The following is a 57,671-nucleotide window of genomic DNA, read 5'->3' on the forward strand; positions in this document are numbered from 1 at the left end:
GCTCAATGAGCGGCATTTTTGTAGCTGTAGCTAGCGTAATTTAGAATTACTTGTTTGCGACTTTTAGACCTGCGTTTACATCAACGATGTCTTGCTCGCTTAGTGTACCAATGGCTTGACGAAGCTGAAGCACACTTAGGATGTAGTTGTAACGAGCGTCTGAAAGGTTTTTGTTCGCATCGTACAGACGACGGGTTGAGTCTAGTACGTCAACGATGGTACGAGTACCTACATCGAAACCTGCTTCTGTTGCTTCAAGAGCCGACTGAGCAGAAACAACAGATTGTTCGTAAGCGCGTAGAGCACCAATTGAAGCACTGATGTTATTGTTGAATGCACGTACGTCTTTAACAACGCTACGGTAAGTTGCTTCTAGATCTTCACTTGCTGCAACGTAGTTGTATTCAGCCTGTTTGGTTAAAGAAGTTGTGTTACCACCAGTGTATAGAGGCACTACTAAGTTCAAACCGATATTCAGGTTGTCTTGGTCATAATCTTGAGAGCTGTTGGATTGATCAGCCAGAGCATAGCTACCGTCTAGCGTTAGACTCGGTAGGTGACCAGAGCTTGCTAGAGAGATGTTGTCTTTTGCTACATCTTGAGAGATTCGTGCAGCTAATAGACTAAGGTTCTTTTGCTCAGCTTGTTCTACAAGCGCTACAGCTGATTCTGAAGACTTGCTCGCTGAGAAGCGGTCGGTATCTAGGATGCTTAGTTGAGAGTGCTCTTGACCTGTAATTTCACGTAGACCTTCGTAGCTGTTCGTCAGAGTGTTCTCTGCCAGTACTTCATCTGCTAAAACGCCATCGTATTGAGCTTGCGCATCATGTACATCGGTAATTGCAGAAAGACCTACTTCAAAACGTTGCTTAGTTTGCTCTAGCTGACGAGCAACGGCTGCTTTTTCAGCACGGACAAACTCTAGGTTGTCTTGAGCACGAAGTACGTCGAAATAAGCTGTCGCTGTACGCAGGATCAACGCTTGTTGCTCTGCCGCGTATGCTGAATCAGCCTGGCGAGCTGTTTTCTCGGCGGTGTCTAGAGTTATCCATGAAGAGCGTTTGTAAAGCTCTTGAGAAAAACCAATCGCAGCTCCCCAAGTATTGTTATCGATACTTGAACTACCAACACCAGACGTGTTTCGGTCACCACGATTAATATCGTAGTTTGCTGTTAGATTAATTTGAGGTAGCAAGTCACTACGGCTTGACGTTACTGCTTCAAAAGCGGCATCGCGCTGCGCTGCTGAACGAAGAAGTTGTGGATCGTTCTGTTTTGCTTGGTCATAAACTTCAGCTAGCGTATCAGCGAAAGCTGATGAACTCAGGCTGCCAATTGCTGCACTGATAAATAGTGGAAGCAGTTTTTTCATTTTCCTATTCCTGCCTTTAATAGAATTTTCTTTAAAAGAGTTTAACCCAGTTTGGTGGTAATTTACTCGAAACTTTGCACTTTTTTACATTTAACTGTCCACTTGTGCAATATTTATTTTTTTAAAACTTAACTTTAATTGTAAGTTTTATATAAAAAGTTGAACCTTATCCTTGGTAGTTAACTCGGACAATGAGTAAACTATAAAGATCACTTAGTGAGGTACCAAATGCAACAGTCTGACAATCAACGACATGAGTTTACTCCGCAAGATGTGGAAATAGTCTCAAAAGAGACGCTGTTTCGTGGTTTTTTTAAAATGGTTAAGTACACATTTAAGCATAAGCTGTTTGACGGAGGCTGGAGCCAACCAATTGAGCGTGAAATGTTTGAACGTGGTCATGCTGCCGCTTTGTTACCTTATGATCCCGTGCGTGACGAAGTCGTGATCGTCGAACAGATCCGTGTTGGTGCTCTCGAACATGAGCATCCGTGGCAATACGAAATTGTTGCCGGGATTATCGATACCGATGAATCACCACAAGATGTGGCTCGTCGTGAAGCGATGGAAGAAGCTGGAGTCGAAGTCGGATCTGTGCTGCCTATCACTTCGTATTACCCTTCATCAGGCGGCTGTTCAGAGCGGCTTGATGTTTTTGTTGGTTGTGTCGATGCGACGACAGCCAAAGGTGTACACGGGTTGGATTACGAAGGTGAAGATATTCGTGTACAAGTGATGAGTCGTGAAGCGGCTTATCAACGGGTTAAAGACGGTGTGTTTGAAAATGGGGCCACGATCATTGCGCTTCAGTGGCTACAATTGAACTACCAAGAATTACAGTCAGAGTGGGTAGCTTAACGTCATGCCAAATATAGCGGTCAAGAAACCGTATCATGTTGATCTTGCTGAATTGATGCGAGTCTATGAGACGAATTATGCCAAACTAAACGCTTTACTGCCGATTGGGCATGAGGTTGGTGATGTCCGCTGTTACCAAGCCGTAAATATGGTGTATCAGTTGACAGTGAATGAGGTCACAAAATACACCACATTAATAGATATATGTCAAAGTGACGCGATGCCAGTGTTTCCTTTGCCAAAAATGTCTGTCAGGCTATATCACGACGCTCGAGTTGCAGAAGTGTGCGCCAGTGGGGATTTTTCGCGAGTTAAGGCGAAATATGACTATCCCAACACTAAGCTTCTGCAAAAGGACGAGAAATTTCAATTGAATAAATTTCTTGGGGAATGGTTAACGTTTTGTTTAAAAACTGGTATCGGCCGCAGCCCTATTGCTTTTTAATTGGAGCTTATTTAAGAACACTTTTAACGTCTAAACAGTAACGTATCTGGATTTGTTATTTTGGAATTATCACACACTTCAAAATTTGATGAGAGCAGTATTAAGCTTGTGCAGCTAACGGATACGCATTTATTTGCGCCGAGCAATGGCAGCTTACTAAGCATCAACACTCAAGATAGCTTTCGTGCTGTAGTCGATGGCATTGTTAGTCAGGGCTTTGACTATCAAGCGATCTTAGCGACTGGTGACATTTCTCAAGATCACAGCGCAGAGTCATACCAGAAATTTGAATCAGGGATTCAACCGTTAGAGAAGCCGTGTTACTGGCTACCTGGAAACCATGATTTTAAGCCTAATATGGGCAGTGTTTTACCATCACCACAAATTCAGTGTGTTGAGCATGTATTGTTAGGCGAGAGCTGGCAAATGATTATGTTGGACTCTCAAGTTGTTGGCGTTCCACATGGTCGCCTGAGCGATCAACAACTTGATTTATTAGAACAAAAGCTGGCGGAATTTCCTGAGCGCAATACTTTGGTTTTGTTGCACCACCACCCGTTATTAGTAGGCAGTGCATGGCTCGATCAACACAATTTGAAAGATGCTGATCAGTTCTGGGATGTGGTTCGACAGCATTCTAATGTGAGAGCGGTATTGTGTGGTCATGTTCACCAGGATATGAACCGAGAGCACCATGGTGTACAAGTTATGGCAACTCCGTCGACTTGTGTTCAGTTCAAACCGAACTCAGATGACTTCGCTGTAGATACCTTATCTCCTGGTTGGAGAGAGATTGAATTGCACCAAGACGGAACGGTGAGCACTCAAGTTCGTCGCCTACCTAACGGGCAGTTCTTACCTGATTTTGAAGCCGCCGGCTATTAATGAGGGTAGCTATTGATGTCTGAATCTATCGAGCAAACTGCAAAACCATCACTGCTTCTCTATATTCATGGTTTTAACAGTTCATCTAGCTCTCACAAAGCGACGGTGATGACGGAGTATTGCACAGAGCATCGTGCGGATATTAAGGTGCTAACTCCTCAACTGCCTAGTTTCCCGCAGCAAGCTGCATTTTACCTGCAGCAGCTGGTAGAACAATACAAAGATCAGTACCAGATCGCATTGGTTGGCAGCTCGTTAGGAGGCTACCTTTCAACTTGGCTTAACAGCCACTATGGCTTTAAAGTGGTTGTTGTAAACCCTGCGGTGAAACCATATGAGTTACTTGTCGACTACTTAGGTGAGCAAGTAAACCCATACACAAATGAACGATATGTCTTAGAAACTAAGCATATCGATGAGTTGAAGGCATTAGATGTTCCGGCTATCACAAAGCCAAGTGACTTTTGGTTACTTCAACAAACGGAAGATGAAGTTCTGGATTACCGACAAGCGGTAGAGAAGTATCAAGGTGCAACCCAAACATTAGAAGAGGGTGGGGATCATAGTTTTGTTGATTTTGAACGCTACCCACAGCAAATTATCACCTTTCTAAATCTATAACCTGATTTCTTCACTGAGTCGTAGCCTCTCTTTTTGCCTGTTATTTCATCTATCAATGGTGAAATATCATAGTTTGATGTCTTAGTTTTTGAACTAGCTTGACATCATTAGTCAGCTTCCAGACTATATTCCCCAATACTTCGCTCGTTCGCTCTGCTATGACGGTTCATAGTAATGATTCTGCTTTAGTGAAACTGGAGCCAGCGAACTGACGCAAACTTTTTGAGTAAACTCCGTATTATGACTGAACAATATAATGCAAAAGACCTTGAGGTACTTGAAGGTCTCGATCCTGTGCGACACCGCCCAGGTATGTATACCGAGACAGAAAGACCGAACCACCTTGCCCAAGAAGTCATTGATAACTCGGTCGATGAAGCACTAGCGGGACACGCTAAGAAAATCAAAGTTGTACTTCATGCAGACCAATCATTAGAAGTTACCGATGATGGTCGTGGTATGCCTGTCGATATCCACCCAGAAAAAGGCATCTCAGGTGTTGAGCTGATTTTAACCAAGCTTCACTCTGGTGGTAAGTTCTCGAACAACAACTACAAGTTTTCTGGTGGTTTGCACGGTGTAGGTATTTCGGTAGTAAATGCCCTATCTAAACGTGTTGAAGTTACGGTTCGCCGTGAAGGTCAAGTTCACGAGATCGCACTAGAAAACGGTCAAGCGGTTACTGAACTGATGGTTACTGGTACTTGTGGTCATCGCAACAGTGGTACGTCAGTACATTTCTGGCCTGATCCTAAATACTTTGATAGCTCTAAGTTTTCAACGCTTCGCTTGATCAACAATCTGCGCGCGAAAGCGGTACTTTGCCCTGGGTTAGAAATTACCTTCAGCGACAAAGTGAACAACGAAGAACACAAATGGTTCTATGAAGATGGCTTGAAAGACTATCTTGCTGAAGGGGTAAAAGGTTATACCTTATTGCCTGAAGAACCTTATGTGGGCGAATTTGTTGCTGAAACGGAAATGGCTAACTGGGCGATCATCTGGCAGCCAGAAGGCGGCGACATGATCACCGAGAGTTACGTGAACTTGGTACCAACTAAACAAGGTGGTACACACGTAAACGGTCTACGCCAAGGTCTATTGGATGCAATGCGTGAGTTCTGTGAATTCCGTAATCTATTACCACGTGGCGTAAAGCTAACGGGTGATGACATCTTTGATCGCTGTTCATACGTGCTATCGGTGAAGATGCAAGATCCTCAGTTTGCAGGTCAAACAAAAGAGCGTTTATCTTCTCGTCAAACGGCTGCATTTGTTTCTGGCGTGGTAAAAGATGCCTTCAGCCTATGGTTGAATGAAAAGCCACAGCTGGCAGAGCAGTTAGCGGAAGCTTGTATTGCCAATGCCCACCGTCGTATGCGTGCGAGTAAGAAAGTAGTACGTAAGAAAGTCGCTTCTGGCCCTGCACTGCCGGGTAAGCTGACCGACTGTTCAGTCCAAGACTTGAATCGCACTGAAATCTTCTTCGTGGAAGGGGACTCGGCGGGTGGTTCTGCTAAGCAAGCTCGCGATCGTGAGTTCCAAGCGGTAATGCCACTACGCGGTAAGATCCTGAATACGTGGGAAGTGTCGGCTGACCAAGTGTTGGCGTCTCAAGAAGTACACGATATCTCAGTAGCTTTGGGTATTGACCCAGACAACGATGACTTATCAGGCCTGCGTTACGGTAAGATCTGTATCCTTGCCGATGCGGACTCGGATGGACTTCATATCGCGACATTACTATGTGCACTATTCACTCGTCACTTCAGCGCCCTTGTTGAAGCGGGTCATATCTATGTAGCGATGCCGCCACTGTATCGTATCGACTGTGGTAAAGAGGTGTTCTACGCTCTGGATGACGATGAAAAAGATGGCGTACTTGAGCGCTTGTCTAAAAAGAAATCCAAAATCAACGTACAACGATTCAAAGGTCTGGGTGAGATGAACCCACTTCAGTTACGTGAAACCACCATGGATCCAAACACTCGTCGCCTTGTTCAATTAACTATTGACGATAACGAAGCGACACTGGAGATGATGGACATGCTGCTAGGTAAGAAACGCGCTGATGATCGCCGTACATGGTTACAGACAAACGGTGATATGGCCGAGGTATAATGGATGTCTAACGAAATTACATTTGATGGCGTTGAACAATTGCCAATGCGCAAGTTCACTGAGGACGCCTACTTAAACTATTCAATGTACGTAATCATGGATCGTGCATTGCCTTATATCGGTGACGGCCTTAAGCCTGTACAGCGCCGTATTATCTATGCGATGTCTGAGCTTGGTTTGTCTGCTGCTTCGAAATATAAGAAATCAGCACGTACCGTTGGTGACGTTCTAGGTAAGTATCACCCGCACGGTGACTCTGCTTGTTACGAAGCCATGGTTCTTATGGCGCAGCCGTTCTCTTACCGTTACCCATTGGTTGATGGTCAAGGTAACTGGGGTGCTCCTGATGATCCGAAATCATTTGCAGCGATGCGTTATACCGAAGCAAAACTGTCTAAGTTTGCTGAGGTACTACTTGGTGAATTAGGCCAAGGCACGGTTGAGTGGCAACCTAATTTTGATGGCACGATGAAAGAGCCACAAATGTTGCCTGCGCGTCTTCCTCATATCCTACTTAACGGTATCACTGGTATTGCGGTAGGTATGGCGACAGATATCCCACCACATAACGTGCGTGAGATTGCTGATGCGACGATTAAGCTAATCGATAGCCCGAAAGCTGAGCTATCGGAGATCATGGAAAGCGTACAAGGCCCTGACTATCCAACAGAAGCTGAGATTATTTCTCCGAAGTCGGATATCGAAAAGATTTACAAAACGGGTCGTGGCAGCATCAAGATGCGTGCAGTTTGGCATAAAGAAGGCTCTGATATTGTTATCACAGCTCTGCCTCACCAAGTGTCGGGCGCTAAGCTACTTGAACAAATCGCTAACCAGATGCGCGCTAAGAAGCTGCCAATGGTTGATGACCTGCGTGATGAATCGGATCACGAGAACCCAACTCGTATTGTAGTTGTGCCTCGTTCGAATCGTATCGATTGTGATCAACTGATGAGTCACTTGTTTGCTTCGACAGATCTTGAGAAGAACTTCCGTGTTAACTTGAACATGATAGGCCTAGACAGCCGCCCTCAAGTTAAAGGTTTAGTTCAAATCCTGAAAGAGTGGATTGAGTTCCGTCGCACAACGGTTCGTCGTCGTCTGCAGCACCGTTTAGATAAAGTGCTAGCACGCCTGCACATCTTGGAAGGTTTGCTGGTTGCTTACCTCAACCTTGATGAAGTGATTGAGATCATCCGAACTGAGGATGACCCTAAAGCGGTTCTAATGGAGCGCTTTGGTATTACGGAAATTCAAGCTGACGCTATTCTTGATACTAAACTTCGCCACCTTGCGAAGCTGGAAGAGATGAAGATCCGCGGCGAGCAAGATGAATTAGAGAAAGAGCGTGAGAAGCTAGAGAAGCTACTGGGCTCTGAGCGTCGTCTAAACACACTTATCAAGAAAGAAATTCAGGCAGATGCTGAGAAATACGGTGATGACCGTAGCTCTCCATTAGTTGAACGTGCTGAAGCTAAAGCGATGACTGAGCGTGATTTGGTACCTAGTGAACCAATCACAGTCGTGCTTTCTGAAAAAGGTTGGATTCGTCATGCGAAAGGGCATGAGGTTGATGCTGAAGGCTTGAACTACAAATCGGGTGATAAATTCCTAGCGAGCGCTAAGGGTAAGAGCAATCAACAAGCGGTGTTCCTTGGCAGTGATGGTCGAAGCTACTCCCTTGAGTCTCACTCATTACCATCTGCACGAAGCCAAGGTGAGCCAATTACTGGTCGCTTGAATATCAGCGCGGGCACTTCTATCCGCCAAGTGGTGATGGGAGAAGATGAACAGCTATGGTTAGTTGGCTCTGATGCTGGTTACGGCTTTGTTTGTAAGGGGAGCGATCTGCTGTCTAAGAACAAGAGCGGTAAAGCTTTGGTTAACCTACCGCAATCTTCAGAAGTGATGGCGCCCAGTCCAATTGCTGATTTGGAAAGTAACCAGATTCTAGCGATTACCAACCAAGGCCGTATGTTGTTGTTCCCAATCAAAGACTTACCTCAATTGAGCAAAGGTAAGGGTAATAAGATCATCAACATTCCTTCTGCGAAAGCCAAAGAGCGTGAAGAGTTTGTATCACACTTGATGGCTATTCCTGAGAATGCAACGCTGACTATCTACGCAGGCAAACGTAAGCTTGGCTTGAAACCGGCTGATCTTGAAAACTTCCGTGGTGAACGTGGTCGTCGTGGTGGTCTACTGCCAAGAGGCCTACAGCGTGTGACTCGCATTGATATCGAAGAGCCAAGTGAACCTTAAAGACACTTGATGCTATCTTCGGATAAAAGAAAACCCAGCCTGTGAGCTGGGTTTTTTGTATTTGTCTGTCAGTTGTTTTGAATCGCTTACTTTTAGCGTTTGCTCTAAAGGCGAGTATCTTCAGCAATCGTTACTTTAAGGGTCTTGCTTTTACCTTGGCGTAAGATGCCGACATCGATCACCGTGCCTGGGCGTAAATCAGTAACGATGTCCATCACGCTCTGACGTCCATTCACCTGGTTGTTGTTGATGCTGACAATAATATCTTGAGATTCAAAACCTGCGTCTGCAGCCGGACCATTCGGATCGATACCCAACACCACAATCCCACCGATATTCTTCGTACCCAACATGCGAGAGGTGACTGAGTTGATATCTTGCCCATCGATACCGATGTAACCGCGAATCACACGACCATCAGCAATGATCTTTTCCATGATTTTATTGGCAAGTGGGTAGGGGATAGCAAATGAGATCCCGTAGGTTTCCATATCGGTCGCTTGTTGGAAAGAGGCTGTGTTAATACCGACTAGCTCACCTTGTGAGTTCACCAGTGCACCACCAGAGTTGCCTTCATTGATAGCAGCATCTGTTTGGATAAAGGCTTGATGACCGTCAGCACTGATCGAAGAGCGTCCTGTCGCCGAGATGATGCCGAAGGTCGTGGTTTGACCTAAGTTGTACGGGTTACCGATAGCCAGTACCACATCGCCAACGTTAGCTTTGTAGTTCGGGTTGAGTGGAATAACTGGGAGGTTGTCGCCACTGACTCTGAGTATCGCGATGTCAGTACGTTTATCTGAGCCCACTAATTGTGCCGCGGCAACTCGGCCGTCTTGAAGCGCAACAATAATTTGGTCAGCTTGAGCCACAACGTGGAAGTTGGTAATGATGTAGCCTTTTTCGCTAACGATTACCCCTGAGCCTAAGCCTTGTGTAAGGAGTTTGTTACGATCACTTTCTGCGTATTTACGGCTATAAATATTAACCACCGCTGGCGCAGCGCGGCGTACAGCTTGATTAAATGAAATCTGAGGAGAGCTAATATTATCGACTTTGGGATTAGTCACATCTGCGACAATCGCTGGCCGTAAGCTAGGAAAGGCCAGAAGAATCAGCGCCGCTGAAACGAGTCCAAGGGAAATAGAACGAAATAGAAAGGACAGCATGTTTCCCTCTTCGACAGGTAAGGTATTGAGCCTCCACGTATGGGTGACTAGTTTGAATTACTTGTGAAGCATAGCATTTTGATTCATCTAAATAAAAGAGAGACTAAGTAAGTTTAAAGCAAACTTACAAAGTCTCCCTGTGTTTATGTGGGCAAAGTAGCTATCGAATTACCAGATAGATGGTTCTATCACCTCGCTGGATATTGAGTGCTAATACGCCAGGGTGTTTTTCAACAATCGCTCTAAACTCAGCGAGATTCTTAACTGTCTGACGATTCACTCCGATGATGATGTCATCTTTTAGAAGTTGATAAGCTTCCGCTGGTGAACCTTGAGCTACGCTTGATACTTTCACGCCTGTTGCTGGGTCATTGCTAGTGGTGTTGGTAAGTTCGGCGCCAGTTAGCCCTTCGTGAAGCTTCTCGGCTTTGGTTTTGCTATTGGTTGATTCACCCAGCGTTACATCGAAGATTTTATTCTTACCATCGCGAACGACACCTAACTCGATCTCTTTGCCTGCACCGAGCGTTGCGATTTTTGCTCTTAACTCGCTGAAGGTATCGATGCGTTTACCATTAATAGAGACGATAATGTCACCCGCTTTTAACCCAGCGTCATCAGCGGCACTGTCTGGCACAACTTGGCTAACGAAGGCGCCTTTACTGGATTCATAACCTAATGCCTCTGCAAGTTCTGAGGTGATTTCACCACCTTGAACGCCAAGCATGCCGCGTTTAACTTCACCGAAATCGATAATCTGTTCTGTCAGGTTTTTCATCATGTTGGATGGAATTGCAAAGCCGATACCGACATTACCTCCGTTGGGGCCAAGAATGGCTGTGTTGATACCAATCAGCTCACCATTTAGGTTCACTAGCGCTCCACCTGAGTTACCGCTGTTGATTGCGGCATCGGTTTGAATGAAGTTTTCGAAGTTTTCGAGATTGAGGCCGCTGCGTCCAAGAGCAGAAACGATGCCTGATGTCACTGTTTGGCCAAGTCCAAAGGGGTTACCAATCGCGACAGTGAAATCACCGACTCTCAACTTATCGGAGTCTGCGAGCTTTATCTGAGTGAGGTTCTTGGCTTTTTCTAATTTTAAGAGGGCAATATCGGACATCTGGTCACCGCCGATAAGCTCAGCATCGTACTCTCGACCGTCATGAAGTCTTACTTTGATATCGTCAGCACCATCAATTACATGGTAGTTGGTGACGATATGACCTTTCTTGGCGTCAATGATCACGCCTGAGCCTAAACCGCGAAATGGACGCTCACGTGTTTGCTCTGGGCCAAAAAAGAATTGGAATTGTTCAGGGATTTGCTGACGTTGTACTTGTTTGCCTTCAACGGCGATACTAACTACAGCGGGGGTCACTTGCTCAAGCATAGGCGCAAGGCTTGGTAATTGTTCATTACCCACACTTAATGGGAGTGCGGCAGTAGCTTGAATGGGGGTGATGATTGAACTTAAGCTTAAAGTCAGTACAGATAAAGCAAGCAAAGGTTTTTTCATCATAAACTCCTCTCTGGTTAAGGTCTTACCCCTCTCATTACGTCTAATACGTTTAAGAAGTTTCAAATGACCTGAGTGAAAGTTATGACTCAAAAACCTTTATAAAGTTCACCTAAGTGTTAAATGTTTATGATGCTTTTGCAGTGACGACATCAGGAGCTTCAATGATTTCTTTCTTCTGCTCGGTAAATAAACCAGTCGCGCCATTCGCGTAATCTTTAGGTTGCTCTTCCAGGGCTGTTTCTTTGGTTGCCGACTTTTCTTGTGGCTTTTCTGAATGAGCAGCCGCTGTCTTCACAAACGGATTGTCTTGCTCGGGTAGGTTAGGGAGCAGCTCCGAGCTGGTTTTTTCCATGTGTTGGTACAGTTTTGTGTAGTCCTTACCTAAGGTGTCCAACATCTCTGCTGATTTCGCAAAGTGATCAGCCAGCTCTTGTCGCTGCTGTTCAAGGGCAAACTTTGCGCTATCTAATTCTTTCTGTACGTTCTTTTGCTTCTTGTATTCAGGTGTCATGAGACGAGAGATAGCGACCCCTAGAATAACTCCGATTAGTAAACCGGCAATGGCATACATCCAAGGCATAACAGCTCCTTATTGTTGTTTTTAACATGTTTGTTACTGCTTAGTTACACGTTCTACGTCTCCATGGTACTATGAGAAAGCCGCAGTATAAAGAGAAATGCATGTGCGCTATTTAGCATTAATGCTGCATTATTCTCTGCATAATGTCACGTCCCTTACTGTTTGAGCTTAATTTTATTCGCTGTCTGATATCGCTTTCATTGTGGAAATGTCGTCATGAATCCCGTCAAAAAATACGAACAAGATATAAAAGAGCATGGATTTCAAAGAGATCCAGCACAAGAGCAAGCCGTTAAATCTTTAGATGAACTTTTTCACCAGTTCCAAGATTATGTGAATACCCCTATCCCTCAATTGACTCGATTTCAGAAATTGCTCGGTAAAAAGCCAGAGCTACCAACTCCACCTAAAGGGCTTTACTTTTGGGGCGGTGTAGGGCGTGGTAAAACTTATCTGATGGATACGTTCTACGATGCCTTGCCGACCACTAAAAAAATGCGAGTGCACTTTCATCGTTTTATGTATCGAGTGCATGACGAATTAAAGGCGCTGGGCAATGTGAGTGATCCTCTGCCTTTGGTTGCGGGTAAGTTGAAACAAGAGGCGGATATTATCTGTTTCGATGAGTTTTTCGTTTCTGATATCACCGACGCGATGATCTTAGGTACCTTATTCCAAGAGTTATTCGCACGAAACGTTATCTTAGTTGCGACCTCAAATATTCCTCCTGCAGACCTGTATCGTAATGGTCTGCAACGTGCGCGTTTCTTACCTGCGATTAAGCTGATTCAAGACAACTGCTATATTCTTAATGTGGACAGCGGTATTGATTATCGTCTGCGCACATTAGAGCAGGCTGAGATTTATCACTATCCACTCGATAGCCAAGCGAACATCAATCTTGAAAAGTACTACAGCCAATTGGTTGGGGAAGATAAAGAGAGACTTAAGCAGATTGAAGTGAATCATCGTCAGTTAAATGTTATCGAAGCAAGCGATGGCGTGTTGCATGGTACTTTTGCTCAGCTTTGTCAGTCAGCCCGAAGCCAGAATGATTACATTGAATTGTCTCGCGTTTACCACACTGTTCTCTTGGCAGATGTTCTGCAAATGGGCGCGACTTCTGATGATGCAGCAAGACGTTTTATCGCATTAGTGGACGAGTTCTATGAGCGCAATGTAAAGCTGATTATTTCCGCCGAAGTAGAGCTAGAAAATTTATATACCCACGGCCAGCTAGAGTTTGAATTTAAACGTTGCCAGTCGCGTTTAATCGAAATGCAGAGCCATGAATATTTAGCAAAAGAGCACTTGAGTTAGATAGGATTATCTCGATTGAGAAGTAGAAATAAAAAAATCGTGATTTTGTTCAAAAAGAGGTGATTTTTTCTTCGCTCTTCTCTATAATCCTGCGACCTACCGTTACTGCGGGCCTCTAACGATGAGTTAAATCACGTTATGCCAAGAGTTTTCCAACACTCGAAGGGGTGATGAATGGTGACTCTTAGACAGTGGGAATACGCGAGTATTCCTTAAGTGTAAATTTTTTAAATAGGTAATTATTAGCATGAAAACTTTCGTTGCTAAACCAGAAACTGTAAAACGCGACTGGTATGTTGTAGACGCTGAAGGTAAAACTCTTGGTCGTCTAGCAAGTGAAATCGCTTCTCGCCTTCGTGGTAAGCACAAAGCAGAATACACTCCTCACGTAGACACTGGTGATTACATCATCGTTGTTAACGCTGAGAAAGTTGCTGTAACTGGTAACAAAGCTAAGGGTAAGGTTTACTACCGTCACTCTGAGTTCCCAGGTGGTCTTAAGTCTATCACTTTCGAAAAGCTGATCGACAAGAAGCCAGAAATGGTTCTAGAACTAGCTGTTAAAGGTATGCTTCCACGTGGTCCTCTAGGCCGCGCTATGTACCGTAAGCTAAAAGTATACGCTGGTGCTGAGCACAACCATGTTGCTCAACAACCACAAGTACTAGACATCTAATTGGGGATTATGAAAATGGCAGAGAATCAATACTACGGCACTGGTCGTCGCAAAAGCTCAGCAGCTCGTGTTTTCATCAAACCAGGTTCTGGTGAGATCGTAATCAACAAGCGTAGCCTTGATGTTTACTTCGGTCGTCCAACTTCTCGTATGGTTGTTAAGCAACCTCTTGAGCTAGTTGAACTAACTGAGAAACTTGACCTTTACATCACTGTTTCTGGTGGTGGTATTTCTGGTCAAGCTGGCGCAATCCGCCACGGTATCACTCGCGCTCTTATGGAGTACGATGAAACTCTACGTCCTGCTCTACGTGCAGCTGGTTACGTTACTCGTGACGCTCGTTGCGTTGAACGTAAGAAAGTTGGTCTACGTAAAGCACGTCGTAAACCTCAATTCTCTAAGCGTTAATTTTTCTTTACGAAAGAGTACACGCTCCCAGCTTTATTGCTGGAATTGTGGTTCAAAGCTCGGCTATATGCCGGGCTTTTTGTTTTTCTACCCCCCGCTAAATGCTTTTCCCCTCTCGTTTTATTTACAAATTCTTGTATTTTGAAAGCTTTTGTAACTCAATGTGCGCTTTGCCTCATGATTGTTACAAAAAGGTAGCTTTATCTTGTCAAAAAGTAGGGTTTTATTTATCATTTGCCGTCAATAAATAGAACTAAATACATATTTTGTTAGCCATGCTCTTTAATCGGAATAATTTCAATCCACAAGGAGCAAATGGGAGAATGTTTGGATGAGCAACGCGCCTTTAAATAACGGTCGCAGGCGTTTCTTAACCGCAACAACAGCCGTTGTTGGTGGTTTGGGAGCTGCTGCTGTAGCCGTGCCTTTTATTAAATCATGGAATCCGAGTGCCAAGGCGAAAGCTGCGGGTGCACCGGTGGAAGTGGAAGTCAGCAAGTTAGAACCGGGACAAATGGTTCGTGTCGAATGGCAAGGCAAACCTGTATGGGTTGTACGCCGTGCTGAATCGGTACTAGAAAACCTAAAATCTATAGGTGCTCAACTCCGTGACCCTCAATCTGAAGCTGAACAACAGCCACAATACGCACAGAACGAATTCCGTTCAATTAAGCCGGAATTCTTCGTTGCTGTTGGTTTCTGTACGCACTTAGGTTGCTCTCCAACTTACCTACCTGATTCTTTCGCAGAACAAGTGCAAGGTGTTAAGTCTGGTTTCTTCTGTCCGTGTCATGGTTCGAAATTTGATATGGCTGGTCGAGTATTTCAAGGCGTACCTGCACCATTGAACCTTGTTGTGCCAAAGCATATGTATTTAAGCGACACCAAGATCCTGATCGGTATTGACGAGGGAGATGCATAATGCAAGGACTACTAGACTGGGTTGAAAAACGTATACCTGCGATGAATGCTTACAAAAAGCACTTATCTGAATACCCAATGCCTAAGAACTTTAACTTTTGGTACCTTTTCGGTTCTTTGGCAATGTTGGTATTGGTTAACCAAATCCTAACTGGTATTTGGTTAACAATGAACTACGTACCGTCTGGTGATGGTGCGTTTGCTTCAGTTGAATACATCATGCGTGACGTAGAATACGGTTGGTTACTACGTTACATGCACTCGACGGGTGCTTCGGCATTCTTCGTAGTTATATACCTGCACATGTTTCGTGGTCTAATCTACGGTTCTTACCAAAAACCTCGTGAGCTACTTTGGATCTTCGGTATGTTGATATTCTTGGTACTTATGGCTGAGGCTTTCATGGGTTACCTACTACCATGGGGTCAAATGTCTTACTGGGGTGCTCAGGTAATCATTTCTCTGTTTGGTGCGATCCCTGTTATCGGTGATGACCTAACGCTTTGGATCCGTGGTGATTACATCATCTCTGGTGCAACGCTGAACCGCTTCTTCGCACTGCACGTTATCGCGCTACCAATCGTGCTTCTACTGCTTATTGTACTTCACGTGTTGGCATTGCACGAAGTTGGTTCGAATAACCCAGACGGTATCGAAACTAAACTTCCTAAGGGTACAATGGGCGACGGCTACAAAACTCAGTTCCCATTCCACAAGGATTACACGAAGAAATACGACATCATCGACTCTATTCCTTTCCACCCATACGGGACTGTGAAAGATATGGTAGGTGTTGCTGGTTTCCTATTCTTGTTCTGTTACGTGCTGTTCTTCAACCCTGAAATGGGTGGATACTTCCTTGAGCCGCCTAACTTTGAAGCTGCGAACCCACTGAAGACACCTGAGCATATCGCACCTGTATGGTACTTCACGCCGTTCTATGCAGTCCTGCGTGCGGTTCCTGACAAGCTGCTAGGTGTTGTAGCGATGGGAGCATCAATTGTTGTGCTATTCTTACTACCGTGGTTTGACCGTTGTAAAGTACGTTCGTACCGTTACCGTAGTAAATTGCATTTGATTAATATCATCCAATTCACAATAAGCTTTATTGCGCTTGGTGTACTTGGTGCGCTTCCAGCAACGCCAACTTACACGCTACTAGCACAAATCTTTAGCTTAGGTTACTTCATGTTCTTCGTTCTACTGTGGTTCTACAGTAAAAATGAAGCGACGAAACCATTACCAGAAAGGGTGACGTTCAAATGAAAAAGTGGATTGTAATTTTATTCGCTATGTTGCCGTCTTTGGCGATGGCAGCGGGTGCAAACGTACCATTAGACAAAGCGAACAATGACTTAACGGATAAAGCTTCATTGCAAAATGGCGCTAAGATGTTCATGAACTACTGTTTCGGTTGTCACTCGACGCAATACCAACGTTATGAACGTGTTGCGAATGACTTAGAAATTCCTGTAGATTTAATGAAGGAAAATCTGATTTTCGACCCAGAAGCGAAAATTGGTAGCTTGATGGTTAATGCGATGCCAGCTGAGCAAGCGGCAAGCTGGTTTGGTGCTCCGCCACCAGATCTGACTTTGGTTGCTCGTGTTCGTGGTGCAGATTGGCTATACACATACCTTCGTACTTTCTACGAAGATCCATCTCGTCCATTTGGTGTGAACAACATTGTTTTCCCAAGCGTAGGTATGCCACACGTACTTGAAGAACTACAAGGTATCCCAACGCCAATCTACGAAACTCATATCGTAGATGGTGAAGAGGTTGAAGTGGTTGTTGGTACTGAAACTGACGGTTCTGGTGAGCTAAGTGCAGGTGAGTACGACGACGCGGTTCGTGACCTAGTAAACTTCCTTGTTTACTCAGGCGACCCGGTGAAACTTGAGCGTCACGCAATGGGTTGGTGGGTAATGGCTTTCTTAGTATTGTTCACGATCATCGTGGTTCTGCTGAAGAAAGAGTATTGGCGTGATGTGCACTAATTGTGCTATAATAACATGCTAATTCCCAAATTATGTTAATGTTCAATGGAGGCTTTAGGCCTCCATTGTTTTTATTTAAAGTGTACTGGAGGGCTCCATGGCTGTAGCTGCCAATAAACGTTCTGTAATGACTCTTTTCTCAAGTGCTTCTGATATGTATAGCCATCAGGTGCGCATCGTTCTTGCTGAAAAAGGCGTAAGTGTTGAAGTTGAGTTGGTTGATGAAAAAAATCTTCCAGCAGAGCTTGTTGAACTGAACCCGTACAAATCAGTACCAACTCTTATTGATCGCGAGCTTGCTCTTTACGACTCTAAGATCATCATGGAATACCTAGATGAGCGTTTCCCTCATCCACCATTGATGCCTGTATACCCGGTTGCTCGAGGTAACAGCCGTCTAATGATGTACCGTATTGAGCGCAACTGGTACTCAGTCGCAGAGAAGATTGTTAAGGGCAATGCTGAAGAATCTGAAGCTGCACGTACTAAACTTCGTAACGATCTACTAACTCTTGCTCCTATCTTTGCTGAGTTCGAGTACTTCATGAGCGAAGAATTTAGCCTAATCGATTGCTACCTTGCTCCGCTACTATGGCGTTTACCTGAGCTTGGTATCGAGCTAATTGGCCCTGGTTCTAAAGAGCTTAAAGTTTACATGAACCGCGTATTTGAACGTGATTCATTCCTTGCTTCTCTAACAGAAGCTGAGCGCGAGATGCGACTAGTTCGCTAAGCGTTATGGATATTTCAAATATGACACCACGCCGACCATATATGCTGCGTGCATTTTATGATTGGTTGGTTGATAACGAATTAACTCCACACCTTGTTGTTGAAGCAACATTACCTGGGGTGCGAGTTCCAGAAGAGTTTGTTCAAGATGGCCAGATCATTCTGAACATCGCGCCTCGAGCTGTTGGGCAACTTGAACTGGGTAACGAAGCAGTGACGTTTAGTGCTCGTTTTAGTGGTCGTCCTCACTCTGTGATCGTCCCACTTTATGCTGTACAGGCGATTTACGCTCGTGAGAATGGTGCTGGTACCATGTTTGAACCTGAAGAGGCTTACATGACGTCGCTTGAAGAAGGGATTGAAGACGGTCCTTTCGAAGAGACAGAAAAAGGCCCATCTTTGAGCGTTGCAACGGATGAACCAGAAGCTGAAGAGCCAGACTCAGCCCCTGAGCCTCCTCGCCCAGCGAAAGGCCGTCCAAGCCTTCGTGTTATCAAATAACGTTAGTTATAATTAACGACTCAATAAAAAGCAGCGACTTATCGCTGCTTTTTTCTTTTCAGTTTTCTGCTGAACTCTGTGCAGTTTCAGCTCAATCGCTAGTTAACGGCAGTCTCTTCTTCACCATATTCAAATGCTCGGATTACCTGCTTCACACCTGAAATGTTGCGTGCTACTTCCGTCGCGATATCTGCATGTTCATGAGATACTAAGCCCAGCAAGAATACTTCTGAATCTTCAGTGATGACTTTTACTTTGATGCCGTTAAGCTCTGAGTTAGCCAGTAGAGCCGATTTCACTTTAGTGGTAATCCAGCTGTCTTTGCTAATAGCACTAACAGAGAGAGGCTCTTTCACGCGAATCTGGTTGTGAATCGTTTCGATACCAGGTACATCTTTCGCTTGGCTTTCAAAAGAGCGGCGCTCAGCATCTGTTGTTGCTTGGCCCATTAGTACCACAGAGCCGCGGTAAGAGCTGGCAGTAACACGAACGCTACCGCGGTATGGCTGTTTATTCGTGATGGCTGCGACTTCAAATTCGATATTGTTGTCGTTCCAAATCTCTTTGGTGGTACGCGTATCAGTGACAATGTTTGCTGTGGTTGCTGCACCAGCAATGAAAATGCCAGCACAACCAGATAAAGATAGTGTAAGAAGCGAAACACTAATCAGCTTGAATAGCGTTTTAGAGGTAAATACGTTCATTGTGATGCTCCGTATATCACTCATCGTGAGCAGGGAAGAGTACTTGATCGATAAGGTCACATAGGCAGTGCAGTGTCACCATGTGCACTTCATGAATGCGTGCGGTACGGTGTGATGGGATGCGGATTTCAACATCGTGCTCACCAAGTAACCCCGCCATTTCACCACCATCTTTACCGGTGAAGGCGATGATAGTCATGTCACGAGTTACAGCGGCTTCCATCGCTTTGATGATGTTCTTACTGTTACCACTAGTAGAGATAGCCAGTAAAATATCACCCGTTTGACCGAACGCACGTACCTGCTTAGAGAAGATCTCTTCGTAGTGGTAGTCGTTTGCAACCGCAGTGAGTGTAGTGTTGTCTGCGGTAAGGGCCATTGCTGGTAGGCTAGGGCGCTCAGTTTCAAAACGGTTAAGTAGGCATGATACAAATTGCTGAGCGTTTGATGCGGAGCCACCATTACCACAACAAAGGATTTTGTTTCCGTTGAGCAAGGTAGCAACCATAGCTTGAGCTGCGTGCGTGATTGCGTCTGGTAGTGCCTCTGCAGCCGCAATTTGGATTTGAATACTTTCTGTAAAACTTTCTTTAATGCTGTCTAGCATGTTTATCCTTGGGTAATCGCGTTTTGAATCCAGTCGATATGATCATCAGGCCCTTCAATGGCAATGATGTCAAACCTGAAATCTGTGGAGTGTACCGACAAGCCTTGCTGTATCAGCCACACTTGAGCTGTTTTGAGTAGCCTTTGTGACTTTTTCGCTGTCACCATCTCAGCGGCATGTCCGTAGCGAGTTTGCTTACGGTATTTTACCTCGGCAAACACAATCGTATTGTTATGGCGCATTATAAGATCAATCTCGCCACATTTTGCTATGAAGTTTTGTTGAATTAACGATAAACCGTGGCGGGTCAGGTAGGCCTTAGCCACAGCCTCGTATTGATCACCCACTTGTTTATGGGTGACCGTTGCTTTGGATAAGAATGTTCGGCTAAAAAGCCCCATGCTCAGTCCAGCTGATTTCACGTTGTACGACACAGTTGTTGTCGATAGTTAACATGCCAGTTTCACCAGGAATACTGTAACCTTGCACGGCTTTCATCTGTGGTAGCGCGTCCATTAGGTAGTATGCATCCATACCTAGCGCTTGCAGACGTTTCTGGTCGTTTGAATGTGCAGGCCATAGTTCGTTAAGCTCTTTGTTAAGTTTACCTTTGTTTTCAACCAGCAGTGGGATATCGCTATAGAATACACCTGTTAGGTCTTCATACTGTTTATCACCACTGTTGCTGCGTGAGTTAGAGAACAGAGTAGGCTGGCTAGCATCTGGGTTGATCGCAACTTCAATGAACGGCTTGATCAGTGTTAGCTCTGAGTTCTTCGCCACGATGTAGACAGAATCAATATCACGACGACTGCGTGGTTCGCTCTTTAGGTCTAGATCAAGTAGGTTATCCATTTGCGCGATGCGCTGTTGGCTCTCTTGTAAGCCGAATATCTGATTCACGTTGCGCTGAAGCTGGCGTTTGTCAGAGAAGAAACTGATCGCCACATCGTTGTTGCTGTATTTCTCCCACTCTTCTTTAAACGCTTGCTCAACACGATCACCAAGACGCCCCTTCGGAGCTAGAATCAGTGGGTATTTGTAGCCTTGAGCAAACAGGTGTTTTGCCGCTTGAGCAACCTCTTGCTCAGGTGATAGAGCGAGGTAACAAATCTTGGTGTCAGGTTCTAGCTGAGTTGGAATATTCAGAGCTAAAGCCGGGATTGAATTCTCTTGATTTTTTTGTGCTTGCTGAAGTTTAGTGATGTTGCTCTTAATCAGTGGACCAACAATGAAGTCAACATTGTTCTCTTCTAGTGTCGCTTTAATCTCAGCTGCACTTTTAACATTGGTATCCATAACTGTTAGTGTTGCATCTTCTTTACGCTCTTTGTCGTTCATCATCGCAAAGATAAAACCATCACGTACCAGTTGTGCTTGCTTACCATATTTCCCGGTTAGCGGTAGCAACAGTGCAGTACTGGTTGGTTTGCTGATCTCTAACGCTAGGATGTCATTGATTGCTTGCGGTGTGAAAGTAGCAGCAGGGTGCTGAGGGTTCTCGGCTAACCAATCAGACAGGGTTTCTTGTAGGTTTGGAAGGTTCGAGTTAAGCGTCTTCATATAAATAGCGAGCTGTAACCAACCGGCTAAAACGTCTTCCGTCGGTGACGTTTTTAGCTCTAGGATCTCATATTGAGAGTAGCTGTTGAGATTTTGCCAAATTCGATCAGCAGTTTGCTGTTGGATCTCGTCGCTATCTTCTGCGTACTCAGAATAAAGAACAAGTTCACGACTCGCCTCGAAATACTCGCTTCGCATCTCGGAAATATTCGCGCGCAGCTCGTGGTAATCTTTCCATTGCTCGTTTGGCAGTTTCCACCAAGGCTGGAAGTTTAGTTGGCTGTACGCTTGATCCGGCTGTGAGTTATTCACCAACAGTTGAGCTCGAGCGAGTTGCCACTCTGCTTGCTGAGCTTCAGTGAGCTCTTGTTTTGCTAAGCGTTTGATAAGCAAAGTCGCTTGGTCGGTTTTGCCAGCTTGTACAGAAGCTTTAAGCGCCATGATTAACCAGTCGTTTTGTAGGCTTCCTTTGCTAGTATCCGCTTGCATCATGTAACTTTCAGTGGATTGCACTGGATCTAGTGTAATATCTACGCTTGTTGGTGTTTGCGGACCTGAAGAACAAGCCGCCAATGTAATTGCCAATGCAATTGGAGTTAGTAAGCGTGGTACACTGAGTCTCTTATGGTTCATCGTTGCCATGAGTTCTTTAAATTCCGTATAAATTTGTATCTATATTAATCGTTGAAGTGATGGTAAACAAATGACAGATAACAAAACCTTGCTCACAGAGAGCCCAACTCTCTACATTGTGCCTACCCCAATCGGAAATTTGGGAGATATCACTCAAAGAGCAATTGAAATTTTATCAAGTGTCGATGTTATTGCAGCCGAAGACACACGCCACACGGGTAAGCTGCTTGCTCACTTCAATATATCAACCAGAACGTTCGCTTTACATGATCATAATGAACAAACTAAAGCTCAAGTTCTAGTCGAAAAGTTATTAGAAGGTCAGTCTATCGCATTAGTCTCTGATGCGGGTACACCTTTAATCAGTGACCCAGGTTACCATCTTGTATCACAATGTCGTCAAGCTGGTGTGAGAGTTGTGCCACTTCCTGGTGCTTGTGCTGTGATTACGGCATTGAGTGCGTCAGGTTTACCATCGGATCGCTTTAGCTTTGAAGGCTTCTTGCCACCAAAGAGTAAAGGTCGTAAAGATAAGTTCCTAGAGATCGCGAAAGCAGAGCGCACGTGCATCTTCTACGAATCACCGCACCGTATTTCTGACTCTCTACAAGATATGCTTGAGGTCTTAGGTCCTGACCGTGAAGTTGTGTTGGCGCGTGAGTTGACTAAGACTTTCGAAACCATTCAAGGCCTACCTCTTGGTGAGTTGATTGAGTGGATTGAAGAGGACGCGAACCGTAAACGCGGCGAGATGGTACTCTTGATTCATGGTCACCGCGAAGAAGTGAGCACAGAACTACCAGATGAAGCGACTCGCACGCTGGGTATTTTGACCAAAGAACTGCCTCTTAAAAAAGCGGCGGCAATGACAGCAGAAATCTACAACCTGAAAAAGAACGCGCTGTACAAATGGGGCTTAGAGCACCTCGATGGCTAATGCTTCTGCAGTGATTTAACGCTGATACAGATAAAAGAGCCTGCAATGAGCACCTTTTATCTGTATCTCTCATCCGCTCTTAGCTCTTAGCTCTTTCTCATCTCGAATCTCGCCATCCGCATCTGCTCCTAATTCTCTTCGAATCCTGCATCTCGCCACTCTTATTTGATCTTTAGGTCAATTCCCCATCAGTTAATCATTGGTTTGCACGATATTTGTGATCTCGCTAGACACTGCACACTAATCTCTATACAATCCGCCTCGGAGTTGAACGGGTAATCGCTGCTTTGCTGATGTCCTTCGGGAGACTGACGTTGAGGTCCTTCGGGAAACTGACGTTGAAGTCCTTCGGGAGACTGGCAGAGGGGAGGAACGTCCGGGCTCCATAGAGCAGGGTGCCAGATAACGTCTGGGGGGCGCGAGCCCACGACAAGTGCAGCAGAGAGAAGACCGCCGATGGCCTCATTTCTTAGGAAGGGGCACAGGTAAGGCTGAAAGGGTGCGGTAAGAGCGCACCGTGCGACTGGTAACAGTTCGTAGCAAGGTAAACTCCACCCGGAGCAAGATCAAATAGGCCCTCACATTGCGTTGCTCGCGTATGGGGGCGGGTAGATTGCTTGAGCCTGTGAGCGATTGCAGGCCTAGACGAATGGTTACCGCCGCGCAAGCGGAACAGAACCCGGCGTATGTGTCAACTCCACCCATTTTAAGAACCCATCATTACTTAACGGTAGTGATGGGTTTTTTGCTTTATATTGACGTAAATTATTTAGATTTCCTTAAAATCCGTCATCTTGGTATGAGCTTGGGGCAAAATTCCCAAAGCCTGTAAACAATATGGTGGAGATACAGCGTGAAATCAGTACACTAAAACGTTAACAGAACAAATTACTGCCGAACTAATGGCTCAATCCACTCACTGAGAAGACTATGACAGAAGCATTCAAACATATTTCAGTATTGCTTAACGAATCTATTGACGGGCTTGCGATCAAACCTGACGGTACCTACATCGATGGTACTTTTGGCCGTGGTGGTCACAGCCGTACAATCCTGTCTAAACTGGGCGAGAATGGACGACTATTTAGTATCGACCGCGATCCACAAGCGATTGCAGAGGCACAAAAAATTGATGACCCTCGCTTTACTATCATCCACGGTCCATTCTCAGGCATAGCTGAATACGCAGAGCGTTATGATTTAGTGGGTAAAGTTGACGGTGTTCTGCTGGATTTAGGCGTTTCTTCCCCCCAACTTGATGACGCTGAACGTGGCTTCAGTTTCATGAAAGATGGCCCACTAGATATGCGTATGGACCCAACTTCGGGCATTCCTGTATCTCAGTGGCTACTAGAAGCGGATCTTGATGACATCACTTGGGTGATTCGTGAGTTTGGTGAAGACAAGCACGCTCGTCGTATCGCGAAAGGCATCATCGCTTATCAAGAAAATGAAGAGAATGAGCCGTTAACTCGCACTGGCCAGTTGGCTAAGCTTATCTCTGATGTAGCACCAAAAAGCTTCAAAGAGAAAAAGCACCCAGCAACACGAGCTTTCCAAGCATTCCGTATCTACATCAACAGTGAACTAGAAGAGATCGATACAGCACTAAAGGGCGCAGCAAGCATTCTTGCTCCAGAAGGCCGCCTGTCTGTTATCAGCTTCCACTCACTTGAAGACCGTATGGTGAAGCGCTTTATTCGTAAAGAGAGCCAAGGCCCACAAGTGCCTCACGGTCTTCCTTTAACGGAAGAACAGATCAAAGCGCTAGGCAGTGCTGTTCTTAAGCCGGTAGGTAAAGCGATCAAACCATCGAAAGGCGAAGTGGATGAAAATACGCGTTCACGTAGCTCAGTATTACGAATCGCAGAAAAGCTATAGTCAATGAAGACCTCCAAGCCGAACTTGGCCAAGATAATATTTTTTGATTTGATCTCCGTGGGTAAAGTCCCATTGGTGTTGCTTATCTGTATCTTCGCGAGCGCAATGGGGGTCGTTCTCACGACACACATGTCACGTCAGGCAATCACGCAAAAAGACATGGCATTGAGTGAGCGTGAACAGCTTGATAATGAATGGCGAAATTTAATGCTTGAAGAGACGGCTCTGGCTGAACACAGTCGCGTTCAAGCATCGGCAAAACGAGAGCTAGACATGAAACGTCCAGACTCCGACAAAGAAGTTGTGATCACACTGAAATGACCGGAAAAAAGGAAAAAGCACCCGCGAAAACCGTTAAGAAACCAACGAAAGAGCGAGTGAAGAGCGAAAAGGACTCGGATCCAATTCTGATTAAATGGCGTTTCAACGTCGTTATTGCCTTTGTGTTGGTTGCCTTTTCTCTACTAGTCGGTCGTGTGGCTTACATCCAAGTCATTGAACCAGATAACTTAATTCGTCAGGGCGACCTTCGTTCTGTACGTGTCAAGGCTATTCCTTCTGCCCGCGGTATCATTTCAGACCGTAATGGCGAGCCACTTGCTGTTAGTGTGCCTGTTGAAGCAGTATGGGCCGACCCAAAAACTATCTTCGATAAAAATGGCATGGCCCAAATTGATCGTTGGTATGCACTAGCTGATGTACTCGGCTTAGATCGACAATCGATGATCAACAAGATCTCCAGCGACAAGTCTCGTCGTTTCATCTATCTACAAAGACAAGTTAGCCCCGCGATGGCTAAATACATCCGTGACTTAAAGCTAGTGGGTATTGGTCTTAAAGCAGAATCTCGTCGTTATTACCCAGCCGGCGAAGTCAGCGCGCATCTCATTGGTGTGACCGGAATTGACGGACACGGCCTAGAAGGTGTCGAGCGCAGCTACGATAAGTGGCTAACGGGTGAAGCTGGTAAACGTACAATCCGTAAAGACCGTTACGGGCGAGTAGTTGAAAATATTGCACTAGAAGAGCGTGAAGAGGGTAAACCACTCGAATTAACTATCGATCAGCGCTTGCAAGCCATCGCTTATCGAGCGATTAAGCAGGCGGTAGCTGATCACAAGGCGACATCTGGTTCTGCAATCTTGTTAGATGTAAAAACAGGTGCGGTTTTGGCCATGGTCAACGCGCCGTCTTACAACCCAAACAATCGTGCTGACTTACAAAGCTTTAAGATGCGTAACCGCGTGATCACCGATGCTTTTGAACCAGGTTCGACGGTTAAGCCTTTTGTCGTTCTAGCCGCTCTCGAAAATGGCACCGCGGATGCGGATACTGTGATTGATACGGGCAACGGCATCATGCAAATCGGTGGTAGCCGTGTACGTGATACTTCCAAAGTTGGTAAGGCTGACTTGGCGTTAATCCTTAAGAAGTCGAGTAACATCGGTGTGGCGAAATTAGCACTGGATATGCCGCTTGAAGCGCTACTGGGTATGTACAGTTCTGTTGGTCTTGGTGAGATGTCTGGGCTGAACCTAGTGGGTGAAACTGCCGGTATTTTCCCTAACCGTCGACGCTGGTCTAAGTTTGAAATTGCTACCTTATCCTTTGGTTATGGCCTAGCGATTACTCCGCTTCAATTGGCTCATGCCTATGCGACGCTAGCGAATCACGGTGTTTACGAGCCTATCCATATCGTCAAAAGCAACGGCCAAGATTTCTCAAAACAGATCATCAAGCGCGAAAATGCTGAGTTGGTTTTGAACATGTTAGAAGGCGTAACCCAAAAGGGCGGTACAGCGACAAGAGCTGCCGTGCCGGGTTACAGAGTAGCAGCAAAAACAGGTACATCTAGAAAAGCGATTTCCGGTGGTTATGGAGACGAGTACTTCGCCTATACCGCTGGTGTTGCTCCAGTCAGTGATCCAAGAGTCTCTTTGGTTGTGATGATCAATGAACCTCAAGGTGATCTCTACTATGGTGGCTCAGTTGCAGCCCCTGTTTTTTCTGAAATCATGAAGGGCGCACTGCAAATTCTGAATGTCCCTGCTGATGAAAACAAGTTTCAAGAATAGAGCTAATCAGGATTCAATATGAGTAATAGCCTCACGCTGTCATCTTTACTTTCTCCTTGGGGAGACTTTAGTGCTCCCGAGTTAGCGTCGATTGCGGTTGAGCAATTGGAGCTAGACAGTCGTGCTATCAAGGACGATGATATTTTTGTTGCCATTGTAGGGCATGCCGTCGATGGTCGTCGTTTTATCGATAAAGCTGTTGCTCAAGGTGCAAAGGCGGTCATTGCACAATCAAGCGATGACAAAGCGCACGGCTTGGTTGAATGGTTAGATGCAGTGCCGGTAGTTTATGTTTCAGAGCTAAATGTAATTCTCTCTGAACTGGCGGGTCGTGTTTATTCTTCTCAAGCAACCAAATTGATTGGCGTTACTGGCACCAATGGCAAAACCACCATCACTCAATTGATTGCTCAGTGGCTAGACCTAGTGGGTCAACGTTCTGCAGTAATGGGCACTACGGGTAACGGTTTTCTAGACAACCTCAAAACGGCGGCGAATACGACTGGTAGTGCGATTGAAATACAGCGCACACTGAGTGAGTTAGCTGAAGAAAATGCCGTTTATACCGCAATGGAAATCTCTTCTCATGGTTTGGTTCAAGGCCGAGTCAAGGCGTTGGACTTTGAGGTTGGCGTCTTTACTAACCTGAGCCGTGACCATTTGGATTACCATGGCACGATGGAAGAGTACGCACTGGCTAAGAAGAGCTTGTTTACTCAGCACAAGTGTAAGCACGCAGTGATTAATGTGGATGATGAAGTCGGTAAAACTTGGATGGCAGATCTGTCCAATGCAGTAGCTGTATCATTGCTGCCATTATCGGGTTACCAGCAGTCAGTATGGGCATCGGATGTTGCCTATGCAGAGACAGGCATCAAACTCGCTTTTGACGGTAGCTGGGGGCAGGGGCAACTGTCTGTTCCGTTAATTGGTCAGTTCAACGCCTCAAATGTATTGGTTGCTTTCGCGACATTACTTTCACTAGGCATCGAGAAGCAAACCTTGGTCGACTCAGCACCTCAACTGCAACCAGTTATTGGTCGTATGGAATTGTTCCAAGTACCACATAAAGCAAAAGTAGTGGTCGATTACGCGCATACACCAGACGCACTAGAGAAAGCCCTGGCAGCACTGCGAGTTCACTGCTCTGGAAAACTATGGGCAATCTTTGGCTGCGGTGGTGATCGAGATACTGGCAAGCGCCCTATGATGGCGGTGACCGCAGAGCAGTTCGCCGATAACATTATTATTTCAGATGACAATCCTCGCAGCGAAGAGCCTGCATTGATTGTTAAAGACATGCTGGCCGGCTTAAATGAGCCTGATGCAGCCTTTGTTGAACACGATCGTTTTCAGGCGGTTAAGTTTGCTTTAGAGCAGGCGGGTAATAACGACATTATTCTTCTGGCCGGTAAAGGCCATGAGGATTACCAAGTACTGAAAGACAAAACGATCCACTATTCGGATCGAGAGTCTGCGCTACAACTTTTAGGTATTTCATAATGATTGATGTATCACTCGAGCAGATCTGCTCAGCGGTGAACGGTCAGCTGTTTGAGGCTGGCAAATCGAGCAATAGTGTGATCAATGCAGTTTCTACCGACACTCGTACTGTTGAAGAAGGTGCGTTGTTTGTTGCTCTCGTTGGTGAACGTTTTGATGCGCATGATTTTTGCGGTCAGGCTGTTGAGGCCAATGCGAGTGCGTTATTAGTCGAACGAAAACTTGACTTAAATATTACTCAAGTTGTTGTTGAAGACACTAAACTTGCTTTAGGTCAGCTAAGTGCTTGGATTCACGAGCAATGTAACGTTCCAACTATGGCGATTACAGGCAGCTGCGGCAAGACGACAGTAAAAGAGATGGTTGCAAGCATTTTGCATCAACGTGGCAAGGTGCTGTTTACAGCGGGTAACTTCAATAATGATATTGGGGTACCGTTAACTCTGCTACGCAGTGAGCCAAGTGATGATTACGCGGTGATCGAATTAGGCGCCAATCACATCGGTGAAATTGCTTATACCACTCAGCTTGTGAAACCACAGGTTGCTTTGGTTAACAATGTCGCAGCGGCACACTTAGAAGGTTTTGGTTCTATCGATGGTGTGAAGCAAGCGAAAGGCGAAATTTTTCAGGGGCTTGCTGCTGGTGATACTGCTATTGTTAATCTAGAGAGCAATGGTGGTGACTTCTGGAAGGATGTGCTTGCAGATAAAAGCGTACTGACCTTTTCCGAAAGTGATGATAAGGCAGATTACTTTGCGACGAATATTCGCATCAATGAGCAGGGTGAAGCTTGTTTTGATATGCAGACTCCGCAAGGTGCCATTGATGTCGAACTTGGCATTATCGGTCAGCACAATGTGGCAAACGCATTAGCGGCAGCTGCACTGAGCATTCAATTCGGTGCCACGCTTGCAGAAATTAAAAGCGGTTTAGCGAATCTTATCTCTGTGAAAGGCCGAGTTGAGGTTCAACAATTAAGTCAGAATATCAAGCTGATAGATGACAGTTACAACGCCAGCGTACCGGCAATGAAGGCTGCAGCTAAATTGCTGTCGAGCTTCAAAGGTCAGCGTTGGTTGATTTTAGGCAATATGGCTGAATTAGGCGATGAAAGCCTTGCACTTCACTGTCAAGTCGGTGAATATGCTGCCCCATTCGCTTTTGAGCATGTACTCACTTACGGTGATGATACCAAGGTGATTAGTGAAGTGTGTAATGGCACTCACTTTGCAACGCATGAAGCGATGATCGCGCACATAGAGCAGCACTTGAGCTTGCCAGAAAACGTGCCACATACCTTGTTGGTAAAAGGCGCTAATAGTGCAGGAATGAGTAAAATAGCCGCTGCTTTAAAGGAGAACTTTTCATGATAATTTGGCTTGCAGAGCTACTACAGCCACACTTTTCTTTTTTCCGTTTGTTCGAATACTTATCGTTTCGTGCAATCGCGAGTATTTTGACGGCTTTATGCCTGTCGCTGTGGATGGGACCTCGCTTAATTGAGCGTCTGCAAATGCTGCAAATTGGCCAAGTTGTTCGTAACGACGGCCCTGAGTCTCACTTCAGTAAGCGTGGAACACCAACCATGGGGGGGGTAATGATCCTTGCTGCGATCATTACTACAGTCTTGCTTTGGGCTGACTTATCAAACCCTTACGTTTGGGCGGTGCTTGTCGTGCTAGGCGGTTACGGTGCAGTTGGTTTTGTTGATGATTATCGTAAAGTCGTTCGCAAGAACACTGATGGTCTGATTGCCCGTTGGAAGTATTTCTGGCAGTCGGCGATTGCTTTGGTAGTGGCGTTTGCTCTGTATGCTCACGGACAAGACACTGCAGCAACACAATTAGTAGTGCCTTTCTTTAAAGATGTGATGCCACAACTTGGTTTACTGTACATTGTTCTAACTTACTTTGTTATTGTGGGTACCAGTAACGCGGTAAACCTAACTGATGGCCTAGATGGCTTGGCGATTATGCCAACGGTTATGGTTGCAGCGGGTTTTGCTGTTATCGCTTGGGCGACTGGTAACGTTAACTTCGCAGCCTACCTACACATTCCATACATCCCATATACCTCTGAACTGGTTGTGGTATGTACTGCTATCGTTGGTGCTGGTCTTGGCTTCCTATGGTTCAACACTTACCCAGCTCAAGTATTCATGGGCGATGTTGGCTCTTTAGCACTGGGTGGTGCGTTAGGTGTGATTGCGGTACTTGTTCGTCAAGAGTTGGTATTAGTGATCATGGGTGGTGTGTTTGTTATGGAGACCTTGTCAGTAATTCTGCAAGTTGGCTCTTACAAATTACGTGGCCAGCGTATTTTCCGTATGGCACCGATTCACCACCACTACGAGCTTAAAGGCTGGCCAGAACCACGTGTTATCGTGCGCTTTTGGATCATCTCAATGGTATTGGTACTGATTGGCTTAGCGACACTGAAAGTTCGTTAATCCTATGTGAGCCTCTGTTATAGGGGCTCTTTAAAACTATTAAGAGCATCTTGTTTAAATGGAACGTTGGCAAAATATTCAAAATGTAGTGGTTGTGGGGCTCGGTATTACCGGGCTCTCTGTCGTTAAACATCTCGTAAAATATCAGCCTCATACGCATGTGAAGGTCATTGATACGCGAGAGCTGCCACCAGGAAAGGAATCTTTGCCTGAATCGGTAGAGCTACATTCTGGAAGTTGGAATAGCCAATGGCTAGCTGAGGCTGACTTAGTGGTTGCTAACCCGGGAATTGCTTTAGCGACGCCGGAAATTCAAGGTGTCCTTCATGCAGGAACGCCTGTCGTTGGTGACATTGAGCTTTTTGGTTGGGCAGTCGATAAGCCTGTTGTGGCGATTACTGGTTCAAATGGTAAGAGTACCGTGACGGATTTGACTGGTGTGCTTGCAAAAGCTGCTGGGCTTAACGTTGGTGTTGGTGGCAATATTGGTATTCCTGCCCTAGACCTCCTAGAACTTGATGCCGATGTATATGTCCTTGAACTTTCAAGTTTTCAGCTAGAAACCACCTCGAATTTAAAACTTGCTGCTGCGGCATTCTTAAACTTGTCTGAAGATCATATGGATCGCTATCAAAGCATGGCTGATTACCGTGAGGCCAAGTTAAGAATCTTTAATAACGCGCAGTGTGCGATTGTAAATCGTGAAGATAAAGATACTTATCCTGACCAAACATTGCCATTGGTGACTTTTGGCCTAGATAACCAAGAGTTTGGTGTATCAACGATTGATGGTAGTGAGTGGCTGGTCGATAACGGTAAACCTGTCCTTACTACTCAAGATTTAACATTGGTTGGACGTCACAATGTGGCAAATGCGTTAGTCTCTCTTGCACTATTGAAGCAAGTTGGTATCGAATACAACAAAAGTCTAGAGGCTTTGAAAGCCTATAACGGTTTGACGCATCGTTGCCAAGTGGTGGCTGATAAGCGCGAAATCAAATGGGTTAATGACTCCAAAGCAACCAACGTAGCCAGCACATTGGCGGCTCTGTCTGGTTTGGAATATCAAGGTACGCTATATCTTCTGGTTGGCGGCGTGGGTAAAGGTGCTGATTTTAGCGAGTTGGAACCAGTATTAGCGCAACTTGAACGTGTTCAATTGTGTTGTTTCGGTGAAGATGCAGATCAATTCATGCCACTACACCCATCGGCACAAAAGTTCGATACCATGCAGCAGATAATCGAATCCATCTCGCCACAGCTGGTGGCGGGAGATATGGTGATGCTGTCTCCGGCGTGCGCAAGCTTCGATCAATTTAATAATTTTATGGCAAGAGGTGACGCGTTCACTGAGCTTGCTCATGAGTATGCTTAACGTGTTGAAGGACTAACATTCAGTGCAAAGAGTCAAAGAGATTAATCAATCTATCTGGCAGTGGCTAAACCGTGCTACTCCAGAGGCGCTTTACGATCGTCAATTGGTGTGGATTGCTCTGGGGCTAATGCTGACAGGTTTGGTGATAGTGACGTCTGCTTCCTTCCCCATCAGTGCTCGTTTAACCGATCAGCCGTTTCACTTTATGTTTCGTCACGCGATCTTCCTGCTGCTCGCACTGGGAGTATCCAGTGTGATATTGCAAATCCCGATGAAGCGCTGGTTTCAATACAGCATGTACCTGTTAGGATTATCCTTCTTCTTGCTGGTTGTGGTACTAGCAGTCGGTAAGTCAGTTAACGGTGCATCTCGTTGGATACCTCTTGGGCTATTTAACTTACAGCCTGCCGAGGTCGCTAAGCTTTCCTTGTTTATCTTCATGGCGGGCTACTTGGTTCGTAAACAAGACGAAGTGAGAAAAACCTTCTTCGGTGGTTTTGCAAAACCCATCATGGTGTTTGGTGCTTTTGCCGTCTTGCTACTTGGTCAACCCGACTTAGGTACCGTAGTTGTAATGTTGGTGACCCTGTTTGGCATGCTGTTCATTGCTGGTGCCAAGTTGTCACACTTTATTGCCTTGATGGTCGCTGGTATTGCCGCCGTCGTTGGTTTGATTGTCATAGAACCTTACCGTGTTCGACGTGTGACTTCATTCTGGGAACCATGGAATGACCCATTTGGTAGCGGCTACCAATTAACTCAATCATTGATGGCATTCGGCCGTGGTGATTGGATGGGGCAAGGGCTTGGTAACTCGATTCAAAAACTCGAATACCTACCAGAAGCGCATACTGACTTTGTATTTGCGGTCTTGGCTGAAGAGCTTGGCTTTGTCGGTGTTACCTTAGTATTAATGTTGATCTTCAGCTTGGTGTTAAAAGCCATTCTGATTGGCAAAAAAGCCTTTGAACATGATCAGGTGTTCAGCGGCTATCTGGCTTTTGGTATTGGTATTTGGTTTGCGTTTCAGACGCTTGTTAACGTAGGTGCTGCATCTGGCATCGTTCCAACTAAAGGTCTAACCCTACCGCTAATCAGTTATGGTGGTTCGAGTTTAATTATTATGTCGGTAGCGGTATCAATGCTGCTGCGCATTGACCATGAATGTCGAATGCAGCAAAAAGAACAAGCTGATAATCCAAACGAATTAGTAGAATAAGAATCTAACGCGATGAAACAAAACAAAAAACTTTTAGTGATGGCTGGCGGTACCGGCGGTCACGTTTTCCCAGGATTAGCAGTAGCGAAAAAGCTTCAGCAACAAGGTTGGGAAATTCGCTGGTTAGGCACAGCAGACAGAATGGAAGCGGATTTGGTGCCAAAGCATGGCATTGAGATCGACTTTATTAAAGTGAAAGGCCTGCGTGGTCAAGGCATTAGCAAGTTAATTAAAGCTCCATTCCAAATTATTAATGCCATACTTCAAGCAAAGCAGCATATCAAAGCATGGCAGCCTGACGTGGTACTTGGCATGGGTGGCTATGTGAGTGGCCCAGGTGGTATTGCGGCATGGTTATCAGGCATTCCTGTTGTTTTGCATGAACAAAATGCAGTGGCGGGTCTAACCAACCAATGGCTATCTAAGATTGCGAAAAAGGTTTTCCAAGCCTTCCCTGGTGCATTTCCTACCGCTGAGGTAGTGGGGAACCCAGTTCGTGAGGATGTGGTTGCTTTACCGGAGCCAGAGCAGCGCATGGTTGAGCGTGATGGCGATATCCGCATTTTAGTTATGGGTGGTAGCCAGGGGGCTAAAATCCTCAACGATACTTTACCTGTTGTGATGGAACAGCTTGGAGAAGGCTTCAGTGTCATGCACCAAGCGGGTAAGAACAATCAACAGCAAGTGATTGAACAATACAAATCACATTCTGTAGATAATGTTCAAGTAACTGAATTTATTGATGATGTGGCGCAAGCTTATGAGTGGGCCGATCTACTAGTGTGTCGCTCCGGCGCGTTAACTGTATCAGAAGTGTCTGCAGCCGGTGTCGGTTCTATTTTTGTTCCGTTTATGCATAAAGACAGACAGCAAGCACTGAATGCCGACCATTTGGTTGAATGTGGTGCGGCGTTAATGATTGAACAGCCACAACTGACGGCTGAAAAGTTAGCGAATACCATCGCTGAGCTTGATAGAAATGAATTAAACATGATGGCAACGAAAGCACGTAAAGCAGCCAAGCTTGATGCTGACGTTACCGTCGCTGAAGCGATTAAAGCTTTAGCAAAATAATGAGACTGAATTGATGACGATTGAACATACCCAAGACTTAGCGCAAATCCGTGCAATGGTGCCAGAGATGCGCCGTGTTAAATCTATCCACTTCATTGGTATTGGTGGTGCTGGAATGAGCGGGATTGCTGAAGTCTTGCTTAATGAAGGTTACCACATCACTGGTTCTGATATCGCTCAAAACCCAGTTACAGAGCGTTTAGTTAGCAAGGGTGCGACTGTTTTCATTGGTCATCAAGCAAGTAACGTTGCAGATGCAAGTGTGGTGGTGGTATCAACCGCTATCAACGAAGAGAACCCTGAGATTATTGCTGCTCGTGAAGCGCGCACGCCTATTGTTCGTCGTGCAGAAATGCTGGCTGAGCTGATGCGTTTTCGTCACGGTATTGCTGTGGCAGGTACGCACGGTAAGACAACAACGACTGCTTTAGTTACACAGATTTACTCTGAAGCCGGCCTAGATCCAACGTTTGTAAACGGTGGTTTAGTGAAAAGTGCAGGTACCAATGCACGATTAGGATCGAGCCGTATCTTGATCGCAGAAGCTGATGAGAGTGATGCATCATTCTTACACCTGCAACCTATGGTGAGTATCGTAACCAATATCGAAGCCGATCACATGGATACCTATGGCGGTGACTTCGAAACGCTAAAGCAGACGTTTATCGACTTCTTACACAACCTACCATTCTACGGTCAGGCTGTGATGTGTGTGGATGACCCTGTTGTTCGTGAGCTTATCCCTCAAGTTAGCCGCCAAGTGATTACTTACGGTTTCTCAGAGGATGCGGATATCCGTATCGAGAACTACGTACAAGAAGGTCAGCAAGGTAAGTTCACTGTGGTTCGTGAAGGTAAAGCGAACCTTGATATTACGCTGAACATCCCAGGTCGTCACAACGCACTGAATGCATCGGCGGCGATTGCAGTGGCAACGGAAGATGACATCAGCGATGAAGCGATCCTAAAAGCGATGGCAGGAACCGAAGGTACTGGACGTCGTTTTGATCACCTTGGTGAGTACGAAACAGGTAACGGTGTCGCAATGCTGGTAGACGATTACGGCCATCACCCAACGGAAGTTGATGTAACGATTCAGGCTGCTCGTAGCGGCTGGGCCGATAAGCGTCTCGTGATGATTTTCCAGCCGCACCGTTATAGCCGGACTCGTGATTTATATGATGATTTTGCGAACGTTCTTGAGCAGGTTGATGTCTTAATCTTATTAGATGTTTATTCTGCTGGTGAGAAACCTATTGCAGGGGCAGACGGGCGCTCATTAAGTCGAACGATTCGTGGGCGTGGTAAGATTGACCCAATCTTTGTTGCTGATATCAACACGCTGCCATCGGCTTTAGCGAATGTAATTCAAGGCGGCGACCTTGTACTGACGCAGGGTGCCGGTGATGTTGGTCGTGTTGCTAAGCAGCTAGAATCATTACAGTTAGACATTAATAAAATGAAGAACGTGTAGCAGAATACTGTCTACATACTGTGGTCAATCGCTCACTTCTTGCGATTGACCTAAAATTAACCAAAAATCTTATTATCAACGTTTGATAGTTTGATTTTGCTCAGTATAATTCACAGGTTAAAGTAAGTGCTTTTACCTCTATTACGAAGATAGGGAATAGAATTGCGAACCAACGACAGGGAAGGCGGGCTTTGGTAGAAAGTACTTTTAGCGAAAACCGCCACCTATTCAGTTTACCATCGTTAAAGAAACAGGCCCTAGGCGGGTCCTTTTTTGTCATGGTATTGCTATTCATTGGGTTTCTTTTCTATACCATACTGACTTGGATGTGGGACGATCAACGATTGCCTCTTTCCAAAATAGTCATTCAAGGTGACTTAACTTATGTAACCGCTGGTGATGTTCAACATGCTTTTGGAAGACTCGAGCATATTGGTACATTCATGTCACAAGACATTGGTGTGTTGCAAGACAGTTTAGAAGCATTGCCTTGGGTGTCAGTTGTCTCTATTCGTAAGCAGTGGCCAGACACAATAAAAGTATTTTTGACTGAGTATCATGCGGCAGCAATCTGGAACGGCAACATGCTGTTGAATGATGATGGTCAGGTGTTTAATGGCGATATCGGCCTTGTGAAAGGCGATAGAGTTAAGCTTTACGGCCCAGATGGCACCAGCCAAGAGGTGATCGAAAAGTGGAGGAAGATAACCCCTTTGATTAACACTCTAGGGTTAACGGTTACCTCACTTGTTCTCAACGAACGTCGCGCTTGGCAAATAATCCTAGATAACGGTATCCGTTTAGAACTAGGTAAAGATTCTTTAGATGAGCGTGTTGAACGCTTCATTTCGCTTTACAACGAACTTGGTAGTAAGGCGAATCAAGTGAGCTACATCGACCTCAGGTATGATACGGGAGCCGCTGTAGGCTGGTTTCCAGAGCAAGAGTTAGAAGAGAGCACAGATGACTAAGACCGCAGATGACAACATAATCGTTGGTCTTGATATAGGCACTGCGACCATATCAGCTCTGGTTGGTGAAATACTGCCTGATGGTCAAATCAATATCATTGGCTCTGGGCAAAGCCCATCCAGAGGTATGGATAAAGGTGGTGTGAACGACCTAGAGTCGGTAGTTAAGTCGGTTCAGCGAGCAATTGATCAAGCAGAGTTGATGGCCGAATGCCAAATCAGCAATGTGTTTATCTCGCTATCAGGCAAACATATCGCAAGCCGAATTGAAAAAGGCATGGGCACTATCTCTGATGAAGAGGTGTCTCAAGACGATATGGATCGAGCGATCCATACCGCGAAATCAATTAAAATAGGTGAAGAGCAGAGAATTCTGCACGTGATCCCACAAGAATTTACCATTGATTATCAAGAAGGGATTAAGAACCCACTTGGTCTGTCTGGTGTTCGAATGGAAGTGAGCGTTCATCTAATTTCTTGCCATAGCGACATGGCAAGAAACATTATTAAAGCTGTTGAACGATGTGGTCTCACTGTAGAACAAATCGTGTTTTCAGGACTTGCCTCAAGTAATGCGGTAATTACTGAAGATGAGCGAGAGCTCGGAGTGTGTGTGGTTGATATCGGCGCGGGCACAATGGATATTTCCATTTGGACTGGCGGCGCACTACGACACACAGAAGTCTTTTCCTACGCAGGAAATGCAGTAACCAGTGATATTGCCTTCGCTTTCGGTACGCCAGTGAGTGATGCCGAAGAGATAAAAGTAAACCATGGTTGCGCTCTGAGTGAGCTCGTTAGCAAGGATGACTCTGTTAACGTCCCAAGTGTTGGTGGTCGCCCATCGAGAAGTTTGCAACGACAAACTTTGTCGGAAGTGATTGAACCACGTTACACTGAACTTATGGGGCTCGTTAACCAAACTATCGATACGGTTCAATTACAGCTACGAGACGAAGGCATTAAACACCACCTTGCAGCTGGCGTCGTCCTCACTGGTGGAGCGGCACAAATTGACGGATTGGTAGAGTGTGCGGAACGTGTTTTCCGCAATCAAGTTCGAGTTGGTAAGCCATTAGAAGTTAGTGGCTTAACTGATTATGTTAAAGAGCCGTATCATTCTACGGCGGTTGGTTTACTTCATTACGCAAGAGATTGTCAGATCAGTGATGAAGGTGATTACAGCGAACCTAAGCGTTCAGCACCTTCGATGTCTGGTTTATTTGGTAAATTGCGTAATTGGATACAAAAAGAGTTTTAACCTGAGTTGCAGGAAAAAACGGAGATAACACATGTTTGAACCGATGATGGAAATGTCTGACGATGCAGTAATTAAAGTCGTTGGAGTTGGTGGCGGTGGCGGTAACGCTGTTGAGCACATGGTACGTGAATCAATCGAAGGCGTAGAATTCATCAGTGTTAATACTGATGCGCAAGCACTTCGTAAAACAAGCGTGAGCAGCGTGATCCAAATTGGTGGTGATATCACTAAAGGTCTTGGCGCTGGTGCAAACCCACAAGTAGGCCGTGATGCAGCTCTCGAAGATCGAGAAAGAATTAAAGAAGTTCTAACTGGCGCCGATATGGTATTTATCGCAGCTGGAATGGGCGGTGGTACTGGTACAGGTGCTGCTCCAGTTATTGCTGAAGTTGCGAAAGAGCTAGGTGTGCTAACCGTTGCTGTTGTAACAAAGCCGTTTAGCTTTGAAGGCAAAAAGCGTCTAGCGTTTGCTGAGCAAGGTATCGAAGAGCTTTCTAAACATGTGGATTCATTAATTACGATTCCAAATGAAAAGCTACTTAAAGTACTCGGCCGTGGTGTTACACTGCTAGAAGCTTTCGCAAGTGCAAATGATGTACTTAAAAACGCTGTACAAGGTATCGCTGAGCTAATTACTCGCCCTGGTATGATCAACGTCGACTTCGCGGATGTTCGCACCGTAATGTCGGAAATGGGTCATGCAATGATGGGTAGCGGTATCGCAAAAGGTGAAGACCGTGCTGAAGAAGCTGCTGAAACGGCAATTTCTAGCCCACTACTAGAAGACATCGACCTAGCTGGCGCGCGTGGCGTTCTTGTGAACATCACAGCAGGCCTAGATATGCGTCTAGATGAGTTCGAAACAGTAGGTAACACAGTTAAGGCATTCGCTTCTGATAACGCAACAGTTGTGATTGGTACTTCTCTAGACCCTGATATGACGGACGAAATCCGTGTAACTGTTGTTGCAACAGGTATCGGTACAGAGAGAAAGCCAGATATTACATTAGTTGCTGGTGGTAAAGCTAAGGTTGCACCAACCCCTCAACCACAAGTCGCTGCACAAGCTGCACCAAAAGTGGAAGAGAGAATGGCACAGCCATTGCAAGAAACAACTGAGGTAAAACCTCAAGTTAAGCCGCAGCCAACAACGTCGCCTGTTTCTTCAGGTACAGGGGCTGGCCAAAGTGCCGCACCTAAAGCTGAAAAAGAGAGCGGATACTTAGATATTCCAGCATTCTTACGACGTCAGGCTGATTAACAATTACCCAAAAATTGACTATCGTCTAATTAATGGTAAAATTCGCGGTCGGTAAATACTGGCCGTGATTTGTAGCACTGATAACGAGGCAAGCAGATGATCAGACAACGTACTCTGAAAGAAATTGTGAAAACAACTGGTGTGGGTCTCCACTCTGGTCGTAAAGTCACGCTTACTCTTCGCCCGGCAGCTGCAAATACAGGTATTGTTTATCGTCGTACTGATGTAAATCCACCTGTAGATTTTCCAGCTGACCCAGCATCAGTTCGTGACACTATGTTATGTACTGCTCTTGTGAATGACGAAGGCGTACGTATCTCTACAGTGGAACACCTTAACGCGGCTCTAGCGGGCATGGGCATCGACAACATCATTGTTGAAGTAGATGCACCAGAGATCCCAATTATGGATGGTAGCGCAAGCCCATTCGTATACTTGCTCCAGCAAGCGGGTGTTGAAACACTGAATGCACCAAAACGTTTCATTCGCATCAAAAAGCCAGTTCGTTTTGAAGACGGTGATAAGTGGGCAGAGTTTGTTCCATTTAACGGCTTCCGTATGGACTTTGAAATTGAGTTCAACCACCCTGCAATTGAGTCTGACGAACAGCATCTATTGTTTGATTTCTCTTCTCAAGGCTTTGTGAAAGAGATCTCTCGAGCTCGTACTTTCGGCTTCATGCGTGATATCGAATACCTTCAATCACAAAACTTGTGTTTGGGTGGCAGCTTTGACTGTGCAATCGTACTAGACGAATACCGGATTCTTAATGAAGAAGGTCTACGTTTTGACAATGAGTTTGTAACTCATAAAGTGCTAGATGCGATTGGTGACCTATACATGTGTGGACACGCTATTATCGGTGAGTTCCGTGCATACAAATCAGGTCACGGCCTAAATAACCAATTGCTACGTGCAGTGCTTGCTGAGGCAGAAGCTTGGGAATGGGCAACATTCGAAGAAGAAGCTGGCTCGCCGGTGGCTTTTGCTGAACCAGGAATGGTTCTAGCGTAATTGTTGTTTTCAACAATGTAAGATTTCGAAAACCAGGCTATCGGCCTGGTTTTTTTGTATCTATTTTCCAGATACAGTGTCATCAACATCCGAAAGTCATCGACTAATGGGCGCCAGTCTGGCTAATCCATCAGCAATTAGAAAGAAAAGTTCCAAGCACATCAAACAAATGGGGTTATAAATGGTCGTTGGTGTGAAAATTACTTACACTAAGGGGCAATAATTTTAACTCAAGCCTTGAAAACTCTACTCTCAAGTACAATATCAGAAATACTAGATTTATCTCAGTATCCTTGGTTAGTAACTGAAGACTGGTTCATCGCTAGTAGAGACTGACGGCATTTAAAATAGATCGCGGACGATCTGAGAACGAAGAGATTCCAAGCACATGATTACTAAGCTGCTGACAAAGGTAATTGGCAGTCGCAATGACAGAACACTGCGCCGCCTTAGAAAAATTGTAAAAGAAATTAATAACTACGAGCCAACGTTTGAAGCGCTTTCTGACGAAGAGCTAAAAGCGAAAACTGTTGAGTTTCGTGAGCGCTTAGATAAAGGTGAATCGCTAGACCAACTTCTACCTGAAGCATTTGCTACGGTACGTGAAGCGTCTAAGCGTGTATACGGCATGCGTCACTTTGACGTGCAATTGATTGGTGGCATGGTTCTAAATGCTGGCCAAATTGCAGAGATGCGTACAGGTGAGGGTAAGACTCTTACAGCAACTCTACCAGCTTATCTTAACGCCCTGCCAAGCAAAGGTGTTCACGTAGTAACGGTGAACGACTACCTAGCTAAGCGTGATGCGGAAACTAACCGCCCATTATTTGAATTCCTTGGTATGACTGTTGGCGTGAACGTGCCAAATATGGCTCCGCCAGAGAAAAAAGAAGCATACCAATCGGATATCCTATACGGAACAAACAACGAGTTTGGTTTCGATTACCTACGTGACAACATGGCTTTCCGTGCTGAAGATCGTGTTCAACGCGAACGCTTCTTTGCTGTAGTCGATGAGGTTGACTCAATCTTAATCGATGAAGCGCGTACACCTCTTATTATCTCTGGCCCAGCTGAAGATAGCTCAGATCTTTACACGCGTATTAACACATTGATTCCTCATCTTGAGCGTCAAGATAAAGAAGATTCTGAAGAGTACCGTGGTGAAGGTCACTACACCATGGACGAAAAATCTAAGCAGGTTCACCTGACAGAAAACGGTCAAGAATTTGTTGAAGAGCTAATGGTTAAAAATGGCCTGATGGAAGAGGGTGATACGCTTTATTCTCCAACAAACATCAGCCTACTGCATCATGTTAATGCTGCGCTTCGTGCACACGTATTGTTTGAGAAGAACGTAGATTACATTGTAACTGAAGAAGGCGAAGTGGTTATCGTTGACGAACATACTGGTCGTACAATGCCAGGTCGTCGTTGGTCTGAAGGTTTACACCAAGCTGTTGAAGCAAAAGAAGGTGTGAAGATTCAGAATGAAAACCAAACGCTAGCTTCTATTACTTTTCAAAACTTCTTCCGTCTGTACGAGAAACTGTCAGGTATGACAGGTACAGCCGATACTGAAGCTTTCGAATTCCAGTCTATCTATGGCCTTGAAACGGTTGTTATCCCAACTAACAAACCTATGGTTCGTAACGATATGCCTGATGTGGTTTATCGTACAGAAGAAGACAAATTCAATGCGATCATTGAAGACATTAAAGACCGTGTTGCAGCAGGTCAGCCATCACTGGTTGGTACGGTTTCTATCGAGAAATCAGAGCTACTGTCTAACGCACTGAAAAAAGCAAAAATTAAGCACAACGTACTAAACGCGAAATTCCACGAGAAAGAAGCGGAAATCGTAGCGCAAGCAGGTACACCAGGTGCAGTAACCATCGCAACTAACATGGCCGGTCGTGGTACCGATATCGTGTTAGGTGGTAGCTGGCAGTCTGAAGTTGAGAAACTACAAAACCCAACTCAAGAGCAGATCGACAAGATCAAAGCGGATTGGAAAGTGGTTCACGACAAAGTACTAGAGTCAGGCGGTCTACACATCATTGGTACAGAGCGTCACGAATCTCGTCGTATCGATAACCAGCTACGTGGTCGTTCTGGTCGTCAAGGTGATGCAGGTTCTTCACGTTTTTACCTATCGATGGAAGACTCTCTACTTCGTATCTTCACTTCTGATCGTATGGCTGGCCTTATCCAAAGTGGTATGGATGAAGGTGAAGCGATCGAATCTAAGATGCTATCTCGCTCTATCGAAAAAGCACAACGTAAAGTTGAAGGCCGTAACTTCGATATCCGTAAGCAACTTCTAGAGTACGACGATGTAGCGAATGACCAACGTAAAGTGGTTTACGAGCTGCGTGATGAGCTAATGGGCTCTGACGACATCAGCGAAATGATCGAACATAACCGTGAAGACGTGTTTACGTCGGTTATCGATGAGTACATTGCTCCGCAATCTCTGGAAGATATGTGGGACATCGCTGGTCTACAAGATCGTCTGAAGAACGACTTCGACCTAGACTTTGATATCCAAGGCTGGTTGGACGAAGACGACAAGCTTTACGAAGAAGCACTACGCGAGCGTATCCTAGGCATGGCTGTTGATGCCTACAAACAGAAAGAAGAAGTAGTTGGTGCACAAGTGCTACGTAACTTCGAGAAGTCTGTAATGTTGCAAACGCTAGATGGTCTATGGAAAGAGCACTTGGCTGCGATGGATCACCTTCGCCAAGGTATCCACCTACGTGGTTACGCTCAGAAGAACCCGAAACAAGAGTACAAGCGTGAGTCGTTTGAACTGTTTGAAGGTCTACTGGATGTACTGAAGTCAGACGTTATTACTATCCTTTCGAAAGTTCGCGTTCAGCAACAAGAAGAAGTAGAAAAGATGGAAGCGCAGCGTCAGGCTCAAGCTGAAGAAGCAGCGCGTCGTGCGCAAGCACAACACGCAACTGCAGAAAACCAGCTAGGCGATGATGAAGCAGAAGCAGCGTCGCCACAAACGGTAGTACGTGATGAGCGTAAAGTTGGCCGTAATGAGCCTTGCCCATGTGGTAGTGGTAAGAAGTACAAGCAGTGTCACGGTAAAATTAATTGATGCTTTGCTGTAAAGGCTGATAACTGCGTCGGCGATGCTCATTTACACTTGTAAGCTCCGCGTCGCCTCCTTGTTCTCAACCATTACAGCTTTGCCTAAATATAATTTTATTTATTCAAGAGTCGCTTAGGCGGCTCTTTTTGTATGTAAATTTCATGGCTTACTTTGTTACACAAGGAAGTCGTCATTCCCTATAGCGAGGAACGAGCGTAAGAGGGAATCTCATTTAGATAGGCTCACGTTGCTTTAGATCCCCAACTCAGCCGTTGCTCCTTCTTGAGGATGACGTATTTAGGGACTATGTGAGTTAAGCGTTTAATTTAGGAACACCATCAATGAAAAGAATCCATATCGTAGCGGGTATTATCTTCAATCAAGATAAGTCACAGGTATTTATTACAAAGCGTCCAGATGACAAGCATAAAGGTGGCTTCTGGGAATTTCCAGGTGGCAAGGTTGAAGAGGGTGAAACTATTGAGCAAGCGATGACTCGTGAGCTTGATGAAGAGATCGGTATCAAGGTGACTGAGCAGTCTCTGTTTGAGCACCTTGAATTTGATTACACGGATAAGTCACTTAAGTTCGATTTTATTCTCGTGACTGATTTTGAAGAGCTGCCTTATGGCAAAGAAGGTCAGCAAGGTGAATGGGTCAGCCTTGAATCATTGAATCAGTACGCTTTCCCTGAAGCAAATATGCCAATTTTAGAGCGAGTGGTAAAAGAGTTTTCTTAATTGCTAGCCTGAGTTTGAGATTGTTGTTAGTTTAAAGAGATTAATCGAATGAACGTTGCCACAAGAGAACAGTGGTAACGGAAACCAAAACAATGGAGATATTCGCAGTGGTAAGAATTGCAATAGCAGGAGCAGCGGGTCGTATGGGCCGCAACTTGGTGAAAGCCGCTCATCATAACTTAGAAGCTAGCGTTAGCGCTGGCTCTGAACGTCCAGAGTCATCATTAGTTGGCGTTGATGTAGGCGAGTTATGTGGGGAAGGTCATTTTGATGTTGCTCTTGTTGATGACTTGTCTAAGGCCATCGAAGAATTTGATGTGATCGTCGACTTTACCGCACCTGTTAGCACGTTAGCGAATATTGAGCTTTGTAAACGCCACGGTAAAAAACTCATCATCGGTACGACAGGCTTCTCTGAAGAAGAGAAGCAGGTGATTGATGCAGCCTCAAAAGAGATGCCTATCGTAATGGCACCAAACTACAGCGTAGGCGTTAACCTAGTATTTAAGCTGCTAGAAAAGGCCGCTAAAGTGATGGGTGATTACTGTGATGTTGAAATTGTCGAGGCTCACCACCGTCATAAAGTAGATGCACCATCAGGTACTGCTATTGGTATGGGTGAAGCGATCGCCGGTGCTATGGGCAATGAACTGAATGATGTAGCGGTATGGTCACGTGAAGGTATTACGGGTGAACGTACGAAAGATGAGATTGGCTTCGCAACGATTCGTGCTGGTGACATCATCGGAGAGCATACTGCGATGTTTGCAGATATCGGCGAACGAGTAGAGATTACTCATAAAGCGACGGACCGAATGACCTTTGCAAATGGTGCGATCAAAGCAGCAGTTTGGCTCAATGACAAACCAGCGGGCTTTTATACCATGACAGATGTCCTTGGTTTGAATGACCTATAAATAGATAATTATGCGCTGGCGATTGCCGGCGCTTTCTTTATTTGCTACCTTTAACGCTGTATTCTTGTTTCTCACTCCTCTCTTAAACCTACCTTTAAACATCTTTTTCACCTTACTTTTCTTATTATTTTGTTCTCTTGGTCTTATTTTTTGCTTAGATCTTTAAATCTTCACATCTTCTGTTTGTATTTATCGATTGCTTTTTGTTGGTGATGTTTTTAGTACTTAAAGGCAGACAAAAGTAATAGGATAAAATTGGAAAATCTCAATATCGTGCTTAATTGACCATGAAAGTTGAACTTTTGGAGCTTTGGAGGGGTAAATTGAATTAGTGCGTACAAATCTTTAATTTCTTTTGCGTTAAATGTTGACACGTATCACGCACATCACTAAAATACCGCCAATTTGTCTAATTTCCATAAACACGCAGTTTCTGGTGTTACAGGAAGGTAGATTTGCAAATTAAATCAATTTTAATGCATATTTATTTCTGGAGGTTGTCTTGAAAAAGTCAGCACTACTTGTCCTAGAAGATGGGACAGTATTTCACGGTGAAGCCATTGGCGCTGTAGGTTCTGCAGTTGGTGAAGTCGTTTTTAATACCTCGATGACGGGGTACCAAGAAATCCTCACTGATCCTTCCTATTCTCAACAAATCGTTACCCTTACTTACCCTCACATTGGCAATACCGGAACCAATTCCGAAGACGAAGAATCCTCTTCAATCCACGCTCAAGGCCTTGTGATTCGCGATCTCCCTCTAATCGCTTCTAACTTCCGTAATGAACAATCCCTTTCTGATTACCTTAAGTCGCAAAACGTTGTTGGTATCGCTGATATCGATACTCGTAAGCTGACGCGTATTCTTCGTGAAAAAGGCGCACAGAACGGTTGTATTGTAGCTGGCTCTTCAGTAAACGACGGAAACCTAGACGAAGCTTTGGCTCTAGCGAAAGCAAAAGAATTCCCTGGCCTGAAAGGTATGGACCTTGCGAAAGAAGTTACAACAAAAGAAGCGTATCAATGGAAACAAGGTTCGTGGACGCTTACGGGTGGACTTCCTGAAGCGAAAGCAGACTCAGAATTGCCATACCACGTTGTTGCTTATGACTTCGGTGCAAAACGAAATATCCTACGAATGCTCGTTGACCGCGGCTGCCGCCTAACGGTTGTTCCTGCTGAAACTTCTGCTGAAGAAGTGCTTGCACTAAACCCAGACGGTGTATTCCTTTCAAATGGCCCTGGTGACCCAGAACCATGTACTTACGCAATTGAAGCGACAAAAGTGTTCCTAGAAAAAGGCTTACCAATCTTTGGTATCTGTCTAGGCCACCAAATTCTTGCTCTTGCGTCAGGCGCTAAGACAGTGAAGATGAAGTTTGGTCACCACGGTGCAAATCACCCAGTTAAAGATATAGATCGTGACGCTGTGATGATTACTTCGCAAAACCACGGCTTTGCTGCTGACGAAGACACACTTCCTGAAAACCTACGTGCAACGCACAAGTCTCTATTTGATGGTTCTCTACAAGGTATTCACCGTACAGACAAACCAGCATTTAGCTTCCAAGGTCACCCAGAAGCAAGCCCAGGTCCAGAAGACGCAGCGCCGTTATTCGACCACTTCATTGAACTAATTAAAAAGCACACAGCGTAATTCGGAGTAGTAGACAATGCCAAAACGTACTGACATTAAAAGTATTCTAATTCTAGGTGCTGGCCCGATCGTTATCGGCCAAGCATGTGAGTTCGATTACTCTGGTGCTCAAGCTTGTAAAGCGCTTCGCGAAGAAGGTTACCGAGTTATTCTTGTAAACTCGAACCCAGCGACCATCATGACTGACCCAGATATGGCTGATGCAACTTACATCGAGCCTATCCAATGGGAAGTGGTTCGCAACATCATTGCGAAAGAGAAGCCAGATGCAGTTCTACCTACAATGGGTGGCCAAACAGCACTTAACTGTGCACTAGACCTAGAGAAACACGGTGTTCTTGAAGAGTTCGGTGTAGAGATGATTGGTGCAACGGCTGACGCTATCGATAAAGCAGAAGACCGTTCTCGTTTCGATAAAGCGATGAAGTCTATCGGCCTTGAGTGTCCACGTGCGGATACGGCGAAAACCATGGAAGAAGCTTACGGCGTTCTCGATATGGTTGGTTTCCCATGTATCATCCGTCCATCATTCACTATGGGTGGTACTGGCGGTGGTATCGCATACAACAAAGAAGAATTTGAAGAAATCTGTCGTCGCGGTCTGGACCTGTCTCCAACCAACGAGCTTCTAATCGATGAATCTCTTATCGGTTGGAAAGAGTACGAGATGGAAGTGGTTCGTGACAAAGCGGACAACTGTATCATCGTATGTGCGATTGAAAACTTTGACCCAATGGGCATCCACACGGGTGACTCAATCACAGTTGCACCAGCTCAAACGCTGACAGACAAAGAATACCAACTGATGCGTAACGCATCTCTAGCAGTACTGCGTGAGATTGGTGTTGAAACGGGTGGTTCTAACGTACAGTTTGGTATCAACCCGAAAGATGGCCGTATGGTTATCATCGAGATGAACCCACGTGTATCTCGTTCTTCTGCACTAGCGTCTAAAGCGACAGGTTTCCCAATTGCTAAGATTGCAGCGAAACTGGCTGTGGGTTACACGTTAGATGAACTGCAAAATGACATCACGGGTGGCGCAACACCAGCATCATTCGAACCAACAATCGATTACGTAGTCACTAAGATTCCTCGTTTTAACTTCGAGAAATTTGCAGGTGCTAACGACCGTCTAACGACGCAAATGAAGTCTGTTGGTGAAGTTATGGCTATTGGTCGTAACCAGCAAGAGTCTCTACAAAAAGCACTTCGCGGCCTAGAAGTTGGTGCGACTGGCTTTGACGAAATGGTTGACCTAGATGCGCCTGACGCACTAACAACAATTCGTCACGAACTAAAAGAAGCTGGCGCAGAGCGTATTTGGTACATCGCGGATGCATTCCGTGCGGGTATGTCTGTAGATGGCGTATTCAACCTAACGCAAATTGACCGTTGGTTCCTAGTTCAAATCGAAGACATCGTTAAACTTGAGCAAGAACTTAAAGCGAAAGGCTTTGCTGGTCTGAATAAAGACGAGCTAAACAAGCTTAAGCGTAAAGGTTTTGCGGATGCGCGCCTATCCAAGATTCTAGGTGTAGCAGAAAGCGAAATCCGTCGTCTACGTGACCAATACGATATCCACCCAGTGTACAAGCGCGTTGATACGTGTGCGGCTGAGTTCTCTTCAGATACGGCTTACATGTACTCATCTTACGATGACGAATGTGAAGCAAACCCAACAGACAAAGACAAGATTATGATTCTTGGTGGCGGTCCAAACCGTATCGGCCAAGGTATTGAATTTGATTACTGTTGTGTACACGCATCACTAGCTCTACGTGAAGATGGCTACGAAACTATCATGGTTAACTGTAACCCTGAGACTGTTTCAACGGATTACGACACGTCTGACCGTCTGTACTTCGAACCAGTAACTCTGGAAGACGTACTAGCAATCGCTCGCGTTGAGAAGCCAAAAGGCGTTATCGTTCAGTACGGTGGTCAAACACCACTTAAACTGGCTCGCGCATTAGAAGCGGCTGGCGTGCCAATCATCGGTACTAGCCCTGACGCAATCGACCGTGCGGAAGACCGTGAGCGTTTCCAAGTTGCTGTTGACCGTCTGGGTCTTCTACAGCCAGAGAACGCGACAGTAACAACAATGGAACAAGCGGTAGAGAAATCTCGCGAAATCGGCTTCCCATTGGTTGTACGTCCTTCTTACGTACTTGGTGGTCGTGCGATGGAAATCGTATACGATGAGCAAGACTTACGTCGCTACTTCAACGAAGCAGTAAGCGTATCGAACGAATCTCCAGTTCTTCTTGATAGCTTCCTAGACGACGCAGTTGAAGTGGATATCGATGCTATCTGTGACGGTGAGCGCGTAGTTATCGGCGGTATTATGGAGCACATCGAACAAGCGGGTGTTCACTCAGGTGACTCCGCATGTTCTCTTCCTGCATACACGCTAAGCCAAGAAATCCAAGACGTAATGCGTGAGCAAGTTGAAAAGCTGGCGTTCGAGTTGGGTGTTCGTGGTCTGATGAACACGCAGTTTGCTGTTAAGAACAACCAAGTGTACCTAATCGAGGTTAACCCTCGTGCAGCACGTACGGTACCGTTCGTATCTAAAGCAACTGGCGCGCCAATTGCTAAGATTGCAGCACGTGTAATGGCGGGTCAATCGCTAGAGTCTCAAGGCTTTACGAAAGAAATCATCCCACCTTACTACTCAGTGAAAGAAGTGGTACTTCCATTCAACAAGTTCCCAGGTGTTGACCCACTATTAGGCCCAGAAATGCGCTCTACTGGTGAAGTTATGGGTGTTGGCGCAACGTTCGCAGAAGCTTACTCTAAAGCAGAATTGGGTTGTGGCAACATCTACCCAGAAGGCGGTCGTGCACTTCTTTCTGTTCGCGAAGGCGACAAAGAGCGTGTTGTAGACCTAGCATCTAAGCTATCTAAGCTTGGCTACCAGCTAGACGCAACACACGGTACAGCAGTGATTCTTGGCGAAGCGGGCATCAACCCACGTCTAGTAAACAAGGTACACGAAGGCCGCCCTCATATTCTTGACCGTATCAAGAACAACGAGTACACCTACATCGTGAACACTGCAGCTGGCCGTCAAGCGATTGAAGATTCTAAAGTTCTTCGTCGTGGTGCACTTGCTGAGAAAGTGAACTACACAACAACGCTAAACGCAGCGTTTGCAACGTGTATGGCTCACACAGCTGACGCGAAGACGACAGTTACTTCTGTTCAAGAGCTACACGCGCAGGTGAAAGCTTCACAAGCCTAATTTGTCTTAGCTCAGCTAACTGAACTTAAGTTAGCGGATATAAATGCTCAAAGCCCACTCTTCGGAGTGGGCTTTTTTATGTCTGTGATACAGCGTTAGTTAAATGATGAATATTTGGAATAGGTTAAAATCTTGTGTTTCGTTATTGATCGCCTGCTCAGGATGGTAAGTTGTCGCTACACGAGACATTGAGGCGTTGGGCACATGGAAATCACTCTGGAAATATTGGCTATCTTATTTGTTGTCGCAACGGCTGCTGGCTTTATCGATGCGATGGCTGGCGGTGGCGGGCTACTGACTTTGCCAGCACTACTTGCAGCGGGAGTCCCACCGACACAAGCCCTAGCAACTAATAAGCTTCAAAGCTCTTTTGGCAGTTTTTCCGCAAGCTGGTACTTCGTGCGTAACGGTATCGTTAGTATCAAGGAGATGCGCTTCGCTATTTTGTGTACCTTCATTGGCTCGGCGATTGGTGCAGAACTTGTTCAGTTCATTGATGCGAGCTTATTGACCAGCGTGATCCCACTGCTGCTGATCGCTATCTCACTCTACTTCTTATTAGCACCACAAACTAAAGCTTCTGAAGGTAAGCAGAAGATCTCTGAAGCCATGTTTGCTTTGTGTGTTGGCGGTGGTGTTGGCTTTTACGATGGCTTCTTTGGACCAGGTACCGGCTCTATCTTTACTGTCTGCTTTGTCGCAATTGGTCATTTCTCTTTGGTCGATGCGACCGCTCGTACTAAGGTGTTGAACTTCACCTCTAACATCGCTGCATTGATCTTCTTTATTTTGGCAGGCTTGCCAATTTGGGAGCTCGGCTTAGTGATGGCAATTGGTGGCTTTATAGGGGCTCAGCTAGGCGCTAAAGTAGTGGTGACAAAAGGGCAGAAGTGGATTCGCCCCCTAGTAATTGTGATGTCGATGCTCATGGCGTCTAAACTGCTTTGGGAACAGCATCAACAATGGATTCTATCAGTGTTTTAACCCTTGAAGACTGGTAGCTATTTGGCCTCACGCAGATATGAATCGGTCGAATTAAGCCCGATAATTCTGGGAAACTATACAGATATTGAGATTCAATATTGAGTGTTTTTACGATAGAGAGCGGAATCAAAGCAGGCCCAGTCCCACCTAATGCAAGCTGCGCCGCTGCAGTGTAAGCGTCCATTTCCATCAAAGGCTTAATGCCAAACTTTTCTAATACTGAAAGTTGGTAAGAGTTGGCTGGGTTAGTCATGTCATTCGTGATGACTTTGGGTGGAAGCCTGTTCAACGGCAACTTACTTACAATGTAAAAGGGCTCGTCGAACAGGTGAAATGTCATTAATCCATGATGTGGCGGCAACAAGCCTGCGCATAAACCTAGGGTTGCCTTACCGGACTGAACTCGCTCGATGATTCTGGGCGTATGGTTGGTGGTAATAGTGATGTATTTATCTTGTTGGATAAACTGTCCCATCATTTCACCTAAATAGCCTGCGATCAGAGACTTAGAGCTGTCTAAGGTGATGAGAGTGGTATCTTCCAGCTCTTGCTGTTCATAAATAAGACCACGAAGTTCATTGAACGTAGGCCCAATACTCTCGATCAGTGCAATTGCATCTGGCGTGAGTTTTATCTGCCGACCGCTCGGCTCAATAAGCTTTTTTCCCAACTTCTTTTCTAAGTTAGCAATCCGTTTGCTTACCGCTGATTGGCTGATATACAGCAAGCTGCCAGTGCGGCTCATGGTTTTGGCTTTACTCAAAACCAAGAGAGTTTCGATTCCTTCGAGTAGCATCTGATGATATTCATGAAAGTTGGGAATGATACGTCCAACTTATCGCAATCAAGACCGTTGCTCTAGCTTTTGTTTATGAGTTCTTGAACCAAGGTGGCGATTCTTGAACCGTAGTATTGAGCTGTAAGCAAGTCATTGTGGTTAACGCTATCTTCACCATCATCGATGCTGGAGACTAAACCAATGTTCGAACCTGTGCGGTTTAACCCTAGATTATCTGTGTGCCTTGAGGCGTCTAAGCTAACCCAAATCATTCCGTGCTGACAAGCTAAGGTGAAAAAACTAAGTAGGGTTTGTTGTTGCTCTCCATTAAGACTTCCGCCAGTGGTGAAGCCAGCTGCGAGCTTGTTTCGCCATAGCTTTTTGCAGTAGTTTTCACTGCTCGCATCCATAAAACTTTTAAACTGAGCGGCAGGTGATCCCATGTAGGTTGGAGCGCCAAAAACGATCGCATCGCAAGTGTCTAAGAGTTTGAGCTTTGCGTCATTGTTATATCGACCTTCAATGATCTCCGAAGGCAGTACTTCGATGAGTAGGGCTGAGTCAGTTAGCTGTGTGTTTACACCCTCAGCGAGCAGTTCGGCGACCTGCTTAGTTGCGCCGCATTTAGAGAAGAAAACAATTCCAATTTTATTACTGCTCATCCTAGAACCATCATTGTTAGTAAACAAATATCTTTATAAAGGTATTTGTTTACTAATATAGCCTGTTAATTGATTAAGTAAATAAAAAATATTATTAAGTTAGGGTGGGATATTTGGAAGTGACTTGAAGGGGAGAGGAAGAGCAGATGGCTGAGGTAGCAATATTAAAAAAGACCCCTATGCGGAGCCTTTTCTTTTAGCGATAGCTTATTTAATCGCGAACGTTGGTAAAGATAAGTGCCAACGAATGGCGCCAAGTCGAATCAACAATGTAGAGAATACGCCAGCTAGGAAGGCCGTCTCTGAATCGTGGTCCATTCGAATAGCCATAGTATGGAATGCACCGCCGATGATACAAGCGGTCGCGTAGACCTCGCTTCGCAGGATCATCGGTACTTCACGGGCAAGTACGTCACGAATAATACCGCCGCCGCAGCCTGTAATTACGCCCATGATAATAGCAACCAATGCTGAATCTTGGTAAGCCAATGCTTTTTCAACACCAATGCCAACAAACACAGCCAAACCTATGGCATCACAGACAGGTAGAATCCACCATGCCAAACGCTTGGGGCGTCTTACGATAATCATGGTCAGTAAGCAGGTACCGATAATGACCCAAAGATAGGTGGTGTCGGTTATCCAAAATACGGGAGTCGCGCCCAGTGCCATGTCTCGAATTGTGCCACCGCCAATAGCGGTTACACTGCCGAGAACGGCGACACCAAAAGGGTCCATTTTTAGGCGGCCAGCGACAAATACGCCAGAGATAGCAAAGATGGCAGTGCCAAATAAATCGATAATATAAAGCAGCATGGAATCCATGATACTGGTGCTCTTATTGTTAAAATTGTAGGGACAGGTCGGTGGCGAATTGTACGAAAAAACAGACTAAAAAGTTAGTGATTTTCTCTGACTCTATCGAAGTAATCGCACACTTGTTGGATCGCTTGCAAAGTTCGGGGTGTTGGGCGATTAATCCAGTCTGAGTTGAGTGACCATATCTGATTTTTAGCGACGGCTGGGATCTCTTCTTCCCACGATTGCCAGATGGTTCCATTCTCAATAGCGTGCTGAGAAGTGAAGATCACCTGCGGTTTATTCAGCACGACTTGTTCAATGCCAACTTGTGGGTAGGGCGAAGCGCTGTCTTCAAAAATATTTCGGCCGCCACAAAACTCAAACACTTCACTTGGCCAGTGTCCTTGCGCCACGGTAATAATAGGTTTTTCACTCAGCTGGTAGAAGTAGCTGACCGGCTCCGCATCTTTGTATTTTAGCCGTAATGCGTTGAGCTGTTCTTTGTACTGCTTAGCATTATTCTCACCGATACTCGGATCGCTGGCGTATTGGCTGAGTTGTTCAATATTGGTCGCAATGCTGTCTAGGCTTTTGGTTGTCGAGTAATAAATATTAAAACCAAACTGCTCCAGTTTCGCCAGTTCTCTCGGTGGGTTACCCGCAGGCCAAGCAAGGATAAGGTCTGGCTGAAGCGCGATGATTTTCTCAACCTTGATGCCTTGATAGTTTACCACTTTTTCTAGCTTATCGGCCTGTGGTGGATAATCACTTCGTTCACTGACGGCAACTAGGTTATCGCCTAAACCCGCACTGTATGCGAGTTCTGTGGCGTGAGGGGCTAGGCTGACCACACGTTTTGCTGTGGTTACTTCGGTTGCAAGCGTGCTTGGTATCCATATGCTAAAGCTAATCGCGAAAGTTGCACATGATGTAACAAGTTGAGAGGGTTTCACTTTAAATCCCTTGGTGAATAATGAGTAAGGCTAGGCTTTGTAACAATATCCAGATAGCGATGCGTCCAAATAACAGCTTTTGAACCTGCGATAAGTGCAGTGCGGATGGTGCGATTCTGCCGCCTAATTTCGCGCGAATAGCTTTGGTGTCGTTGTAAATTGCTGGGCCACCCAGTGATAGCTCAAGCTTGTTACCCACTGATGTCATTAACCACGCAGGGCCTGGCAGAGGCCAGGAGCGACTTTGAGTGAGCATCATATTAAATGTATGAGATGCTTTATCACCGCATACGATCATCAAGGCAAATAAACGCATTGGGATAAATTCGAGGATAACGACGATTTTGGTGGCTGTTGAGCCAAAAGGAGAGAACTGTTTACGACTTGGTGACCAAGCTCGAGCTAATTCGACCATCAGGCGATACATCAAAGCCGTGATTCCCCCTCCGATGGCGTACCAAAATAGGACACAAACCACATTGCGACCGTAGCCCATGATGATGGTTTCAGCCCCTGCTTTCCCAAGCCCTAATGATGATAGTGAATCGGTTTGCCGATTAACAATCGGAGCCAGTAATTGACGCGCTGTCGCTTTATCTTCTCGGCTAAGTGTTTTGATGAGCTGATTCGCTAGCTTCTCATTGTTACGCCAATCAATTGCGAGCAGTAACAAAGCCAGTTGGAACAGTTGAGTCTGCCAAACCAGAGGTTGCAGTGCCAATAGAATAATCAGAGTTGGAAGTACCATTAACCCCCAGGCTAATGTGCCGGAGATAAGGCTTTGGGAGTAACTTTGATTGTTGTTGACCTTCGTTGCTAATAGTTCAGCAAACTTATGCCATAAGGTTGTGGGGTGTGCGGCATGAGGGATAGGTAGAATCAAATGAAAAAGCAGTGCTCCCCACATTACAAGGAGCACGCCATTTGCAAATACCTGATCAAACAGTGTTTGCATGCTTAGTCGCTTACTTTAGTAGGGCAACCATTTTGATAACCATCTCAGATGAGCTTTGTGCTGCTAGTGGCAGGAATTCTTCAAAACTCATTGGTGATTCTTTGTCTGCAACATCAGAGATTGCACGAACAACCACGAATGGTACTTGGAACTGGTGACAAGCTTGAGCAATCGCAGAAGCTTCCATTTCTACAGCTACTACTGATGGGAAGTGCTTACGGATGAACTCCTGGCGTTCTGCCGTGCAAACAAACGCGTCGCCAGTACAGATAAGGCCACGAACCGCGTGCTTGTCTTCCATTTGAGCTAGCGCTTGCTCAGCTACTCTCATAAGGTTCTCATCAGCTTTGAATGCAGCTGGTTGACCTGCCATTTGACCGATTTCGTAACCGAAAGCTGTTACGTCTGCATCGTGGTGACGTACTTCAGTAGAGATAACCACATCACCAAGGTTTAGAGTTGAATCAAAACCGCCAGCTGAGCCAGTGTTTAGAACGACATCTGGTTGGTATTCGCTTAGTAGGATAGAAGTACCAACTGCTGCAGCTACTTTACCAATGCCTGATTGAAGCAAAACAACGTCAACACCATTTAGCTGACCAGAGAAAAAGGTACAACCGCCTTTATTAACTTCAGTAATGTCTGAAATAGCTGCTTTTAGGATCGCAACTTCTTGCTCCATTGCGCCAATGATGCCGATTTTCATGTGTAGTCTCTTAATTAAAAATAGTTAAACAGTAGAGCGAAATTGTAGCATGGATAAGAAGCGTCGAGCGACTACCCAGAAGCACTTCTCATCCGAATAATGTAGATTTACTCCAGTATTCTTTGTCTATTTGATTAGACCTTCGCTTTGCAAGCTAGCACGGAGTTTTTCTGCTCGTTTACGGTTCACACCAAAATCAGAGTAGCCCGTACGAGACTCAGAGCGAACGATGAGCTTATCTCCATCGACTTTTAGCTCAAGGTCATCGACAAAGCGCATGATGCGTGATGTACATTCAACACGTAGGTAATCATCGGTTTTGTTGGCCGTTTTCGCGCCCGGCAAAGTTAGAGCGACTTGCTCAATGGCATCAAGGTTTGCTGAATCGGATAGCTCGTAAGCAGCCAAAGCATGTTGTTCACGGTCATCTTGTGTTGATACGCAATTCGGTTTGTCACCACAAGGTGATGAGGTTCTGTCTGTCATGTCCGTGATTCCTTGGCTGCAAGCGGTTAATGTTAAAAGTGATAGCGAGAGGAGAGCGGCTTTTTTCATAGTGTTTCCTATGGCGAGTTTTAGTTTTAATTGTAGTTCTCGGTATTCGTTAATTTGCGATTGTTTACGTATTTTTTGTTTTGCCGTTAATAAACGTGTCGAACTTAAAAAAGGATCCATATGCGGATCCTTTTTTATAGTAACGGCTTGAGTAATAGAAGAAACCGACTCACACTTCTAGGTAATCTAGTATCCCTTCCGCGGCTTTACGACCTTCATCGATAGCGGTCACCACTAAATCAGATCCGCGAACCGCATCGCCACCGGCAAATATTTTGCTGTTGGTGGTTTGGTACTGAAACTCTTGTTGACCGGGCGCTTTAATCCGGCCCCATTGATCAAGCTCGACATCGAAAGGCTCTAACCATTCCATAGCATGAGGTTGAAAACCAAATGCCATGATCACTGCATCGGCTTCAAGAATGTGCTCACTGCCAGCAACTGGTTCTGGGCGGCGACGGCCTGCCTCATCAGGTTCGCCTAAGGCGGTTTTCACGACTTTAACGCCAGCAACATGCCCAGAACTATCAAGCTCTATGCCGATAGGCTGCAGGTTAAACTTGAACTTCACGCCTTCTTCACGTGCATTCTTCACCTCACGGCGAGAGCCCGGCATGTTGGCCTCATCTCGGCGATAAGCACACACCACATCGGCAGCATTCTGACGAATAGAGGTTCGAACACAGTCCATCGCCGTATCACCACCACCAAGCACGACGACTTTCTTACCTTGCATATCGATGAATGGGGTTGGATTTTCAAGCTCCATAACCTTGTAGGTATTAGAAATCAAGAATGGCAGCGCATCATAAACACCCGGAGCATCCTCATTATCTAGACCTGCACGCATGTTTTTGTAAGTACCTACACCAAGGAAAACAGCGTCGTAATCATCGACGAGCTCTTTAAGTTGAATGTCTTTGCCAATCTCGGTATTCATTCGGAATTCAACGCCCATCTCGCTAAAGATGCGGCGACGATTCTCCATGATACCTTTCTCAAGCTTGAACGATGGAATACCAAAAGTGAGGAGGCCACCTATCTCCGGGTAACGGTCGAACACAACGGCTTTCACTCCATTGCGTACCAAGATATCAGCTGCCGCAAGACCAGCTGGGCCCGCACCGATGATAGCGACCTTTTTATCGGTCCATTCAACGTGAGATATGTCAGGCTTCCAACCCATCTCAAAGGCTTTGTCGGTAATGTACTT

Annotated in this window: 51 protein-coding genes and 1 other RNA gene (1 of these 52 running past the window's edge); 36 read left to right on the forward strand and 16 right to left on the reverse strand. The window is 45.5% G+C overall.

The genetic code is table 11. The annotated features are described in order from the left end of the window. Positions 1-46: 46 nt before the first annotated feature. Positions 47-1,372: an outer membrane channel protein TolC gene (tolC, locus tag ACTRWI_RS03020; protein WP_499129253.1), complete on the reverse strand. Its 1,326-nt coding sequence runs from the start codon at positions 1,370-1,372 to the stop codon at positions 47-49. A 228-nt stretch (positions 1,373-1,600) separates the two neighbouring features. Between tolC and nudF the strand changes: the two genes are divergently transcribed. From nudF to parC, 6 genes are all read left to right on the forward strand, one after another. Then, positions 1,601-2,230, forward strand: a complete 630-nt coding sequence (gene nudF, locus ACTRWI_RS03025) for an ADP-ribose diphosphatase (protein WP_499129255.1) — start codon at positions 1,601-1,603, stop codon at positions 2,228-2,230. Between the two features lie 4 nt (positions 2,231-2,234). Then, positions 2,235-2,675: a DUF1249 family protein gene (locus tag ACTRWI_RS03030; RefSeq protein ID WP_499129257.1), complete on the forward strand. Its 441-nt coding sequence runs from the start codon at positions 2,235-2,237 to the stop codon at positions 2,673-2,675. 60 nt (positions 2,676-2,735) lie between these two features. Beyond that, positions 2,736-3,560, forward strand: coding sequence for a 3',5'-cyclic-AMP phosphodiesterase (gene cpdA, locus ACTRWI_RS03035; RefSeq protein ID WP_499129259.1), 825 nt, complete (start codon positions 2,736-2,738; stop codon positions 3,558-3,560). 15 nt (positions 3,561-3,575) lie between these two features. Beyond that, positions 3,576-4,181 carry an esterase YqiA gene (gene yqiA / locus ACTRWI_RS03040; protein ID WP_499129261.1) on the forward strand — a complete coding sequence of 202 codons (606 nt, stop codon included), beginning with the start codon at positions 3,576-3,578 and terminating at the stop codon, positions 4,179-4,181. A gap of 240 nt (positions 4,182-4,421) precedes the next feature. Next, positions 4,422-6,302 carry a DNA topoisomerase IV subunit B gene (gene parE / locus ACTRWI_RS03045; protein WP_499129263.1) on the forward strand — a complete coding sequence of 627 codons (1,881 nt, stop codon included), beginning with the start codon at positions 4,422-4,424 and terminating at the stop codon, positions 6,300-6,302. Positions 6,303-6,305: 3 nt separating this feature from the next. Beyond that, positions 6,306-8,564 carry a DNA topoisomerase IV subunit A gene (gene parC, locus ACTRWI_RS03050; RefSeq protein WP_499129265.1) on the forward strand — a complete coding sequence of 753 codons (2,259 nt, stop codon included), beginning with the start codon at positions 6,306-6,308 and terminating at the stop codon, positions 8,562-8,564. Between the two features lie 104 nt (positions 8,565-8,668). Here parC and degS read toward each other — a convergent pair whose 3' ends face one another. From degS to zapG, 3 genes are all read right to left on the reverse strand, one after another. After that, complete coding sequence (gene degS / locus ACTRWI_RS03055; protein WP_499129267.1) at positions 8,669-9,733, reverse strand: outer membrane-stress sensor serine endopeptidase DegS; 1,065 nt, start codon at positions 9,731-9,733, stop codon at positions 8,669-8,671. A 160-nt stretch (positions 9,734-9,893) separates the two neighbouring features. Next, entirely contained in the window at positions 9,894-11,249 is a 1,356-nt protein-coding gene (locus tag ACTRWI_RS03060; protein ID WP_499129374.1) for a Do family serine endopeptidase, read from the reverse strand. A 127-nt stretch (positions 11,250-11,376) separates the two neighbouring features. Then, positions 11,377-11,832 (reverse strand): Z-ring associated protein ZapG, encoded by a 456-nt coding sequence (gene zapG / locus ACTRWI_RS03065; protein WP_499129269.1) that lies wholly within the window; start codon positions 11,830-11,832, stop codon positions 11,377-11,379. A 216-nt stretch (positions 11,833-12,048) separates the two neighbouring features. Between zapG and zapE the strand changes: the two genes are divergently transcribed. The 8 genes from zapE (at position 12,049) to sspB (ending at position 18,390) form a co-directional block, all read left to right on the forward strand. Beyond that, the gene (gene zapE, locus ACTRWI_RS03070) at positions 12,049-13,152 is read left to right on the forward strand and encodes a cell division protein ZapE (RefSeq protein WP_499129271.1); all 1,104 of its coding nucleotides are present in this window, start codon (positions 12,049-12,051) and stop codon (positions 13,150-13,152) included. A 247-nt stretch (positions 13,153-13,399) separates the two neighbouring features. Then, positions 13,400-13,828: a 50S ribosomal protein L13 gene (rplM, locus tag ACTRWI_RS03075; RefSeq protein ID WP_004740759.1), complete on the forward strand. Its 429-nt coding sequence runs from the start codon at positions 13,400-13,402 to the stop codon at positions 13,826-13,828. A gap of 15 nt (positions 13,829-13,843) precedes the next feature. Then, positions 13,844-14,236 (forward strand): 30S ribosomal protein S9, encoded by a 393-nt coding sequence (rpsI, locus tag ACTRWI_RS03080; protein ID WP_004740758.1) that lies wholly within the window; start codon positions 13,844-13,846, stop codon positions 14,234-14,236. Between the two features lie 331 nt (positions 14,237-14,567). After that, positions 14,568-15,158, forward strand: coding sequence for a ubiquinol-cytochrome c reductase iron-sulfur subunit (gene petA / locus ACTRWI_RS03085; protein WP_499129281.1), 591 nt, complete (start codon positions 14,568-14,570; stop codon positions 15,156-15,158). After that, the gene (locus tag ACTRWI_RS03090) at positions 15,158-16,423 is read left to right on the forward strand and encodes a cytochrome b (protein WP_063523419.1); all 1,266 of its coding nucleotides are present in this window, start codon (positions 15,158-15,160) and stop codon (positions 16,421-16,423) included. The genes petA and ACTRWI_RS03090 overlap by 1 nt, the downstream gene beginning before the upstream one ends. Next, positions 16,420-17,157, forward strand: coding sequence for a cytochrome c1 (locus tag ACTRWI_RS03095; protein WP_499129284.1), 738 nt, complete (start codon positions 16,420-16,422; stop codon positions 17,155-17,157). Before ACTRWI_RS03090 ends, ACTRWI_RS03095 begins: the two co-directional genes overlap by 4 nt. A gap of 97 nt (positions 17,158-17,254) precedes the next feature. After that, on the forward strand, positions 17,255-17,890 hold the full coding sequence (gene sspA / locus ACTRWI_RS03100) for a stringent starvation protein SspA (protein WP_499129286.1): 636 nt from the start codon (positions 17,255-17,257) through the stop codon (positions 17,888-17,890). 20 nt (positions 17,891-17,910) lie between these two features. After that, positions 17,911-18,390, forward strand: a complete 480-nt coding sequence (sspB, locus tag ACTRWI_RS03105; RefSeq protein ID WP_499129287.1) for a ClpXP protease specificity-enhancing factor — start codon at positions 17,911-17,913, stop codon at positions 18,388-18,390. Between the two features lie 98 nt (positions 18,391-18,488). On the opposite strand, the gene ACTRWI_RS03110 is transcribed toward sspB, so the two are convergent. The 4 genes from ACTRWI_RS03110 to ACTRWI_RS03125 are packed head-to-tail and all read right to left on the reverse strand — an operon-like array spanning position 18,489 to position 21,906. Then, positions 18,489-19,094, reverse strand: coding sequence for a BON domain-containing protein (locus tag ACTRWI_RS03110; RefSeq protein ID WP_499129289.1), 606 nt, complete (start codon positions 19,092-19,094; stop codon positions 18,489-18,491). Positions 19,095-19,110: 16 nt separating this feature from the next. Further along, complete coding sequence (locus ACTRWI_RS03115) at positions 19,111-19,701, reverse strand: phosphoheptose isomerase (RefSeq protein ID WP_499129291.1); 591 nt, start codon at positions 19,699-19,701, stop codon at positions 19,111-19,113. 2 nt (positions 19,702-19,703) lie between these two features. Next, positions 19,704-20,102, reverse strand: a complete 399-nt coding sequence (locus ACTRWI_RS03120) for a YraN family protein (protein ID WP_499129293.1) — start codon at positions 20,100-20,102, stop codon at positions 19,704-19,706. After that, the gene (locus ACTRWI_RS03125; protein WP_499129295.1) at positions 20,089-21,906 is read right to left on the reverse strand and encodes a penicillin-binding protein activator; all 1,818 of its coding nucleotides are present in this window, start codon (positions 21,904-21,906) and stop codon (positions 20,089-20,091) included. The genes ACTRWI_RS03120 and ACTRWI_RS03125 overlap by 14 nt, the downstream gene beginning before the upstream one ends. A 61-nt stretch (positions 21,907-21,967) precedes the next feature. Between ACTRWI_RS03125 and rsmI the strand changes: the two genes are divergently transcribed. The 22 genes from rsmI to ACTRWI_RS03235 all read left to right on the forward strand — a co-directional run bounded on the left by rsmI (position 21,968) and on the right by ACTRWI_RS03235 (position 51,048). Beyond that, complete coding sequence (gene rsmI / locus ACTRWI_RS03130) at positions 21,968-22,834, forward strand: 16S rRNA (cytidine(1402)-2'-O)-methyltransferase (RefSeq protein WP_499129296.1); 867 nt, start codon at positions 21,968-21,970, stop codon at positions 22,832-22,834. 263 nt (positions 22,835-23,097) lie between these two features. Further along, positions 23,098-23,537, forward strand: an RNA gene (rnpB, locus tag ACTRWI_RS03135) — RNase P RNA component class A. Positions 23,538-23,764: 227 nt separating this feature from the next. Continuing rightward, a complete protein-coding gene (rsmH, locus tag ACTRWI_RS03140; RefSeq protein WP_499129298.1) occupies positions 23,765-24,715 on the forward strand; it encodes a 16S rRNA (cytosine(1402)-N(4))-methyltransferase RsmH in 951 nt (316 codons plus the stop codon). A 3-nt stretch (positions 24,716-24,718) separates the two neighbouring features. Continuing rightward, positions 24,719-25,036 carry a cell division protein FtsL gene (ftsL, locus tag ACTRWI_RS03145; RefSeq protein WP_017062901.1) on the forward strand — a complete coding sequence of 106 codons (318 nt, stop codon included), beginning with the start codon at positions 24,719-24,721 and terminating at the stop codon, positions 25,034-25,036. Beyond that, a complete protein-coding gene (locus tag ACTRWI_RS03150) occupies positions 25,033-26,790 on the forward strand; it encodes a penicillin-binding transpeptidase domain-containing protein (protein ID WP_499129299.1) in 1,758 nt (585 codons plus the stop codon). The genes ftsL and ACTRWI_RS03150 overlap by 4 nt, the downstream gene beginning before the upstream one ends. 18 nt (positions 26,791-26,808) lie before the next feature. Next, positions 26,809-28,293 carry a UDP-N-acetylmuramoyl-L-alanyl-D-glutamate--2,6-diaminopimelate ligase gene (gene murE, locus ACTRWI_RS03155; RefSeq protein ID WP_499129301.1) on the forward strand — a complete coding sequence of 495 codons (1,485 nt, stop codon included), beginning with the start codon at positions 26,809-26,811 and terminating at the stop codon, positions 28,291-28,293. Then, positions 28,293-29,666 carry a UDP-N-acetylmuramoyl-tripeptide--D-alanyl-D-alanine ligase gene (locus ACTRWI_RS03160; RefSeq protein WP_499129303.1) on the forward strand — a complete coding sequence of 458 codons (1,374 nt, stop codon included), beginning with the start codon at positions 28,293-28,295 and terminating at the stop codon, positions 29,664-29,666. The genes murE and ACTRWI_RS03160 overlap by 1 nt, the downstream gene beginning before the upstream one ends. Further along, complete coding sequence (mraY, locus tag ACTRWI_RS03165; RefSeq protein ID WP_499129305.1) at positions 29,663-30,745, forward strand: phospho-N-acetylmuramoyl-pentapeptide-transferase; 1,083 nt, start codon at positions 29,663-29,665, stop codon at positions 30,743-30,745. The genes ACTRWI_RS03160 and mraY overlap by 4 nt, the downstream gene beginning before the upstream one ends. Positions 30,746-30,803: 58 nt before the next feature. Beyond that, positions 30,804-32,120: a UDP-N-acetylmuramoyl-L-alanine--D-glutamate ligase gene (gene murD, locus ACTRWI_RS03170; RefSeq protein WP_499129307.1), complete on the forward strand. Its 1,317-nt coding sequence runs from the start codon at positions 30,804-30,806 to the stop codon at positions 32,118-32,120. A gap of 40 nt (positions 32,121-32,160) precedes the next feature. Further along, positions 32,161-33,339: a cell division protein FtsW gene (gene ftsW / locus ACTRWI_RS03175; protein ID WP_499129375.1), complete on the forward strand. Its 1,179-nt coding sequence runs from the start codon at positions 32,161-32,163 to the stop codon at positions 33,337-33,339. Between the two features lie 12 nt (positions 33,340-33,351). After that, positions 33,352-34,413, forward strand: a complete 1,062-nt coding sequence (gene murG / locus ACTRWI_RS03180) for an undecaprenyldiphospho-muramoylpentapeptide beta-N-acetylglucosaminyltransferase (protein ID WP_499129308.1) — start codon at positions 33,352-33,354, stop codon at positions 34,411-34,413. 13 nt (positions 34,414-34,426) lie between these two features. Then, positions 34,427-35,887, forward strand: coding sequence for a UDP-N-acetylmuramate--L-alanine ligase (gene murC, locus ACTRWI_RS03185; protein WP_499129310.1), 1,461 nt, complete (start codon positions 34,427-34,429; stop codon positions 35,885-35,887). A 191-nt stretch (positions 35,888-36,078) separates the two neighbouring features. Continuing rightward, a complete protein-coding gene (locus tag ACTRWI_RS03190; protein WP_499129311.1) occupies positions 36,079-36,858 on the forward strand; it encodes a cell division protein FtsQ/DivIB in 780 nt (259 codons plus the stop codon). Continuing rightward, on the forward strand, positions 36,851-38,119 hold the full coding sequence (gene ftsA / locus ACTRWI_RS03195; RefSeq protein ID WP_004740737.1) for a cell division protein FtsA: 1,269 nt from the start codon (positions 36,851-36,853) through the stop codon (positions 38,117-38,119). The genes ACTRWI_RS03190 and ftsA overlap by 8 nt, the downstream gene beginning before the upstream one ends. Positions 38,120-38,150: 31 nt before the next feature. Continuing rightward, positions 38,151-39,380, forward strand: coding sequence for a cell division protein FtsZ (gene ftsZ / locus ACTRWI_RS03200; protein WP_499129313.1), 1,230 nt, complete (start codon positions 38,151-38,153; stop codon positions 39,378-39,380). Positions 39,381-39,476: 96 nt separating this feature from the next. Further along, positions 39,477-40,394, forward strand: coding sequence for a UDP-3-O-acyl-N-acetylglucosamine deacetylase (lpxC, locus tag ACTRWI_RS03205; protein ID WP_499129315.1), 918 nt, complete (start codon positions 39,477-39,479; stop codon positions 40,392-40,394). Positions 40,395-40,782: 388 nt separating this feature from the next. Further along, entirely contained in the window at positions 40,783-43,509 is a 2,727-nt protein-coding gene (gene secA, locus ACTRWI_RS03210) for a preprotein translocase subunit SecA (protein ID WP_499129317.1), read from the forward strand. A gap of 335 nt (positions 43,510-43,844) precedes the next feature. Further along, on the forward strand, positions 43,845-44,243 hold the full coding sequence (gene mutT, locus ACTRWI_RS03215; protein ID WP_499129318.1) for an 8-oxo-dGTP diphosphatase MutT: 399 nt from the start codon (positions 43,845-43,847) through the stop codon (positions 44,241-44,243). A 98-nt stretch (positions 44,244-44,341) separates the two neighbouring features. Next, positions 44,342-45,160, forward strand: a complete 819-nt coding sequence (dapB, locus tag ACTRWI_RS03220; protein WP_499129377.1) for a 4-hydroxy-tetrahydrodipicolinate reductase — start codon at positions 44,342-44,344, stop codon at positions 45,158-45,160. A 502-nt stretch (positions 45,161-45,662) separates the two neighbouring features. Further along, positions 45,663-46,817, forward strand: coding sequence for a glutamine-hydrolyzing carbamoyl-phosphate synthase small subunit (carA, locus tag ACTRWI_RS03225; protein WP_499129320.1), 1,155 nt, complete (start codon positions 45,663-45,665; stop codon positions 46,815-46,817). Positions 46,818-46,833: 16 nt separating this feature from the next. Beyond that, a complete protein-coding gene (carB, locus tag ACTRWI_RS03230) occupies positions 46,834-50,064 on the forward strand; it encodes a carbamoyl-phosphate synthase large subunit (protein WP_128162012.1) in 3,231 nt (1,076 codons plus the stop codon). A 204-nt stretch (positions 50,065-50,268) separates the two neighbouring features. Further along, positions 50,269-51,048, forward strand: coding sequence for a TSUP family transporter (locus ACTRWI_RS03235; protein WP_499129322.1), 780 nt, complete (start codon positions 50,269-50,271; stop codon positions 51,046-51,048). On the opposite strand, the gene ACTRWI_RS03240 is transcribed toward ACTRWI_RS03235, so the two are convergent. The 8 genes from ACTRWI_RS03240 to ACTRWI_RS03275 form a co-directional block, all read right to left on the reverse strand. After that, positions 50,999-51,844 carry a LysR family transcriptional regulator gene (locus ACTRWI_RS03240; RefSeq protein WP_499129324.1) on the reverse strand — a complete coding sequence of 282 codons (846 nt, stop codon included), beginning with the start codon at positions 51,842-51,844 and terminating at the stop codon, positions 50,999-51,001. The two genes, ACTRWI_RS03235 and ACTRWI_RS03240, sit on opposite strands and share 50 nt — an antisense overlap. Before the next feature lie 62 nt (positions 51,845-51,906). Then, the gene (locus tag ACTRWI_RS03245) at positions 51,907-52,488 is read right to left on the reverse strand and encodes a flavodoxin family protein (RefSeq protein WP_499129326.1); all 582 of its coding nucleotides are present in this window, start codon (positions 52,486-52,488) and stop codon (positions 51,907-51,909) included. Positions 52,489-52,695: 207 nt separating this feature from the next. Further along, on the reverse strand, positions 52,696-53,313 hold the full coding sequence (locus tag ACTRWI_RS03250) for a TRIC cation channel family protein (protein WP_499129328.1): 618 nt from the start codon (positions 53,311-53,313) through the stop codon (positions 52,696-52,698). A gap of 74 nt (positions 53,314-53,387) precedes the next feature. Further along, entirely contained in the window at positions 53,388-54,242 is an 855-nt protein-coding gene (gene btuF / locus ACTRWI_RS03255) for a vitamin B12 ABC transporter substrate-binding protein BtuF (RefSeq protein WP_499129330.1), read from the reverse strand. Position 54,243: 1 nt separating this feature from the next. Then, positions 54,244-55,197, reverse strand: coding sequence for a cobalamin biosynthesis family protein (locus ACTRWI_RS03260; protein ID WP_499129332.1), 954 nt, complete (start codon positions 55,195-55,197; stop codon positions 54,244-54,246). Between the two features lie 10 nt (positions 55,198-55,207). Then, positions 55,208-55,903, reverse strand: a complete 696-nt coding sequence (gene mtnN / locus ACTRWI_RS03265) for a 5'-methylthioadenosine/S-adenosylhomocysteine nucleosidase (RefSeq protein ID WP_499129334.1) — start codon at positions 55,901-55,903, stop codon at positions 55,208-55,210. Positions 55,904-56,029: 126 nt separating this feature from the next. After that, positions 56,030-56,458 (reverse strand): DUF1499 domain-containing protein, encoded by a 429-nt coding sequence (locus ACTRWI_RS03270; RefSeq protein ID WP_499129336.1) that lies wholly within the window; start codon positions 56,456-56,458, stop codon positions 56,030-56,032. Between the two features lie 169 nt (positions 56,459-56,627). Next, positions 56,628-57,671: the 3' portion of an FAD-dependent oxidoreductase gene (locus tag ACTRWI_RS03275; RefSeq protein ID WP_499129338.1), read on the reverse strand. The gene runs 369 nt beyond the window's last position; only the last 1,044 of its 1,413 coding nucleotides appear in the window; its start codon lies beyond the right edge, outside the window — the gene reads right to left on this strand; its stop codon occupies positions 56,628-56,630.

The sequence above is a fragment of the Pseudoalteromonas sp. G5_S1_14_S5 genome (assembly GCF_054968605.1).

What these genes read in the sequence shown, in the direction of transcription:
- tolC (WP_499129253.1), bottom strand. Translation starts at nt 1,372, where the DNA reads ATGAAAAAACTGCTTCCACTATTTATCAGTGCAGCAATTGGCAGCCTG.
- nudF (WP_499129255.1), top strand. Translation starts at nt 1,601, where the DNA reads ATGCAACAGTCTGACAATCAACGACATGAGTTTACTCCGCAAGATGTG.
- ACTRWI_RS03030 (WP_499129257.1), top strand. Translation starts at nt 2,235, where the DNA reads ATGCCAAATATAGCGGTCAAGAAACCGTATCATGTTGATCTTGCTGAA.
- yqiA (WP_499129261.1), top strand. Translation starts at nt 3,576, where the DNA reads ATGTCTGAATCTATCGAGCAAACTGCAAAACCATCACTGCTTCTCTAT.
- parE (WP_499129263.1), top strand. Translation starts at nt 4,422, where the DNA reads ATGACTGAACAATATAATGCAAAAGACCTTGAGGTACTTGAAGGTCTC.
- parC (WP_499129265.1), top strand. Translation starts at nt 6,306, where the DNA reads ATGTCTAACGAAATTACATTTGATGGCGTTGAACAATTGCCAATGCGC.
- degS (WP_499129267.1), bottom strand. Translation starts at nt 9,733, where the DNA reads ATGCTGTCCTTTCTATTTCGTTCTATTTCCCTTGGACTCGTTTCAGCG.
- ACTRWI_RS03060 (WP_499129374.1), bottom strand. Translation starts at nt 11,249, where the DNA reads ATGAAAAAACCTTTGCTTGCTTTATCTGTACTGACTTTAAGCTTAAGT.
- zapG (WP_499129269.1), bottom strand. Translation starts at nt 11,832, where the DNA reads ATGCCTTGGATGTATGCCATTGCCGGTTTACTAATCGGAGTTATTCTA.
- zapE (WP_499129271.1), top strand. Translation starts at nt 12,049, where the DNA reads ATGAATCCCGTCAAAAAATACGAACAAGATATAAAAGAGCATGGATTT.
- rplM (WP_004740759.1), top strand. Translation starts at nt 13,400, where the DNA reads ATGAAAACTTTCGTTGCTAAACCAGAAACTGTAAAACGCGACTGGTAT.
- rpsI (WP_004740758.1), top strand. Translation starts at nt 13,844, where the DNA reads ATGGCAGAGAATCAATACTACGGCACTGGTCGTCGCAAAAGCTCAGCA.
- petA (WP_499129281.1), top strand. Translation starts at nt 14,568, where the DNA reads ATGAGCAACGCGCCTTTAAATAACGGTCGCAGGCGTTTCTTAACCGCA.
- ACTRWI_RS03090 (WP_063523419.1), top strand. Translation starts at nt 15,158, where the DNA reads ATGCAAGGACTACTAGACTGGGTTGAAAAACGTATACCTGCGATGAAT.
- ACTRWI_RS03095 (WP_499129284.1), top strand. Translation starts at nt 16,420, where the DNA reads ATGAAAAAGTGGATTGTAATTTTATTCGCTATGTTGCCGTCTTTGGCG.
- sspA (WP_499129286.1), top strand. Translation starts at nt 17,255, where the DNA reads ATGGCTGTAGCTGCCAATAAACGTTCTGTAATGACTCTTTTCTCAAGT.
- sspB (WP_499129287.1), top strand. Translation starts at nt 17,911, where the DNA reads ATGACACCACGCCGACCATATATGCTGCGTGCATTTTATGATTGGTTG.
- ACTRWI_RS03110 (WP_499129289.1), bottom strand. Translation starts at nt 19,094, where the DNA reads ATGAACGTATTTACCTCTAAAACGCTATTCAAGCTGATTAGTGTTTCG.
- ACTRWI_RS03115 (WP_499129291.1), bottom strand. Translation starts at nt 19,701, where the DNA reads ATGCTAGACAGCATTAAAGAAAGTTTTACAGAAAGTATTCAAATCCAA.
- ACTRWI_RS03120 (WP_499129293.1), bottom strand. Translation starts at nt 20,102, where the DNA reads ATGGGGCTTTTTAGCCGAACATTCTTATCCAAAGCAACGGTCACCCAT.
- ACTRWI_RS03125 (WP_499129295.1), bottom strand. Translation starts at nt 21,906, where the DNA reads ATGGCAACGATGAACCATAAGAGACTCAGTGTACCACGCTTACTAACT.
- rsmI (WP_499129296.1), top strand. Translation starts at nt 21,968, where the DNA reads ATGACAGATAACAAAACCTTGCTCACAGAGAGCCCAACTCTCTACATT.
- rsmH (WP_499129298.1), top strand. Translation starts at nt 23,765, where the DNA reads ATGACAGAAGCATTCAAACATATTTCAGTATTGCTTAACGAATCTATT.
- ftsL (WP_017062901.1), top strand. Translation starts at nt 24,719, where the DNA reads ATGAAGACCTCCAAGCCGAACTTGGCCAAGATAATATTTTTTGATTTG.
- ACTRWI_RS03150 (WP_499129299.1), top strand. Translation starts at nt 25,033, where the DNA reads ATGACCGGAAAAAAGGAAAAAGCACCCGCGAAAACCGTTAAGAAACCA.
- murE (WP_499129301.1), top strand. Translation starts at nt 26,809, where the DNA reads ATGAGTAATAGCCTCACGCTGTCATCTTTACTTTCTCCTTGGGGAGAC.
- ACTRWI_RS03160 (WP_499129303.1), top strand. Translation starts at nt 28,293, where the DNA reads ATGATTGATGTATCACTCGAGCAGATCTGCTCAGCGGTGAACGGTCAG.
- mraY (WP_499129305.1), top strand. Translation starts at nt 29,663, where the DNA reads ATGATAATTTGGCTTGCAGAGCTACTACAGCCACACTTTTCTTTTTTC.
- murD (WP_499129307.1), top strand. Translation starts at nt 30,804, where the DNA reads ATGGAACGTTGGCAAAATATTCAAAATGTAGTGGTTGTGGGGCTCGGT.
- murG (WP_499129308.1), top strand. Translation starts at nt 33,352, where the DNA reads ATGAAACAAAACAAAAAACTTTTAGTGATGGCTGGCGGTACCGGCGGT.
- murC (WP_499129310.1), top strand. Translation starts at nt 34,427, where the DNA reads ATGACGATTGAACATACCCAAGACTTAGCGCAAATCCGTGCAATGGTG.
- ftsA (WP_004740737.1), top strand. Translation starts at nt 36,851, where the DNA reads ATGACTAAGACCGCAGATGACAACATAATCGTTGGTCTTGATATAGGC.
- ftsZ (WP_499129313.1), top strand. Translation starts at nt 38,151, where the DNA reads ATGTTTGAACCGATGATGGAAATGTCTGACGATGCAGTAATTAAAGTC.
- lpxC (WP_499129315.1), top strand. Translation starts at nt 39,477, where the DNA reads ATGATCAGACAACGTACTCTGAAAGAAATTGTGAAAACAACTGGTGTG.
- secA (WP_499129317.1), top strand. Translation starts at nt 40,783, where the DNA reads ATGATTACTAAGCTGCTGACAAAGGTAATTGGCAGTCGCAATGACAGA.
- mutT (WP_499129318.1), top strand. Translation starts at nt 43,845, where the DNA reads ATGAAAAGAATCCATATCGTAGCGGGTATTATCTTCAATCAAGATAAG.
- carB (WP_128162012.1), top strand. Translation starts at nt 46,834, where the DNA reads ATGCCAAAACGTACTGACATTAAAAGTATTCTAATTCTAGGTGCTGGC.
- ACTRWI_RS03235 (WP_499129322.1), top strand. Translation starts at nt 50,269, where the DNA reads ATGGAAATCACTCTGGAAATATTGGCTATCTTATTTGTTGTCGCAACG.
- ACTRWI_RS03240 (WP_499129324.1), bottom strand. Translation starts at nt 51,844, where the DNA reads ATGCTACTCGAAGGAATCGAAACTCTCTTGGTTTTGAGTAAAGCCAAA.
- ACTRWI_RS03245 (WP_499129326.1), bottom strand. Translation starts at nt 52,488, where the DNA reads ATGAGCAGTAATAAAATTGGAATTGTTTTCTTCTCTAAATGCGGCGCA.
- ACTRWI_RS03250 (WP_499129328.1), bottom strand. Translation starts at nt 53,313, where the DNA reads ATGGATTCCATGCTGCTTTATATTATCGATTTATTTGGCACTGCCATC.
- ACTRWI_RS03260 (WP_499129332.1), bottom strand. Translation starts at nt 55,197, where the DNA reads ATGCAAACACTGTTTGATCAGGTATTTGCAAATGGCGTGCTCCTTGTA.
- mtnN (WP_499129334.1), bottom strand. Translation starts at nt 55,903, where the DNA reads ATGAAAATCGGCATCATTGGCGCAATGGAGCAAGAAGTTGCGATCCTA.
- ACTRWI_RS03270 (WP_499129336.1), bottom strand. Translation starts at nt 56,458, where the DNA reads ATGAAAAAAGCCGCTCTCCTCTCGCTATCACTTTTAACATTAACCGCT.